The sequence below is a fragment of the Blastococcus sp. SYSU D00868 genome, assembly GCF_054050575.1.
Genome location: NZ_JBJGZO010000007.1, coordinates 167,942 through 216,746, shown reverse-complemented (window position 1 = coordinate 216,746; position 48,805 = coordinate 167,942). Strand labels below are relative to the sequence as shown.

The window sequence follows — 48,805 nt, the reverse complement described above, 5'->3', positions numbered from 1 at the left end:
CGCCCCGCCCCGCCCGCCGCCCCCCCCCCCCCCCCCCGGCGGCCGCCCCCCCCCCCCCCCCCCCCCCCCCCCCCCCCCCCCCCCCCCCCCCCCCCCCCCCCCCCTCCGCTCAGCCGACCTGCTCGACGCCGGCGGCGTGCCGGCGGGCCAGCTTGCGGTACTCCTCGCCGTTGTTCTCCACCCAGTGCCGGGTGCCCTCGGTCAGCGGGCCGCGCACCTTCGCCGGGGCGCCGAGGGCCACCACCTCGTCGGGGATCTCCGCGTTCGGCGCCACGAGGCTGCCGGCGCCGATCAGCGTGTGGCGCCCGATCCGGGCGCCGTCCTGCACGGTGGAGTTGTTGCCGATGAGCGACCCCTCGCCGATCTGCGCGCCGTGGACGACGCACCCGTGCGCCACGCTCGCGCCGGGCCCGATGATCGTGGGCTCTCCGCCGTGCAGCACCGAGCCGTCCTGGATGTTGGCGCCCTCCCGCACGATGATCTGGCCGAAGTCGGCGCGCAGCACCGCGCCGTACCAGATCGACGCTCCCGCCTCGACGACGACGTCGCCGACGAGCGTGGCGGTGGGCGCGACGAAGGCGTCGGGGTGGACCTGCGGGGATCGGCCCTCGAACGAGAACAGCGGCATACCGACATCCCTACCGTATGGCGGCAGGGACGACGAGCAGGCCGCCGCTCAGCCGTGCCAGGCGTGCGCGCCGTGGAACTCCCGGCCGCCGTCCTCCGCCGGGGCCGACCGCGCGCGGTCGCGGGCGTCGTCCCGCCGGTCCCGCCGCCAGTCGAGGACGCCGAGCACCAGTGCGGCCAGCGTGGTCACCAGGGCGACGGCCAGGCCGGCGGCCGCGGCCACCGAGTAGTCGCCGTCGGCCGAGGAGAGGACGACGTAGAACAGGCCGGGCAGGGCCGCGGTGCCGATGGAGGCGCCGAACCGCTGCGCCGTCTGCAGGCCGCCGCCGGCCGCGCCGGCCATCTCCACCGGCACGTTGCGCAGGGTCATCGTGATGTTGGGCGAGATGACGAAGCCGCCGCCGATCCCACCGACCAGCAGCGCCGGGGCCACCGCCCAGCCGGCCGACTCCGGCGGCACCAGCAGCAGGACGACGACCGCGCCGGCCAGCCCGACCGCCACCCCGGCCAGCCCGAAGACGGTCAGCGCCCGCCCGTACCGCTCGACCAGCCGGCCGGCGATCACCGCGGTGCACGCCGAGCCGAGCGCGAACGGCGTCACCGACAGCCCCGACTGCAGCGGCGTGTAGTCCAGGCCGGTCTGGAAGAACAGCGCCAGCACCAGCCAGATGCCGCTGAAGCCGAGGAAGTAGACGGTGCCCAGGGACGCGCCGGCGGCGTAGCCGCGAGTGCGCGTGACCAGCCGCGGGTCGAACACCGGCTGCCCGCCGGCGCGGACGACGCGCTGCTCCCACCGCACGAACGCCGCGAGCAGGGCCGCGCCCACCGGGAACAGCCACCACAACCGCGACAGCCCGCCGGCCTCGGCCTGCACGAGCGGGAAGAGCAGCGACAGCGCGCCCGCGCCGAGCAGCCCGACGCCGACCAGGTCGATGTGCCCGCGGTCGCCGCGGGCGGCCTTGGGGAGGAGCGTCAGCGCGAGCGCGAAGGCCAGCGCGCCGATCGGCACGTTGACGTAGAAGACCCACCGCCAGCCGCTGGCGTCCCCGGCGAGGGCGAGGATCAGCCCGCCGACCACCGGCCCGGCCGCCGTCGAGACGCCGATGGTGGCGCCGAACAGCCCGAAGGCCCGGCCGCGCTCGGCGCCGCGGAACAGCTGCTGGATCAGCGCCGAGTTCTGCGGCGCCAGGCAGCCGGCGGCCAGGCCCTGCACCAGCCGGGCGGCGACCAGCCACTCCACGCTCGGCGCGGCCCCGGCCGCGGCGCTGGCCAGCACGAACCCGGCCAGGCCGATGAGGAACAGCCGCCGGCGGCCGTAGGCGTCGCCCAGCCGGCCGGCCGGCACGAGCATCAGGCCGAAGGTGAGCGCGTAGCCGGAGACGACCCACTGGACGGCGGCCGGCGAGGCGCCCAGCCCCTCCTGCATCGAGGGCAGCGCGACCGAGACGATGCTGACGTCGAGCAGGCTCATGAAGCCCGCGACCAGGGTCACCCACAGCGCCTGCCACCGGCGCGGGTCGGGCTCGTACCCCCCGCCCGGGTCGCTGGTGCGGGGTGCGGGGGCCGGACGGGTCACCGGACGATCCTCCGCCTCTCCCGCCGTCCCCGCCGCGCCGCTCAGGCCGGCGGCGGGGGGAAGACCTCCCGGACGGCGGCCATGTCCAGCTCGCGGACCGTCGAGATGAGCAGGTCGACCGAGTCTCCTGGCAGCCAGCCGGGCTCGGCGAAGACGAGCACGCCGTCGCGGAAGACCATCAGCGTCGGCGCGGACCGGACGCCGACGTCGGCGGCCAGCTGCTCCTCGGCCTCCAGGTCGACGGCGGCGAACAGCAGGTCCGGGTGCCGGCGGCCCGCCGTGTCGAACACCTCGGCGAAGGCGCGGCTGGAGCCCGACGACGCGGCCCGGAAGTCGACGAGGACGATGCCGTCGCCGCCGACCGCCGCCGCGAAGTCCTCCCGGTGCAGGGTCACGGTGCCCACGCGCCCCAGTGTGCCCCGCGCAGCGGTGGGGCTCAGCCGGTGAAGGCGTGGGTCTCCGCGAGCCGGGTGGGCGGCACGGTCTTCAGCCGGGCGACGGCCTGTGCGAGCGGCACGAGCCCGATCTCGGTGCCGCGCAGGGCGACCATCTGCCCGTGCCGCCCCTCGTGGGCGGCGATCGTGGCGTGCAGGCCGAAGCGGGTGGCCAGCACCCGGTCGAAGGAGGTCGGGGTGCCGCCGCGCTGCACGTGCCCGAGCACGGTCGCCCGCACCTCCTTGCCCGTGCGCCGCTCGAGCTCCTCGCCCAGCTGCTGGGCGACGCCGGTGAACCGGCGGTGGCCGAACTCGTCGACGTCGCCGTGCCGGAAGGCCATCTGCCCGGGCAGCGGGTGCGCGCCCTCGGCGACCACGCCGATGACGTGCGAGTCGCCGCGGGCGAACCGCTCGGTGACCAGCCGGGTCACCTCGTCGACGTCGAAGGGCTCCTCCGGCACCAGGGTCAGGTGCGCCCCGGCGGCGAGGCCGGCGTGCAGCGCGATCCAGCCGGCGTGCCGGCCCATGACCTCGACCAGCAGCACCCGCTGGTGGGACTCGGCGGTGGTGTGCAGCCGGTCGATCAGCTCGGTGGCGATGCTGACCGCGGTGTCGAAGCCGAAGGTGAGGTCGGTGCCGTCGATGTCGTTGTCGATGGTCTTCGGGATGCCGACCACCGGGACGCCGGCCTCCGACAGCAGGTGCGCCGCGGTGAGCGTGCCCTCGCCGCCGATCGGGATGAGGACGTCGACGCCGTGCTCGTCGAGGGTGCCGCGCATCTCGTCCAGGCCGGCGTGCAGCTTCTCCGGCGCGACGCGGGCCGAGCCCAGCGTCGTCCCGCCGCGGGTGAGCAGGCCGTCGACCGCGGCGACGTCCAGCCGCGTGGAGCGGTTCTCCAGCAGGCCGCGCCAGCCGTCGCGGAAGCCGATCACCTCGCTGCCGTAGGAGGCGGTCGCGGTCCGGACCACCGAGCGGATCACGGCGTTCAGACCCGGGCAGTCACCGCCGCCGGTGAGGACTCCGATGCGCATTCGCCCGACGATACGTCATGACGTCTTGACGACCCGGCGACACGACGACGTGGCGACAGGTCGACCCTGCGGCACGGCGACACGTCGACCGAGCGTCAGCCGGCGCGGCCGCGAAGCTCGCGGTAGGTACGCACCAGCTCGGCGGTCGAGGCGTCCTGGTCCAGCTCCGGCGGCTCCTCGCTGGTCAGCACCGGCGCGAGCTGGCGGGCCATGACCTTGCCCAGCTCCACGCCCCACTGGTCGAACGAGTCGATCTGCCAGATCACGCCCTCGGTGAGCACCGTGTGCTCGTAGAAGGCGACCAGCTGCCCGAGCGTCGAGGGCGTCAGCTGCGGCGCCAGGATCGTGGTGCTCGGCCGGTTGCCGGGCATGACCTTGTGCGGCACGAGCTCGGCCGGCGTCCCGTCGGCGGCGACCTCCTCCGCGGTCCGGCCGAAGGCCAGCACGGCGGACTGGGCGAACATGTTCGCCATCAGCAGGTCGTGCATGTCGCCGCCGCCCTCGACGCCGATCTCGTGGTTGGGCCGGCCGAAGCCGATGAAGTCCGCGGGCACCAGCGTCGTCCCCTGGTGCAGCAGCTGGTGGAAGGCGTGCTGGCCGTTGGTGCCCGGCTCGCCCCAGTACACCTCGCCGGTCGCCGTCGTCACCGCCTCGCCGTCCCAGCGGACCGACTTGCCGTTGCTCTCCATCGTCAGCTGCTGCAGGTAGGCCGGCAGGCGGGAGAGGTACTGGCTGTAGGGCAGGACGGCGTGCGTCTGGGCGCCGAAGAAGTCGGTGTACCAGACGTTGACCAGGCCCTGCAGGACCGGCAGGTTCTCCGCCAGCGGCGCGGTGCGCACGTGCTCGTCGACGGCGGCGAAGCCGTCGAGCATCTCCCGGTAGGCCTCCGGGCCGATGGCGACCATCAGCGACAGGCCGATGGCCGAGGTGAACGAGTAGCGGCCGCCGACCCAGTCCCAGAAGCCGAACATGTTGTCGGGGTCGATGCCGAACTCGCGGACGGCGTCGGTGTTGGTGGAGACGGCGACGAAGTGCTTGGCCACCGCGCTGTCGTCGCCGCCGAGCCCGTCCAGCAGCCAGTCCCGGGCGACCGTGGCGTTGGTGAGCGTCTCCAGCGTGGTGAACGTCTTGGAGGAGACGACGAACAGCGTCTCGGCCGGGTCGAGGTCGCGGGTGGCCTCGGCGAAGTCGGTCGGGTCGATGTTGGACACGAAGCGGGCGGTGATGCCGCGGTCGGCGTAGGCGCGCAGCGCGGTGTAGGCCATGGCCGGGCCGAGGTCGGAGCCGCCGATGCCGATGTTGACCACCGCGCGGATCGGTCGGCCGGTGTGCCCGCGCCACTCGCCCGACCGGACCCGCTCGGCGAACCCGGCCATGCGGTCGAGCACCTCGTGCACGTCGCGGGTGACGTCCTGCCCGTCGACGACCAGCTCGGTGGACGCCGGGGCGCGCAGGGCCACGTGCAGGACGGCGCGGTCCTCGGTGGCGTTGACGTGCTCGCCGGCGAACATCGCGTCGATCCGCTGCTTCACCCCGGCCCGCTCGGCGAGCGCGAGCAGCAGGCCCAGCGTCTCGTCGGTGACCCGGTGCTTGGAGTGGTCGACCACGAGGTCGGCGACGCGGCGGGTGAGCCGCCGGCCGCGGTCGGGGTCCTCGGCGAAGAGGTCGCGCAGCGTGCGGTCGCGGACCTGCGCGTGGTGCTCGGCGAGGGCCCGCCACTCGGGCGTGTCGGTGATGTCGATGGCCGACGTCAGGTCCGGGGTGTCCATGCGCCCACCCTGCCCGACGGGGCGCGGAGCCCGCAGGTCAGAGCTCCCGGCGGGGCGGCACGGGCACCGTCTGCAGGTCCTCGGCGACGACCAGGTCGCCGCCGAACACCGCCGCCGCCTCGTCGGCGAACCGCCGCGGGTCCGGATAGCGCTGGGAGAAGTGGGTGAGCACCAGCCGGCGGACGCCCGCCTCCGCGGCGACGGTCGCCGCCTCGCGGGCGGTCAGGTGGCCGTGGGCGCGGGCGAGGTCGGCGTCCTCGGACAGGAAGGTCGCCTCGATCACCAGCAGGTCGGCTCCGTCGGCGAGCGCGCCGACGGCGTCGCACAGCCGGGTGTCCATGACGAAGGCGAACCGCTGGCCGCGCCGGTGCTCGCTGACCTCCTCGAGCCCGACGGTCCGCCCGTCGACGACGAGCCGGCCCTCGCGCTGCAGCCGGCCGACGTCGGGGCCGGCGATGCCGCGGGCGGCCAGCGCGCCGGGCAGCATCCGCCGCCCGTCGGGCTCGACCAGGCGGTAGCCGAAGGCGTCGACGCGGTGGTCGAGCCGGCGCACCTCCAGCGCGCCCCAGTCGCCGGTGGCCACGACGCCGTCGGCCGTCAGCGGCCCGGGCCGCAGGTCGGTGCGGTCGTCGAACAGGGAGGCCGCGCGCAGCCGGTCGAAGAACTGCTGGCCCGACGCCGGGTAGTGGGCGTGCACGGGGTGCGGCACGCGGTCGAGGCTGAGCCGCTGGACGACGCCCGGCAGGCCCAGGCAGTGGTCGCCGTGGAAGTGCGTGAGGCAGATCCGGGTGATCGCGCTGCTGGCCACCCCGGCGTGGGTCATCTGCCGCTGGGTGCCCTCGCCGGGGTCGAACAGCAGCCCCTCGCCGTCCCAGCGGAGCAGGTGGCCGTTGTGGTTGCGCCGGCGGGTGGGCGCCTGGCTCGCCGTCCCGAGGACGACGAGCTCGCGGGCACCCACCCGGCCGACGCTAGCCCGCGGCGCCGCGGCTCACCCGCCGCAGCAGACCGGGGCCTCCTCCCCCGAGGCGGCGGGGGCGCCGAAGGTCTGGCTGTCGGCGAGCACCGTGTAGACCTCCCAGCGCTCGCCGTCGGCGCCGGTCACCCACGCCTTGTCCTGGGTGGCGTAGCAGCAGGTGGTGCCCATCTCCTCGTCGGCGATCAGGCCGGCGCCGGTGAGCCGGTCGATCTCGGCGCGCACCTCGTCGCTGGAGCCGTGCTCGATGCCGAGGTGGTTGAGCCCGCCGCCCCGGCCGGGGTTCTCCAGCAGCACGAGCTTGAGCGGCGGCTCGGCGACGGCGAAGTTCGCGTATCCCGGCCGGCGCTTGGCGGGCTCCACGCCGAGCAGGCGGGTGTAGAAGCCGACGGCCTGGTCGAGGTCGTCGACGTCGAGGGCGAGCTGGATGCGGGACACGGGGACCTCCGAAGGGATGAGACGTATGTCGAAGAGGTGCCCCACTGTGGCGACCTCCTTGACATACGTCAAGAGGGTGGCGACGCTGGGTCCCGTGCCCAAGGCCCTGCCCGTCGTCGACGTCTCCGCCCCCGTGTGCTGCGCCCCCGTCGCCGCGGCGCCGATGGCGGAGGAGGCCGCGGTCGAGGTGGCCCTGCGGCTCAAGGCGCTGGCCGACCCGGCCCGGCTGCGGCTGCTCTCGCTGCTGCTGACCCAGGACGAGGTCTGCACCTGCGATCTGGCGCCGAGCGTCGGACTCAGCGAGGCCACGGTGAGCCACCACCTCGGGCAGCTGAAGAAGGCCGGCCTGGTCACCGGCGAGCGGCGCGGGATGAACGTCTTCTACCGGGCGCGGCCCGAGTCGCTCGGCGCGCTGGTGCGCGTGCTCGACCCCGCCTGCTGCTGAGCGCGGGTCACCGGGGCAGGCCGGCCGCCTGCGCGAACAGGGCGGAGTACCGCCGGGCCATGAGGTCGGCGTCGAAGTCGCGCACCGCCCGGGCCCGCGCGCGGGCGCCGAGCTCGGCGCGCCGGCCCGGGTCGGCGAGGAGGTCCCGCAGCGCCGCGGCCAGCGCGCCGGCGTCCTCCGTGGGGACGACGACGGCGTCCTCCCCCACCGCGGTCCGCACGTCGCCGACGGCGGTGGTGACGCACGGCAGGCCCGCGGCCATCGCCTCGAGCAGCACCAGGGGCAGCGCCTCGCGCCGGGACGACAGGCAGAACAGGTCCACCCCGCGCAGGAAGGCGTAGGCGTCCTCGACGAAGCCGGGGAAGGTGACCGGCAGCCCCGCGGCGGCCGCGCGCAGCGCCGCCTCCTCGCGGCCGGCTCCCCCGAGGACGACCTCGAGGTCGACGCCCTCGCCGACGAGCTGCCGGACCGCCGCGAGCAGCAGGTCGAAGCCCTTCTGCGCGGTGAGCCGGCCGAAGGCGCCCAGCCGCGGCACCGGGTTGCCGGCCGGGCCGGCGGCGGTGGCGGGCACGTCGACGCCGTTGGGCACGACGTGCACCCGGCCGGCCGGCACCCGCAGGTCGCCGACGATCTGGCCGCGGATCTCCGTGGCCGGGGTGACCAGCAGCGCGAATCCCGCGTACAGGGCGGCCAGCCGCTCGCGCACCGCCCCGGTGCCGGCGTCGCCGACCAGGTGCAGCACGCCCACGGTCGGCGCCACGGACTGCGCCGCGGCGACGGCGGCGGCGTTCGACCCGGGGTCGACGAGGTTGACGGAGACGACGTCGGGGCGCGTCGAGGCGATCGCCGCGCGCAGCTGCGGCGCCTCGGCCGAGTGCCGGGCCAGCGGGACGACGACCGGGTCGTCCGCGGCGTAGTGCCCGGCCAGCTGCTCGGCGACGACCACGCGCACCGACCAGCCCAGCGAGGGGAGGCGGCGCAGCAGCGCGGTGAGGTGGACGTCGGCGCCGCCCCAGGTCTCGGTGTCGCTGACCAGCGTGATCCGCGGCCTCACGCGGCGGCCGCCCCGCCGCCGGCGCCGGCGAGCTGCCGCGCGGCGGCGAGGACGGCGTCCGGGCGCACGGTCTGGGCGCAGCGGAACTCGATGGGGCACACCAGGTGCGGGCAGGGCGCGCAGGCGACGTCGGGCGCGAGCGCCCGGTGCCGCGGGCCGCGGTGCGCCCAGCGGACGGGGTCGCCGGGCAGGAACACGGTGACGCTGCGGCCGCCGACGGCGGCGGCCAGGTGGGCCGAGCCGGTGTCGTTGCCGACGAGGACCGCCGCGTCGCGCAGCAGGGCGGCCAGCCCGCCGAGGCTGGTGGCGCCGCTCAGGTCGACCGCCGGGGCCCGCATCGCCGCGGCCACCTGGGCCGGCTGCGCCTCCCCCGGCACGCCGGTGAGCACGACGGCCAGGCCGTCGGCGGCCAGGGCGTCCCCCACCGCGGCGTACCGCGCGATCGGCCACCGGCGGGTGGCGGCCGACGCCCCGGGGTGCAGGACGGCGTAGCCGCCGGGCACCAGGCCGTGCCGGGTCAGCGTCGCGGCGTGCTCGGCCTCGTCCCCGGGTCGCAGGTCGAAGCCCATCCCCGCCTCGCCGCCCGGCGGCAGGCCGAGGTGCTCCAGCAGGCGGACGTGCCGCTGCGCCTCGTGCAGGTGCACCGGGTAGCGCAGGTACATCGCCTCCGCGCCGGGCGGCACGGACCAGGAGGTGGGCGCGAAGCCGCCGGTCAGCCGGGCACCGAACGCGGCAGTCACCCGGTTGGCGGCGACCCGGTCCCCGTAGTCCTGCAGCGCGAGGTCGAAGCCGCGGCCGGCCGCGGTGAACGCCGCCCAGCCGGCGGGGTCGACCGGGCCGTCCGGGATGCCCTCGGCCCCCGGGAACGGCAGCAGCTCGTCGACCAGGGGCCGGCCGCCGAGCGAGCCGAGCCGCTCGACCACCGGGGCCATCCGCGCCCAGGTGACGAGGGCGACGTGCAGGTCGGGCCGGGCGGCGCGCAGCCGGCGCAGCGCGGGGATGCTGCACAGCAGGTCGCCCAGGCCCACCCGCATCCGCACGAGGGCGACGCGGCGGACGGCGGGGTCGGCGAGCGGCGGCGGCACGGCGGCGGTCCTGCCCCGGCCGGGCCGGGGCCAACCCTGCGCCGCGTGACATCCCGTGGTGCACTACGGACCCCCGAAGCGATGGAGGTCCGGGTGCCGCAGCCTGCCGACGACCGCGACGCCGCGCCGCACGTCCTGCGCCTGTGCAGCGTCTTCGAGCCGGAGGCCCGCGGCGGGAGCGCCGGCGGGCTGCCCGGGGCCCTCGAGGGGCGGGCGGCCCGGTACGACCCGATCGGCGGGATGCAGAACCACACCGCGACGCTGACCCGCTGCCTGGACGCCCAGGGGCACCGGCAGACGGTCGTGACCTCGCGGCTGGCCGCGCGGGCCGGCGCCGCCCGGCTGGGCCGCTCGGCCCTGGTGCACCGCACCGGCCTGCCCGTGCCGCGGTTCCGGCAGCTGTGGGCGCCGGCGGCGCTGCCCCTCGTGCTGGGCCGGCGGTCGGGGCCGGTCGACGTGGTACACGGCCACCAGGGCGAGGACCTCGCCGTCCTGCCGCTCGCCCGGCTGGCCGCCCGCCGGCACGGCTGCCCGCTGGTGGTCACGCTGCACTGCAGCGTCGGGCACACGCTCACCGGCGGCTCGCCCCGGGCGCGGCTGCTGCGGGCGCTCGGCGGGTGGGTGGAGCGCAGCACCCTGCGGCGGGCCGACGCCGTCGTCGTCCTGACCGAGCGGACGGCGGCGGCCGTGCGGGCCGACGGCGTGCCGGCCGAGCGGGTGCACACGATCCCGTCGGGCTTCGACCCGGCGCTGTTCGCCGGCCGCGGCGACGACGTCCTGGCCGGGGTGGGCCGCCCGCGGATCGGCTACGTCGGGCGCCTGGCGCCGCAGAAGCGGCCCGACGTCCTGGTCGAGGCGTTCGGGCTGATGCGGGAGCACGCCGAGCTGGTGGTGGTCGGCGACGGCCCGGACCGCGGGCTCGTCGAGCGGGCGGTCGCGGCCTCCCCGGCGCGGGACCGGATCACGCTGCGCGGCTTCGTGGCGCACGACGCCGTCCCCGCCGTCCTCCGGTCGCTGGACGTGCTGGTGCTGCCGTCGGCGTACGAGGAGATGGGGTCGGTGCTCACCGAGGCGATGGCCGCGGGGCTGCCGGTCGTGGCCAGCGACGTCGGCGGCATCCCCACCGTGGTGCGCGACGGGGTCACCGGGCTGCTGGTGCCGCCGCTGGACCCGGCCGCGCTGGCCGCCGCCCTCGACCGCGTGGCCGGGGACGCCGACCTGCGGGCCCGGCTGGCCGCCGGCGCGCGGGAGCGCGCCGGCGACTACGCCTGGCCGCGGCTGGCCGCGCGGGTGGCCGACGTGTACGCGCGGGTCCGCGGCGGCGTGCGCGGCGGGGCGCGCGGACGGGTGCGGGAGGCCGTGGCGGCGTGACCGCGGACCGCCGTGCGCGGGTGGCCGTGCTGGTCCCCGTGCACGACTCCCCCGCCTCACCGGCCGCCGCCTTCCTGTCGCGGGCGCTGGAGTCGCTGCGCGCGCAGACCGTCGCCGAGTGGGAGGCGGTGGTGGTCGACGACGGGTCGCCCGACCCCGGCGCGGTCCCGGCCGCGCTGGCGGCGGTTCGGGACCCCCGGGTCCGGCTGCTGCGGCACGCGGAGAACCGGGGCCTCGGTGCGGCGCTGAACGTCGCGCTGGACGCCACGACCGCCCCGCTGGTCGCCTACCTCCCGGCTGACGACGTGTGGGCGCCCGCGCACCTCGAGGCGCTGCTCGGCTGCCTGACCGGGCCCGGCGTCGTCCGCGCGCGGACGGGCCTGACCGAGCCGGCGGACACGCCCTACGACCAGCTGGTGCAGGTCGCCCACCGGCGCACCGCCGACCGCTGGACCGAGCGGGCGGAGCTGGAGACCGACGACCTGGACCGCCTGATGTGGCGCCGGCTGGACGCCCGCGGTGCCGTCGCCGACACCGGCCGCGTCACCTGCTCGTGGACCCGCCACCCCGGGCAGCGGTCGCGGGCGATCCGGCCGTCGGCCGACGGCGGGCTCAACGTCTTCCGCGCGCGCTACCGGGTGGCCGAGCCGTTGCGCTTCTCCTCCACCGACGGCGGCGAGGTCGACGAGCGTGCCCGCTACGCCCGCTTCCGCCGGCGGACGTACCGGCCGGCGCCGGAGGGGCTGCGGGTGCTCGTCGTCGGCGAGCTGGCGTTCAACCCCGAGCGCGTGCTCGCCCTGGCCGCGCGGGGGCACGCCCTGACGGGCCTGTGGACGGCGTCCGGGCTGGGCGACAGCACGGTGGGGCCGCTGCCGTTCGGGCACGTCGCCGAGCTGGGGCCGGCGGTCGACCCCGCGGCGGGCGGGTGGCGGGAGGCGGTGCGGGAGCTGGCGCCCGACGTCGTCTGGGCGCAGCTGAACTGGCGCGCGGTACCGCTGGCGCACGCGGTCCGCTCGGCCTTCCCGGAGGTGCCGTTCGTCTGGCACTTCAAGGAGGCGCCGCAGCGCAGCGTCGTCCGCGGCGAGTGGCCGCTGCTCGCCGACCTGGTGACCGCGGCCGACGCCGCGCTGTTCTGCAGCGAGGAGGAGCGCGACTGGTTCGCCCTCGCCCTGGCCGGCCGGGTCGACCCGGGGCGCCTCGGCGTGCTGGACGGCGACCTGCCGCTGCGCGAGTGGTCGCAGGCACCGCTGTCACCGAAGCTGTCCGACGCCGACGGGCAGCCGCACACCGTCCTCGCCGGCCGGCCCGCGGGGCTCGACCTCGACTGGGTGCTGGCGCTGGCCCGCCGCGGGGTGCACACGCACCTGCACGGCCAGGTGCGCGCGCCCGGGGCGACGGGCTCGTGGACCTCGTGGCTGGACGAGGCGCTGGCCCGGGCGCCGGAGTTCGTGCACGTGCACCCGCCGGTCGGGCCCGAGGAGTGGGTGCCGGTGCTGTCCCGGTACGACGCCGGCTGGCTGCACCGCTTCGACAGCGCCAACGGCGGCGACCTGCGGCTGGCCAGCTGGGACGACCTCAACTCCCCCGCCCGCCTGCCGGTGTACCTGGCCGCGGGGCTGCCGATGCTGCAGCAGGCGAACCCGGGGTCGCTGGTCTCCGTCGAGCGGGTGCTGCGGGACGAGGGGACCGGGCTGCTGTTCCGGTCGGCCGACGAGGTCGCGGACCTCCTGGCCGCCGAGGTCCGCACCCGCGCCGGCGCGGCGGCCGCGCTGGCCGTCCGCGACCGGCACACCTTCGACGCCCACGCCGACCGGCTCGTCGAGCTCTTCCGCTCCGTCCTCCGCTGACCGGTCGCCCCACGGAGCTCTCGCCGATGGGGCGACACGTCGACATGACGGCACGTCGCCGTGGCGGCACGTCGCCGTGGCGCCATGACCGCATCGCGACATGTCGGCGCTCCCGTCGCGCTGGCTGTCGTCGCGCTCAGAAAGGTGGGTCACCGGGCGCCTCGGGGGGCCGCCACGAGGTGCCGGCCAGTCCGTGCCGGATCAGCCGGAGGATGCCCGGGTACGGCTTGCTCCCGGCTCGGCGGTGGGGCGGCTCGGGCGGCTCGGGCGGCTCGGGCGGCTCGGGCGGCTCGGGCCGTTCGGCTCGCTCGGGCGGCGGTCGCAGGCCGGGTGGCCGGGTCGTGCGGGTGACCCCGGACGGGGTGGTGACCAGCAGCGTCCCGTCGTCGGTCATCTCGAAGCGCCATCCGCGGGCGAAGGTCTTCAGCCGGTGGTGGCCGCGGCACAGGCAGCACAGGTTCGCGCAGTCGGTCGGCCCGCCGCAGGCGTGCGGGACCACGTGGTCGGCGTCGGCCCAGCCGACCCGCTGCCCGCAGTTGGGGAACCGGCAGGTGCGGTCGCGGGTGTGCACGAACCGCTGCTGCGCGGCCGTCGGCGAGTAGGCGTCCGTGGCCGGCGGCCGGTCCAGCACCGCGCACGAGCAGGCCGCACCCGGGTGGTCGGGGCAGCCGCGGCGGGCCAGCCGGCGCAGCTGCTCCAGCGTGGCGGTGGCCAGCAGCGCGCCGTCGTCCCCGGTCACCCCGACCGTGACCGACCCGCCCTCGGGCGGTTGCACGCCCAGGGCGTCGAGGCGGCGGAGCAGCTCCCGGAGGTGGGCGGCCGTGATCGACAGCCCACTGACCTCCCCGGCCTCGGTGCTCTCCCCGGTGAGCGCACCCAGCGGGGCGGTGATCCGCAGATCGGCGGTCACCGGCGGCCGGCCGGTGTCCCAGACCCGCAGCACCGTGTCGACGAAGGCCCGGGTGCGCAGCTGCCCGATCGGTCGCTCGTCCCCGTCGGCCTTCAGCATCCCGGCCAGCTGGTCGACCACGTCGTGACAGGCGGCGGCCTCGTCCGCGGGCAGGTCCACGGCGAGGGTCGCCATGCCCTCCCGCGGGGAGGGGTAGACCCGCACGTCCGCGGCCTTCTCGGCCTCCTGACGCCGTTCGTCGACGCCGTCGGCGTCGAACTCCGCCAGCAGCGCCTCGGCCCGCTCGCGCAGCCTGCGGATCGACAGGTCGACAGCCTCCGGCAGCACGACGGCCTCCACGCGGCGGGCCAGGCCCGGGTCGGCGTGCTCGAGCACCTCGGCCAGCACCCTCGCCCGCGGCTCGTCGAGCACACCGGCGGCCAGCGCACCCCACGTGCTCGGCAGGGCCTCCCGGTAGGTCCGGGCCCGCACCGCCAGCTTCCGCGCGGTGCCCGGACCGCAGTTGAGGACCGTGGCCAGTTCTGCGGGGAAGAACTCGGACACCCCCGGCAGGCGCTCCGCCGCCGTCCAGGACCCCCGCCCACCCCGGCGACCGGCCGGCGGGTCGTCGGTGTCCGGCGACGCGTCCGCCAGCGCCAGGACCAGCTCCGCCTCGTAGGCGGCGATCATCGCCTTCTGCGCCGCCAGGAGCTGCAGCTCGGTCGCCACCTGCTCCGGGGACAGCAGCTCCACGGGCAGGCGCGGCACCAGGACCATGACCCCCTCGGCGAGGGACTCCCCGGCGACCGCTGCCCGCATGGCCCGAACATACGTTCGAGGTACGACAGTTTCTGCAGCTCATCGGGTCGGCGCTCGAAGTCGACGGACACGGGGATGCGGCGGGGGCACGCGCAGATCCAGACAGCCGATGCGGGACGGAGCCGTCGTACGGGCGCGCCGGAGCAACGAGCCATCGCGCGAGCCCGCCGGAGCCACGAGCGGCCGCGCGATCGTCCGGCCGGGGCCAGAAGCCCGGGGTGCTCGACCCTGCGAGGGGTCGGCGGCCCAGGCGTCCCCCGGGGGCTGCGGGGCGGCCGGACTACGTCGTCGTCACGGGCGGCTCGGCGCCCTCGGGGCCGTCCTCCAGCCCGTCGTCCTGCCGGTCTGGCACCCGCCCACGCAGGCGGACCCGCGGCAGGTGGACCGGGGGCAGACGCAGGTGCGGCGGACGCAGACGCGGCGCGCGGAGGCGCGGGATGCCGACGTGCGGCACGTGCAGGTGCGGCACCTCGACGCGCGGCAGGCGGGGGCGCCGGGGGCGACGGTGCGCACCCTGCCACGCGGCGACCAGTGCCGCGGCCTGCCGGCGGCGCTCCGCCTCCTCCCGGCGCACCGCCGCAGCACGCGCCCGGCGGGCGGCACGCTCCGCGCGGGCGGTGTTGCTCCTGGCCAGCCAGACGACGAGCGCGGTCAGCGCGGCGAAGCCGGTGACCGCGACGACTGCCCACCACCACATGACGGCCCCTCCTCTGAGGCCGTCGCGCGGCACCGACCGCGGGGCGCGCGACGATGCACGAACGATCCCGCGCCGGCGGCCCCACGGCCAGCACCCCCATCCCGCGACTCCGCCGACGCGCCCGGACGGGGCCCGCACTCGAAGCCATAGACGGATGTCGATACGATGAGCGTCGATGTCTGGAGGAGGACCCGTGGACGACGCCCGCTGCACCCCGGCCGACGGCACCGCCATGAGCGCCGACCGCGCCGCCGAGGTGGCCGCGCTGCTCAAGGCCCTGGCCGACCCCGTGCGACTGCGGCTGGTCAGCCTCATCGCCTCCACCGGGAGCGGCGAGGCGTGCGTCTGCGACCTCAACGCCGCCTTCGAGCTCACCCAGGCCACGGTGAGCCACCACCTCAAGGTGCTGCAGACCGCCGGCGTGCTCGACCGGGAGAAGCGCGGTGTGTGGGCCTACTACCGGGTCCGCCCGGAGGCACTGGCCGCGGTCGCCGACGTCTTCAGCTCGCCGAGCCTGGCCGGGACGAGCCCGGCCCTCGCCGGCTCGAGCCCCACCCTCGCCGGGACGACGGCGTGAGCGACGTCGTCGGCGAGACCGCCCGCGCGAGTGCCGAGGCGCCGGTCCTGCAGCGGCTGTCCACCCTCGACCGGTTCCTGCCGGTCTGGATCCTCGCGGCGATGGCCGGCGGCCTCCTCCTCGGCCGGCTCGTCCCCGGCCTGGACGACGCCCTCGACGCCGTCCGCGTCGGCGAGGTCAGCCTGCCGATCGCGATCGGGCTGCTGCTGATGATGTACCCGGTGCTGGCGAAGGTCCGGTACTCCGAGCTGGACCGGGTCACCGGTGACCGCCGGCTGCTCGTCGCCAGCCTGGTGCTCAACTGGCTCCTCGGCCCGGCGCTCATGTTCGCCCTGGCCTGGCTGCTGCTGCCCGACCTGCCCGAGTACCGCACCGGCCTGGTGATCGTCGGCCTGGCCCGCTGCATCGCCATGGTGCTGATCTGGAACGACCTCTCCTGCGGCGACCGCGAGGCGGCCGCCGTCCTGGTCGCGATCAACTCGGTGTTCCAGATCGTCGCCTTCGCCGCGCTCGGCTGGTTCTACCTGCAGGTGCTGCCCGGCTGGCTGGGCCTGGAGACGACGTCGGCGGAGTTCAGCTTCTGGGCGATCCTGCTCAGCGTCCTGGTCTTCCTCGGCATCCCCCTGGTCGCGGGCTTCGTCACCCGCACGATCGGCGAGCGCACCCACGGCCGCGAGCACTACGAGTCGCGCGTCCTGCCGCGGATCGGCCCCATCGCGCTCTACGGGCTGCTGTTCACGATCGTCATGCTCTTCGCGCTGCAGGGCGAGGCGATCACCTCCCGCCCGTGGGACGTCGCCCGGATCGCGCTGCCGCTGCTCGCCTACTTCGCGCTGATGTTCGGCGGGTCGTTCCTGCTGGGGATGCGGCTGCGGCTGGGCTACGCGAAGACGACGACGCTCGCCTTCACCGCCGCGGGCAACAACTTCGAGCTCGCCATCGCCGTCGCCATCGGCACCTTCGGCGTCACCAGCGGCCAGGCGCTGGCCGGGGTGGTGGGCCCGCTCATCGAGGTGCCGGTCCTGGTCGCGCTGGTCTACGTGGCGCTCCGGGCCGGCCGCCGCTTCTTCCCCGGCGACCCGACCGTCCCCACCACCACCGCGAGGAGCGCCCGATGACCCGACCCAGCGTGCTGTTCGTCTGCGTGCACAACGCCGGCCGCTCGCAGATGGCCGCCGGCTGGCTGCGCACGCTGGCCGGGGACGCCGTCGAGGTCCGCTCCGCCGGGTCGCTGCCCGCCGACGAGGTCAACCCCGCCGCCGTGCAGGCCATGGCCGAGGCCGGCATCGACATCACCGACCAGCGCCCGAAGGTGCTCACGACCGACGCGGTCGAGGCCTCCGACGTCGTCGTCACCATGGGCTGCGGCGACGCCTGCCCGGTCTTCCCCGGCAAGCGCTACCTCGACTGGGCGCTCGACGACCCGGCCGGCCGGGGCGTCGAGGCCGTGCGCCCGATCCGCGACGAGATCGAGCGGCGGATCCGCGGCCTGCTGGCCGAGCTCGGGGTGCCGGCCACCGCCTGAGTCAGGCGCAGATCCCCGAGCAGGCCATCCGCGCCAGCCAGCGGCCGACCGCCGCCGGGTCGTCCGCGTCGACCGAGCGCAGCGGCGCCAGCGAGGTCGCCTGGACGACGGCCAGCGCGATCCACTCCTCGGCCTCCTCGGTGCCCACCCCCGGCCGCAGCTCCCCGGCCTCCGCCGCGCGGACGACGAACGGGCGGATCAGCGCGGCCGCCCGCTCCCGTTCCCGCCCGGACCGCAGTGCCATGTAGCCGGCCAGGCTCTCGTCGCCGGCGGCCAGGTGCGCGCCCACCCGGTAGCGCGCCGACGTGCCGGCCAGCACCTCGGCCAGCGCCGCGACCGCGTCGGTGAGCGACCGGGCACCGGCCGCGAGCCGGTCGAACTCCGCCCGGTCGTGCTCGTGCTCGTACTGCCGGATGCCGGTGAAGAGGGCGCCGCGGTCGGCGAAGTAGCGGTAGAGCGTCGCCCGGGAGACGCCGGCGGCCAGCGCCACGTCCCGCATCGTCGTCTTGGCGCGGCCGTACTGGGCGGTGCACCGCATGCCCGCCTGCAGGATCCGGTCGCGCGTCTCGTCCCGGACCTCGGGCCCGGTCGCCGGTGCCGGGTCGGCGCTGCTCACCGGTCCAGTCCAGCACACCCGCCCGCCGCCGGACTCCGGTCAGGTGCGCGCGTCCCCCTCCGACGGCCCCCACGCCGCGCGCATCCGGGCGCGGCCCGCCGCCGCGACGGCGGAGGCGCCGGCACCCAGGATGGCCGCCGTCACCGCCGCCGACGCCTCGGGGGGCATCCGGCGGTCCAGCAGCCGGATGACCGCGGCCGTGGCGGCCCCGGCCGCCATCGAGCCCAGCACCGCGGCCCCGCCCAGCAGCCGCACGCCCTCGCGGGACTCCCGGTACGGGCGCGTGACCTCGTGCCGGACCCGCTCCACCTCCCGGCGCACGACCGCGTCGAGCTCGTCGGTCAGCGGCCGCAGCGGGTCGCTCCCCGGCATCCCCGGGATCGACGTCGTCATGGTCCCCTCCCCGGGCCCCTGGGCGTGGCGTCCAGCGCGCCACCGGCGGATCGTCCCGCCCGCCGCGCCGCCCGCGGGGCGCGAGCGTCCGGCCGTCGGCACGCGGTGCACGGCAGCGCCGCTGGGTCACCGCGCCGCCCCGTGGCGTCACGGGATCGCCGGACGGCTCCGGCGGCCTCCGCGCCGGGACCCGGCCGCCCCCGGCGGCTGCCGTCCGGCGGGACGATGGCGGCGTCGCGTCGTCCGCGACCCCGCGCGGGCGAGCGACGCGGAGACGGGACGCCGCCATGACCACCAAGGCGACACAGCGTCGGGACCCGCCGCCCCGCCGGCTCCCCCAGCCGGCCCGCCGGGCGCCGGTCAGGAGAGCCACCGGGAGCGTCGATCGCCCACGAGGTGGCCGGGTCACCAGGAAGCCGCTCAGCAGCGTGCTGTGGTCGGCCTTCCTCGACGGCCTGCTCCCCCGCCGTCGGCGCTGACGGCGGGACCGGGGCTCCCGCCGCGACCGGTCAGGGGGCGTGCCGGAAGCCGGTCACCCAGAGGCCGGGCAGCACCTCGCGGTCGCCGGTGGGCACGAAACCCAGCCGCTGGTAGAGCGCGCGGGCCGGCGCGTTGTCCCGGCCGGTGGCGACCACGGTCGGCCGGGCGCCGGCCGCGGCGAGGACGGCGGACACCAGCGCCGTCCCGATCCCCCGCCGCGCCGCCGACGCCGCCACGACCAGCCGGTGGACGTCGACCAGGTCGCCCTCGTCGGTCCAGGCCACCGCGCCGGCCAGCCGGCCGTCCGCGCGGGCCCCGGCCCAGCGCAGCGGCGCGGCGCGCAGCGCGGCCAGGTCCTCGTGCAGCGGCGGGATCCGGTCGTCTCCGAGCAGCGCGGCCTCGACCGCGTAGGCCTCCCGCTGCAGCCGCAGCAGGTCCGCGGCCAGCGCCGCGTCGCCGGCCGGGTCCAGCGGGACGACGGCCGTCACGGTGCGGCCGGCGCCGGCTCCTCCAGCGGCAGCCGCACCTGGAACCGGGTGTCGCCGGGCCGCGACTCCACCCGCAGGTCCCCGCCGTGCCGGTTGACCACGATCCGCCAGGAGACGTCCAGCCCCAGGCCGGTGCCCTGGCCGACCGGCTTGGTGGTGAAGAACGGCTCGAACACCCGGCGGCGCAGCTCGTCGGGGATGCCGGGCCCGGTGTCACCGATCTCGACCAGGGCGCAGTCGCCGTCCCGGGCCGTGCGCAGGGTCAGCGTCCCGGAGCCGGCCATGGCGTCGAGGGCGTTGTGGACCAGGTTGGTCCACACCTGGTTGAGCTCGCCGACGTAGGCCGGCACCCGGGGCAGCGACCGGTCGTAGTCGCGGACCACCGTGACCCCGGAGGCGATCTTGCCGCTCATCACGGTCAGCGTGGCGTCGAGCCCGGCGTGCAGGTCGGCGGCCTGGTGCGGGGCGCGGTCCATCTGCGAGTACTGCTTGGCGGCGTCCACGAGCGCGGAGATCCGGCCGGTGCTCTCGGCGATCTCGGCCACCAGCGTCTCGGTCTCGACGGTGTAGGCCAGCCACTGCAGCGCCGCGGGCAGGAAGGACGGCGTCACCGCGTCGGCGACGCGCTCGAGGTCCAGCGGCCCCAGGCCCGCCCCGACGAACACGCCGGCGAGGTCCCAGGCGCGCGCCACGTCGCGCTCCTCGAGCCACTCGCCGAGCTCGTCCTCCAGGTCCGCGCGCTCCACGGCGCCCATCTCGGCGGCCGGGCCGATCCGCGCGAGGAAGTCCTCCTGCAGCGTGGTGAGCGCGCCCAGCATGTCGCCGGGGATGTGCCCGTCCGACAGCAGCGCGAGCTTGTGCCGCATCCCGGCGATCCGCTCCCGCAGCGCCGCGGTGGCCCGCGCGGCGGCCGCGGCGGGGTTGTTCAGCTCGTGGGTGAGCCCCGCGGTCAGCTTGCCCAGCGCCAGCAGCCGCTCCCGCTGGCCGACCAGTTCCGCGGCGTTCCGGCTGCCGACGAACATGCCCTCCAGCAGGTGCACGGCCATCGGGTACCACTGCCGGAACACCGCGGCGAACGGCCCGGCCGGCAGCGCGAGGAACCGGCAGTCGGTGACCGCGCGGACCGTCGCCGGGTAGACCTGGGTGATCCGGTCGCCGGCGTAGAACTGCACGGCGCCGGAGTAGACGCCGCGGGAGTCGGTGCGCACCGTCTCGACCTCGTCGCCGCCGACCCGCCGGACCATGCTCATCGTCCCGGCGAGCAGCACGAAGAAGCACTCGGCGGGCTGGCCCTCGACCGACACCTCGGTGCCGGCCGGGCAGTCGACGACGTCGCCGTTCTCCGCCACCCAGGCCAGCTGCCCGGCGTTGAGGTCCTCGAACAGGAACAGCCCGCGCAGCTCCTCGGGCGCCAGGTGCGCCGGGGCCGGCCCCAGCGCGGAGGCGGTCACCGCTCCCCCAGGTAGCGGTGCACCAGCGTGACCGCCAGCGCGCCCTCGCCGACGGCCGAGGCGACCCGTTTGACCGAGTCGGCCCGCACGTCGCCGGCGACGAACACCCCCGGCACGCTGGACTCCAGCAGCCACGGGTCGCGGTCCAGCGCCCAGCCGCGGGGCCGGTCGCCGTCGGCCAGCAGCTCCGGGCCGGTCGGGATGAACCCGCGGTCGTCGCGGACCACCACGCCGTCCAGCCAGCCGGTGCGCGGCGCGCCGCCGATGAAGACGAACAGGTGGCTGGCCGGCACGGTCTCCCGGGCGCCGGTCCCCTCGTCCTGCAGCGTCAGCGACTCCAGGTGGTCGCTGCCGTGCGTCTCGACGACGGTGGTGCAGCAGCGCACGGTGATCTGCGGGATCTGGGCGATCTGCTCGATGAGGTAGTGGGACATCGACGCCTCCAGCGACGGCCCCCGCACGAGCATGGTGACCGACCGCGCGTGCCGGGCGAAGAAGACCGCGGCCTGCCCGGCGGAGTTGGCGCCGCCGACGATGAAGACGTCCTTGCCGGCGCACGAGGCCGCCTCGGTCAGCGCGGAGCCGTAGAAGACGCCGCGGCCGGTCAGGTCGTCGGCGCCGTCGACCCCGAGGCTGCGGTAGGAGACCCCGGTGGCCAGGACGACGGCGTGCGCGGCGATGCTGCCGCCGTCGGCGAACCGCAGCACCCGCTTGGGCCCGTGCGTCTCCAGCGCGACGACGTCGCGGGTCAGCAGCACCTCCGCGCCGAACTTGCCGGCCTGCCGGCGGGCCCGGTCGGCGAGCTGGCCGCCGGAGACGCCGTCGGGGAAGCCCAGGTAGTTCTCGATCCGGCTGCTCTGCCCGGCCTGCCCGCCGGTGGCCTCCCGCTCGACCAGCACGGTGCGCAGCCCCTCGGAGGCGCCGTACACCGCGGCCCCGAGCCCGGCCGGGCCGCCGCCGACCACGACCAGGTCGTAGAACTCCTCGCGGGCGTCGACGCTCAGGCCGACGACGGCGGCCAGCTCGGCGTCGCCCGGCGCGCGCAGCACCTGGCCCTCGGGGGTGACGACGACCGGGACGTCGTCCTCGCTCGCCCCGGCCGCCTCCAGCAGCCGCTGTCCCTCGGGCTCCTCGACGCTGAACCAGCGGTACGGGACGGCGTTGCGCGCGAGCAGGTCCCGCGCGCGGAAGGACGCCGGCGACCAGCGGTGGCCGACCAGCTTGACCTCCTGCGCGGCCGCCGCCGGGCTGGCCCGCCAGGCGTCGAGCATGGTGTCCACGACCGGGTAGAGCTTCTCCTCGGGCGGGTCCCACGGCTTGAGCAGGTAGGCGTCGACGTCGACCAGGTTGATCGCCGCGATGGCGGCGTCGGTGTCGGCGTAGGCGGTGAGCAGCGCGCGGCGGGCCCGCGGGAACAGGTCCATCGCCTGCTCGAGGAACTCGATGCCGTTCATCTGCGGCATGCGGTAGTCGGCCAGCAGCACGGCCACCGGCTCCCCGCGCAGCTTCAGCTCGCGCAGCGCCTCCATCGCCTCGGCGCCGGAGGACGCCCGCACGATGCGGCAGTCCTCGCCGAACCGGCGGCGGAGGTCCCGGGCGACCGCGCGCGAGACCTGGGGGTCGTCGTCGACGGAGAGCAGGACCGGGCGGTTCATCGGGGGCGGCCTCCTGGGACGTCGGAACAGGAGCGCCCGGCGGCGTCGGCGGGCGGTCCACGCTAGCCCGCTGCGGGCCTGCTCCGACAGGCTGTCGCACGACCGCCTCCGTCCCTACGGTGGCACCCGTGACCACGCCCGCGATCGACCCGTCCGTCCCGCCCAGCGGCCCCGGCTGCGTCGAGTGCGAGGCCTCCGCCGGCTGGTGGTTCCACCTGCGCCGGTGCGCCGCCTGCGGGCACGTCGGCTGCTGCGACTCCTCCCCCTCGCAGCACGCCCGCGCGCACGCCGCGCAGACCGGGCACCCGGTGATCCGCAGCTTCGAGCCCGGCGAGGACTGGTTCTGGGACTTCACCGCCGAGGCCCCGGTCCGCGGCGCCCCGCTCGCGCCGCCGCAGCACCACCCGCTGGACCAGCCGGCGCCCGGTCCGCGCGGCCGCGTCCCGGCGGACTGGCGGTCCCGGCTGCACTGAGCCGCGGCAACCGAGCGGCTGCACCGGGCGGAGCGGCATCCGTCGGCGTGGCCCGGGTAGGGACCCGCGCATGACCGTCACCGCGCAGATGCTCGCCACCCACCCGCACGCCGGCAGCGGACCGGCCGCCGACGCGCTCGTCGCCTGCATCGACGCCTGCATCCAGTGCGCGGAGGCCTGCACCGCCTGCGCCGACGTCTGCGCCGCCACCGCCCGGGTGCTCACCCGCCGGGCCGGTCACGACTCCAGCGTGGCGCGGGCGGTGCTCGAGGCGTGCGCGACCGCCTGCCGGGAGTGCGGCGACGAGTGCGCGCAGCACGCGGAGATGCACGAGCACTGCCGGGTCTGCGCCGAGGCATGCCGGCGCTGCGAGCAGGCCTGCCGCGACCTGCTGGCCGCGCTCGGCTGAGCGCCGGCGTCCCGGCCGCGTCGGCGGCGGACATCTCCACCCACACCTCCCGCGCGGCCGCCTGCAGCTGCGGCGCCCGGCCGGTCTCGGTGCGGGTGTGGACGTGGTACAGCGTCCGCCCGGTGACCAGCTGGAACGGGTGCTCGTCGTCGGGCAGCTCGTGCGGCGGCACGTACTCCGCCGCCGGAGGACCGCCCGCCCCCTCCGGGTTGAGCGCCCGGTACTCGCTCTCCTCGAACGGCGCCCCGGTGACCAGGTCGCGGCCGTAGCTCTCGCAGTGGTCGGGGTGGGCCAGGAACCGGCCGCCGGCGTACAGCCGCTCGGTGCCGTCGGGGGCGTCGTCGGCGACCGGCCACTGGACGCCGCTGCCGCCGCGCAGCCGGGCGTAGGACAGGCCCGTACGGCGTCCGCGTCCCCCAGGGCTCGGCGATCCGGTCGGTGCGGGGCATGGCCGGCTCCGCTCAGCGCAGCCGGACGGGGCCGGCGTCGATCGGCGTCCGGAACAGCACGTAGGGCCTGCGCCGCTCGTCCCTGCCCCCGCGGTACCTGGCCTGCCGGTACAGCTGGTTGGCGGTGACGTAGAGGAAGCCGGCGGCGACCGACATGGTGTCGGGCCACAGCAGCCGCGGGTCGGACACGACGGTCTCCCAGCTGCCGTCGGGCAGCCGCCGGTGCACGGCGTCGTGCTCGCCGTCGGTCACGTAGAGGCGGCCGGCGTCGTCGGTCTCCAGCCCGTCGCTGACGCAGCCCTTGTCGCCCTCGTCGCGGACGGTGGCGGCCACGGCGTCGTCGTCGGCCGACCGGTCGGCCAGCGCGTCGACCGACACGCTGTACCAGCGCCGGCCGGCCATGGGGCAGTAGAAGAGCCGGTCGCCGTCGGCGGAGATCGCGATCCCGTCGGCGCCCATGCAGATGGGCGACGTCGTCCCGTCCTCGGCGCGCTCGGTGAACTCCTGGCCCTCGACCACCATGCGCAGGTCCGGCGGCGGCACCGCCTTCGTGCTCGGGTGCTCGTGCAGCCGCCGCCACGACGCCCCCGACGCCAGGTCGACGACGATGACCGCGTTGGGTCCGGAATCGGAGGAGTCGGTGATGAAGGCCGTCCCGGCCTCGCCGCGGCGCAGGTCGAACCGGACGTCGTTGAGGTAGGTGGTCGGGAGCGCGACGTCGGTCAGGAACAGGATCGTCTGCACCACCTCGTCGGTGCTCAGGTCGACGCAGACCAGCTTCGGCCCACCCGGCTCGGTCGGCTGGAACATCGGGCTGCCGGTGTCGAGCACCCAGAGCCGGTCCGCCGGGTCGACGACGACGCTCTGCACCGACACGAACCGCTCGGGGTCGGCGTCGCTCACGTTGTCGTTCTGCTGCTGGCTCGGGAAGGCGACCTCGCGGCCGTCCCGCACCTCGCCGACGGTGAAGCCCACGTCGTCGCCCCACTTCGGGTAGCAGACGAAGACCCGGCCGGTGTGCGAGACGGTGACGCCGGTGGGCATCGCGCCGGCAAAGGTGTGGACGACCTCGAGCCCGCCGAGGGTCTCGTGGGTGGCCGGTTCGGACGACGCCACGGAGCGGCTCCTCGCATCGGTGGGTGGGACGGGGGCTGCCGCCTCGGCTCGGCGGCGGACGGGCGCGCCGATCGGGCGGCCGGTGGTGCCCGGCCTACCCGGCGTCCCGCAGGTGCACGCGTCGATGGATGTGCGGCGCAACCGTCGTCACGGTCCCGGGCACGGCGGCTGCGCAGGGTGGCGAACGCGCGCTGCCGGCCCCGGTCATCGGGACGGATCCGTTCCGCAGGCGGGCGGGTCGGCGGGACCCGCACCTACCGTTCCCCGGGTCCGGGCGGTGCGTCCCGTTCCACCAGGAGCGGCCGGCCGGACGCCGCCGAACCGGCGGCCGGCAGCAGACCGGCCGCGGGACCGGGGACCCAACGCAGTCCCGGGGTGAAGCACGCGCGGCCACGACGGCCGCGGTGCCGGGCGACTTCCCGCCCGAACCCGTCAGCTAACCCGGTAGGCGGCCGTGGAAGAGAGGAACCCGCCGCCCCATGGCGCGCTCGCACGTCCCCGCCCGCCGGCTGCCCGGCACCCGCACGCTCCTCGTCCTCGCCGCCGCCGGCACCGTCGCGATCGCGCCGGCCCCCGCGCTGGGCGCGCCCGCGGACCCCGCCCCCGGCACCTCCGAGGAGGCCGCCGCGCTGCTGGCCGACCGGGCGCACGAGCTGGAGGTCGTCACCGAGCAGTTCAACGAGGCCCGCGAGCGGCTGCGCGCCGCCCAGGCCGACGCGACCCGCGCGGCCGACGCCGTCGCCGCCGCCGAGGCCGCGCTCGCCGGCGCCCGGGACCGCGTGCGCGAGGTCGCCCGCAGCGTCTGGACCGGCGACCGGCTGGGCTCGGTGGAGGCGATGCTGACCAGCGGCTCGGCCGACGAGCTGCTCGACCGGGTGGGCACGCTGCAGACGATCGCCGACCACAACAACGGCGTCCTCGACCAGGCGGTCGCCACCGACGACGCCGCCGCGGCCGCCCGCGCCGAGGCCGACGCCACCGCCGCGCAGGCGCAGGACCTGCTCGACGACGTGACCGCCCAGCAGGCCGGCCTGGAGGAGCAGGTCGCCGCGTTCCAGGCCGACTACGACCGGCTGCTCGCCGAGGAGCAGGCCGCCCGCGAGGCGGCCGAGCGTGCCGCCGCCGAGGCGGCGGCACGGGCGGCGGCCGAGCAGGCCGCCGCCGAGCAGGCCGCCGCGGAGCAGGCGGCGGAGGAGCAGGCCGCGGAGGACGCCGCGCCGGCACCCGCCCCGGCGCCGGTGCCGCAGGCACCCCGGCCCGCCCCCGCGTCCGCCGCTCCCCCGCCGGCGCCGGTCGCGGTGCGTGCGCCCGGGCCGGCCGCGCAGGTCGCGGTGGACACCGCGCTGGCCCAGCGCGGCGACCCCTACGTGTGGGCCGCGGCCGGACCGGACTCCTTCGACTGCTCGGGACTCACCTCGTTCGCCTACCGGGCGGCCGGGATCTCGCTGCCGCACTCCAGCCGGATGCAGTCGCAGATGGGGACGCCGGTGTCCCGGGCCGACCTGCAGCCCGGCGACCTGGTGTTCTTCTACAGCCCGGTCAGCCACGTCGGGATGTACATCGGCAACGGGCAGATGGTGCACGCCTCGACCTACGGGCAGCCGGTGAAGATCGCGCCGGTCGACTCGATGCCCGGCTACAACAGCGCCCGCCGCATCGTCTGAGCGCGGTCGGTCAGGGCAGGCCCGGCAGCAGCTTGTCCAGCGTGACCGGCAGGTCGCGCACCCGGATCCCGGTCGCCCGGTGCACGGCGTTGACCACCGCCGCCGCCGTCCCGACGATGCCGATCTCGCCGATGCCCTTGCTGCCCATCGCGTTGACGTACGGGTCGTGCTCGTCGAGCCAGTGCGCCTGCAGGTCGCCGACGTCGGCGTTCACGGTCACGTGGTACTCGGCCAGGTCGTGGTTGGCGACCTGGCCGATGCGGTCGTCCCAGACGCTGTTCTCGTGCAGCGCCATGGACAGGCCCATGGTCATCCCGCCCAGGAACTGCGAGCGCGCCGTCCGCGGGTTGACGATCCGGCCCGCCCCGAAGACGCCGTACAGCCGCGGCACCCGGATCTCGCCGGTGTCGGCGTGCACCCGCACCTCGGCGAACTGGGCGCCGAAGGCGTAGGCGGCGTGCGCGTCGTCCTTCGCCGCCTGGTCGACGTCCCCGGTGACCTCGTCGCCGTCGGCCGGCGAGCGGCCGTACTTGGTGCGGAACTCGCGCGCCGCCACCGTGAGCGCCGACCCCCACGTGTTGGTGCCGGAGGAGCCGCCGGCCACCGAGGCGATCGGGTAGCGGGTGTCGCCGATCCGCACGTCGACCTCGTCGGGGTCGACGCCGAGGGCGTCGGCGGTGATCTGCGGCAGCACCGTCCAGGCGCCGGTGCCGAGGTCGGCGGCGCCGATCTCGGCGACGTACCGGCCCTCGGCGTAGCGGATCCGCGCGGTGGACTTCGCCTGGCGCATTGTCGGGTAGACCGACGACGCCACGCCCGTGCCCACCAGCCAGGCGCCGTCGCGGTGCCGCGCCGGCGGCCGGCCGGCCCAGCCGAACCGCTGCGCGCCCTCGCGCAGGCACTGCACCAGGTTGCGGCTCGACCACGGCTTGCCGGTCTCCGGGTCGACCTCGGGCTCGTTGCGGATGCGCAGCTCGACCGGGTCGATGCCCAGCCGCTCGGCCAGCTCGTCCATCGCGACCTCGGGACCGAACATGCCCGGGCACTCCCCCGGCGCGCGCATCCACGAGGGCACGGGCACGTCGAGCGGGGCCAGCCGGTGCGTCGTCCGCCGGTTGGGTGCGGCGTACATCATCCGGGTGGGGACGCCGGTCTGCTCCGCGTACTCCTTGATCCGCGAGGTCTGCTCGACCACGTCGATCGCGATGGCCCGCAGCCGGCCGGTGCGGTCGGCGGCCAGCTGCATCCGCTGGATGGTCGGCGTCCGGTAGCCGACGAGGGAGAACATCTGCTGCCGGGTCAGGCCGAGCTTGACCGGCCGGCCGGGCAGCGCGCGGGCGGCCATCGCGGCGAGGAAGACGTGCGCGTGCGGGGTGCCCTTGGAGCCGAACCCGCCGCCGACGTACGGGCAGACGACCCGGACCTGCTCCTGCTCGAGGCCGAACACCTCGCACACCGCGGCCCGGTCGGGGTGCACGCCCTGGGTGGAGTCCCACAGGGTCAGCGGGACCTCGGCGGCCGGGTCCCACAGCGCAGTCGTCGCGTGCGGCTCGAGCGGGTTGTTGTGGTACATCGCCGTCGAGTAGGTCTCCTCGACCGTCACGTGCGCGGTCGCCATCGCGGCGGTGACGTCGCCCTCGGCGGTGTCGGTCTCGTGACCCGCGTTCACCTGCTCCGGCGCGTACAGCTCGGGGTGGTCCTCCCGGAGGGTGCTGTCGTGCGGCTGCTCGGCGTAGGTCACCCGGACGGCGTCGGCGGCCTGCCGGGCCAGCTCCGAGGTCTCGGCGACCACGAGGGCGACGACCTGCCCGCGGAAGGCGACCTCGTCGCCCTGCAGGACGGCGAACTCGCGGTCGTCGGTGGAGGCCAGCCGCTCGGCGTTCTCGTGGGTGAGGACGGTCAGCACCCCGTCGAGCGCCTCGGCGGCCGCGGTGTCGACGGCGGTGACCCGGCCCCGGGCGACGGTGGCCTGCACCGGGTGGACGAACGCCGGGTGCTCGACCGGCGTCTCGATGGCGTAGGTCGCGGTGCCGCGCACCTTGGCCTCGCCGTCGCGGCGGACGGTGTCGCGGCCGATCGCGCGGGGCTCCAGCAGCTCGGTCATGCGGCCACCTCCGGGGTGAGGTCGCGGACGGTGGCGACGACGGTGCGGGTCACCAGCGGGATCTTGAAGCCGTTGCCGCCGTCCACCCCGGGCTGGGGCTGGGCGCTGGTCAGCTCGACCTCCATGGCGTGCCGGACCCTGTCCTCGGTGAGCGGGCCGCCGGCCTGGACCTCCTCCGCCCGGGCCGCCCGCCACGGCCTGTGCGCCACCCCGCCGAGGGCGATCCGGACGTCGTCGCCGGCGATCACGGCGGCGACCGACACCAGCGCGAACGCGTAGGAGGCCCGGTCGCGGACCTTGCGGTAGGCCGAGCGGGCGCCGGCCGGCAGCGGGGGCAGGTCGATGGCCGTGATCAGCTCGCCGTGCTCGAGGACGGTGTCGCGGGAGGGGTCGTCGCCGGGCAGCCGGTGCAGCTCGGCGAACGGGATCGTGCGGGCCCCGGCCGGGCCGAGCACCTGCACCTGCGCGTCGAGGACGGCCAGCGCGACCGCCATGTCCGACGGGTGGGTGGCGATGCAGGTGGCCGGGTCGCCCGCGTCCGGCAGGGCGGCGGGCACGCCGAGGACGGCGTGGTAGCGGGTGTAGCCGCCGACGGCCGAGCAGCCGCTGCCGGGCTCCCGCTTGTTGCACGGGGTGCTGACGTCCTGGAAGTACACGCACCGGGTGCGCTGCAGCGGGTTGCCGCCGGTGGTGGCGAGGTTGCGCAGCTGCCCGGTCGCCCCGGCGAGCAGCGCCTGGGCCAGGACCGGGTACCGCTCGCGCACCCGGCGGTCGGCGGCCAGCTCGCTGTTGGTGACGGCGGCGCCGATGCGCAGGCCGCCGTCGGCGGTGTCGGTGACCTCGCGGCTGGTCAGCCGGCGGACGTCGACGACGAGGTCGGGGCGGGCGACGCCGAGCTTGAGGTGGTCGACGAGGTTGGTGCCACCGGCCAGGAAGACCGCACCCGGCTGCGCGGCGACGGTGCGCACGGCCTCGGCCTCGTCGGCCGGCCGGGCGAAGGCGAAGGGCTTCACGCCTGCACGCCCCCCGCCTGCTGCACGGCCGGGACGATGTTCGCGTAGGCGCCGCAGCGGCAGAGGTTGCCGCTCATCCGCTCGGCGACCTCGTCGTGGGTGAGCTCGGGATCGGCGGTGAGGTCCTCGCCGACGTGGCTCGGCCAGCCGCGGCGGACCTCGTCGAGCAGGCCGACGGCGGAGCAGACCTGGCCCGGCGTGCAGTAGCCGCACTGGAGGGCGTCCCGGTCGAGGAACGCCTGCTGCACCGGGTGCAGCCCGTCGTCGCCGGCGAGGCCGTCGGCGGTGGTGACCTCGGCGCCGTCGTGCGCGACGGCCAGCGCCAGGCAGCTGAGCGCCCGGTCGCCGTCCAGCAGCACGGTGCAGGCGCCGCACTGGCCGTGGTCGCAGCCCTTCTTCGGGCTGGTGTTGCCCAGCCGCTCGCGCAGCGCATCGAGCAGCGTCGTGCGGGTGTCGACGGTCAAACGGTGCTGCTGGCCGTCGACGGTCAGGGAGATCTCGGCATCCGTGCCGGCTGGCTGCATGGCGCCGCAGGTGCCCGCTGCTCACGGCGTGGCAAACCCGTGGGCAGGCGCGTCGCTCCTGCCCACCGCGGGCCGGACAGGACCGGACCCGTGGGTCACCCAGGTCGCCCTCGATCCGTCCTGATCTCCGGGCGGGACGTTTGCCCGCGGAGGCGGGCGCGCATGGTCGGACGGTGACAGCGGCAGACGAGGAGGACGCGCCGCCGGTCGGGTTCCGGCCGGTCCACGGCGACCGGCCGGTGGTGGAGAGCGTGGGTGAGGCGCTGCTCGGCTCGCTGCTCGACCGGGCCCACCTGAGCCCGCCGCGGCTGGTCGGGCCGCTGGTGGCGCAGGAGGTCCGGGCGGCCGGAGGCAGCGACGTCGCGATCTTCCTGCAGGACTACGACCAGCGGCACCTGCAGCCCCTGGAGGGCGAGGGCCTCACCGGCGAGCGGACGCCGATCGACGGCAGCCCGGCCGGCCGCGCCTTCGCCACCGACGAACCGGTCGAGCACCGGCAGCCCGACGGGTCGGTGCGGTTGTTCCTCCCGATGCTCGACGGCTCGGCGCGCGTCGGGGTGCTGTCGCTGCGGCTGCCCGCGGTGAACGCCGCCGACCGGACGCTGGCCTTGCGGCTGGCGGGCCTGGTGGCCGACCTCGTCGTCACGAAGGCCGAGTACACCGACACCTTCGCCCGGGCCCGCACCGCCGAGCCGATGACGCTGGCCGCACAGCTGCAGTGGGCGACGCTGCCGCCGCTGTCGATGACCACGCCCGACGTCGACCTCGCGGGGATCCTCGAACCGGCCTACTCCGTCGGCGGCGACGCGTACGACTTCGCGCTCAACGAGCACGTGCTCGACGTCGGCGTCTTCGACGCGATGGGCCATGGCCTGGACGCGGCCACGATGGCCACGGTGGTGATCGCCGCCTACCGGCACGGCCGGCGCGGCGGCGGTGGGGGCGGCGAGCTGCCCGAGCTGTACGCCGCGATGGACCGCGTCGTCCGGACGTCGTTCCCCGGCCGGTTCGCCACCGCGCAGATCGCCCGCCTCGACAGCGAGACGGGCGAGCTGACCTGGGTCAACGCCGGCCACCCCGCACCGCTGTGGGTGCGCGGCGGCCGGGTGGTCGACGAGCTCACCGGGCAGGTGTCGCGGCCGCTGGGCCTGGCCGACGCGCCGCCGCGGGTGGAGTCCGTGCGGCTGGAGCCCGGCGACCGCGTGCTCTTCTTCACCGACGGCGTCGTCGAGGAGCGGCTCGACGACGGCGAGCAGTTCGGCGAGGCCCGGCTGCGCGAGCTGATCGAGGCGACGACGACCGAGGGGCTGTCGGCCGCCGAGTCGGTACGGCGCCTCTCGCACGCCCTCATGGCCGCCCGCGCCGGCCGCACCAGCGACGACGCCTCGCTGCTGCTCGTCGAGTGGCAGCGGCCCCCGCGCGACGACGAGCTGGCCCCCGACGTCCCCGAGGCCAGCCCGACCGACGAGGGCGGCGGTTGAGCCCGCCCGCGCGCGTGTCACCGGCGGGCGGGGGTACGCGCACGCCATGGCCAACGAGACACCGAACACCCCCGGACTGAGCGAGACCGAGCTGCGGGAGGCGAAGGTCGACGAGCTCCGCGACCGGGCGAAGGACGCCGGGATCGAGGGCACGTCGTCGATGAAGAAGGAGGAGCTGGTCGCCGCGCTGTCCGAGCAGGCCCGCGGCGGCGGGGCGGGTGGGTCGGACGGCGGGTCGGACGGCGGGTCGGGCGGCGGCTCGGGCGCCGGGGAGCCCGGCGACGCCGGGCCCGACGGCGGGCACCTGCGCACCGGCGAGCAGACGTCGAGGTCGCTGAAGTACTCGCAGGAGGTCACCTCGCCCGACGAGGACCCGGAGCGCCCCGGCCGCAGCCTGGCGACGACCAGCCACGAGGTGATCCGTCAGTGGGCCGAGGAGCGCGGCGGCGAGCCTGCGACCGTCCCGGGCACCGAGCACGGCGACCACCTCGGCGTGCTGCGCCTGGACTTCGGCGGCGACGACGACGGCCTGCGCAAGGTCGGCTGGGAGGAGTGGTTCGCCACCTTCGACGCCCGCGAGCTGAACTTCATCTACCAGGAGGAGCGCAAGGACGGGCACCAGAGCACGTTCTTCCGCCTGGAGAGCCCGCACCGCGAGGACGGCTGACCGCACCGGGGGCAGGCTGACCGGCGTGCCCCCGCTGCCCCTGCCCCCGGTCCCGGCCCGCGTCGTCGCCGCCCCGATGGCCGGTGGCCCGTCCACCGTGGCGCTGGCCGCGGCCGTCGGGGGCGCCGGGGGGCTGGGCTCCCTCGCCGCCGGATACCGCACGGCCGATCAGGTGGCCGAGCAGGTCGTCCAGCTGCGGGCCGCCTCCCCGGCACCGTTCGGCGTGAACGTCTTCAGCCCGGTGGCGGCCGACGCCGCCGAGGCCGCCCGCGTCCCGGCGTACGCGCGGCTGCTCGAGCCGCGGGCGGCGGCGCTGGGCGCCCGGCTGGGCGAGCCGGTGCACACCGACGACGAGCACGCCGCCAAGGTCGCCGTCCTCGCCGAGCTGCGCCCGGCCGTCGTCTCCTTCGCCTTCGGCGTGCCGCCCGCGGCGTCGGTCGAGGCGCTGCACGCGGCGGGCGTGCCCGTCTGGCTGACGGTCACCTCCCCCGAGGACGCCGTCGCGGCGACCGCGGCCGGCGCCGACGCCCTGGTCGTGCAGGGCTGGGAGGCCGGCGGTCACCGCGGCGGCGGGTCCGACGCCGAGCCGGAGCAGCTGGGGCTGCTGCCGCTGCTCGCCCTGGTCCGCCGGGTGAGCGACCTGCCGCTCGTCGCGGCCGGCGGGATCGCCGACGGCCGCGGCGTGGCCGCCGTCCTCGCGGCCGGCGCGTCGCTGGCCCAGCTGGGGACGGCGTTCCTGCGCTGCCCGGAGGCCGGGACGGCGCCGGCGCACGCCGCCGCCCTCGCGGAGGACCGGCCGACCACGGTGACGCGCGTGTTCACCGGCCGCCGCGCCCGCGCGCTGGTCAACCGGGCGACGGCGGAGCTGCCCGCCGACGCGCCGGCCGCCTATCCCGAGGTGCACGCGCTGACCCAGCCGCTGCGGGCGGCGGCACGGGCGGCCGGGGACGCCGGGGAGCTGCACCTGTGGGCCGGGCAGGCGCACCGGCTCGCCGAGGAGCTGCCGGCCGGCGAGCTGGTCGCCCGGCTGGCCGCCGAGGCGCGGGACGCGCTGGCCGCCGCCCGGTTCTGATCAGGCGAGCGGGCGCAGCGCCTCGGCCAGCGGGGTGGTGGGGCGGCCGGAGAGGCGGGAGAGGTCGCCGGTGGTCGAGTCCAGGGCGCCCTCGGCGATCGCGGCGTCCATCCCGGCGACGAACTGCGCGGTGGGCTCGTCGAGGCCGACCGCGGTGAGCGCGGCGACGTGCTCGTCGGTGGTCAGCCGCCGGTAGGTGACCTCGCGGCCGAGCACCTCCGCGGCCGCGGTGGCGAGCTCGTCGAAGCTCCAGGCGGTGTCCCCGGACAGCTCGTACACCCGCCCCTCGTGCCCGTCTCCGGCCAGTACCGCGGCCGCCGCGGCGGCGTAGTCGGCCCGGGTCGCGCTGGCCACCCGGCCGTCGCCGGCGCTGGCCGAGACGGCGCCGGTCGCGGCCGCCTCCTGCAGCGCCTGGGCGTAGTTCTCGGTGTACCAGCCGTTGCGCAGCAGCACGAAGGGCACGCCGCTCGACCGCACGTCGGCCTCGGTCTGCCGGTGCGTCTCGGCGAGGGCCAGCGGGCTGTCGTCGGCACGGAGGATGCTCGTGTAGCCGACCAGGGCGACCCCGGCCCGGGCGGCGGCGGCCAGCACGGTCCGGTGCTGCTCCACGCGGGCGACCGGGTCGTTGCCGGAGACGAGCAGCAGCCGGTCGCCCGCGCCGAGGACGGCGTCCAGGGTCGCCGGGTCGTCGTAGTCGATCCGCGCCACGCGGACCCCGCGGCCGGCCAGGCCGGTCAGCTCCTCGACGCGGCGGCCGCCGGCGACGACGTCCTCCGCCGGGACGCCGCGGGCCAGCAGCTCCTCCACGACGAGGCGGCCCAGGTGTCCGGTGGCCCCGGTGACGACGATCGACATGTGCTTCCTCCAGCAGTTGCGCGGGCGCCCCGCGGGCGCCCCTGACGGCCGCAACCCGGCTCCTCCGGGAGTTGTTCCAACCTTCAACCACCTGTGTCCCCCACGGCGACGTGGCACTTCTGCCCCGGGGCGGAGTGGCGAGATCGTGCTGGCCGAGGTGGCGTCAACCCGGGGTTGACGGCCCCACTGCCGTCAACCTAGCGTTGACGCATGACGTCTCCCGTGCAGGTCCCGGTCCGGCTCGACGACCTCATCGACGCGATCCGCCGGGTCCACACCGACCCGCTGGAGCAGCTCTCCGACGCGGTGCTCGTCGCCGACCACATCGGCGAGGTCGCCGACTCCCTCATCGGCCACTTCGTGGACCAGGCCCGCCGGCGGGGCGCCTCGTGGACCGAGATCGGCCGCAGCATGGGGGTCACGAAGCAGGCCGCCCAGAAGCGTTTCGTCGGCCGTGCCGACAAGCCGATGGACCCGCAGGAGGGCTTCAGCCGGTTCACCCCGCGGGCCCGCGACGTCGTCGTCGCCGCGCAGGAGGAGGCGCGCGCCGCGGGGGCGGTCCAGGTCTCCCCCGCCCACCTGGTGCTGGGGCTGGTGCGCGACCCCGACGGCATCGGCGCCCGCGTGGTCGCGGCGCACGCCCGCTCCCTGGACCGGGTCCGGGAGGCAGCCGCCGCGACACTGCCGCCGGCGTCCGGCGCGCCGGTCCCGGCCCTCATCCCCTTCGACGACGCCACCAAGGCCGTCCTCGAGGGCACCTTCCGCACCGCGCTGCGGATGGGTCACGACCACGTGGGGACCGAGCACCTGCTGCTCGCGCTCCTGGAGCAGGAGGCCGGCGAGGGACTGCTCACCGGCCTCGGCGTCGACGCGGCCCGCGCGGAGGAGGAGATCGCGACCGCGCTGCGCGCCGCCGCGGAGTGCGCCCGCCCCTGAGCGTCAGGCCCGGCCGGCGGACCGGCTGTGGAAGTCGCCGCGGCCGGTGTCCTTCCGCCAGTCGGCGAACGACTCGCCGGTGAGCTCCTCGAGCAGCGCGATGTCGTCGAGCAGCGGCTCGAGGACCTCCCGGCGCACCTCGACCGGCATCGCCGGGCGGGGCACCCGGCCGGCGTGCAGCGCCGCCAGCAGCGGCCGGCTGACCTGCCGCCACACCTGCGGCGGCGCGTAGGCGCCTAGCGCCGCGCCGGCCCGGGCGACCCGGGCCAGGGCCCGGTACCGCGGGGTGTCGGCCACCGAGGGCTTGACGTTCTCCGGGGCGACCGTGTGCGCCACCCCGGGCTCGACGCCGAGGAACCGGCTGACCCGGTCCAGGGTGTCGCGCGGGGTGTCGACCAGCTCGCGGTAGCGCAGCAGCAGGACCTGCTCGCGGGGCACGTGCCGGTACAGGTCGCGCAGCTGCTCGCCGTAGCGGGACAGCCCCCGGTAGTGCCAGAACGGCGCCCAGCCCGCCGCGATCCGCTCCTCCTCGCGCCGGACGGCGGCCAGGAAGTCAGGCTCGGGCTCCAGGCCGTCGGCGCGCAGGTGGACCCAGTTGCTGTGGGCCCGGTCGACCGGGTCGCGCACGACCACCACCACCCTGACGGCCGGGACGTCGGCGGCCAGCCGGGCCTGCGCGGCCCGGTCGTAGAGGTAGAAGGGCGTGCTCTCCCCCGCCACCGCGCCGTCCGGCGCCCCGGCGAACAGCGCGAGGTACTCGTCGCGGCGCCAGACCCACTCGCGGGCGCTGTGCGCGTCGCCGGGGCCGCGCTGGCCGCTGCGCGGCGGCGGCCGGCCCTCGGTCAGGTAGTACTTCGGCTCCTTGACCGGGGAGAGGTACAGCCGCGGGTGGGTCGCCAGCGCCGCGTGCAGCGCCGTCGTCCCGGCCTTGGGGGCGCCGGCGATGACGAAGTCGGGCAGCCGGCCGGCCGGTGCGCTCATCGGGTCCCTCCAGGGAGTCGTCGGACGGGGCGCCGTCGCGTGGGGTGTAGACACGCCCGGTGACCGCCATCCCCCCGCGCACCCCCGCACCGCGACCGCCCGACCCGGCCCGCCTCTGGGCCGACGCCGAGGTGGTCGTGGAGCCGGAGGACGCCCGGCCGGGGTCGTGGGCGGGCGGGCCGTCGGCGCAGCTGGTCGACGGCACGTGGTGGCTGGCCTACCGGCTGCGCCGGCCGGTGGGCGAGGGACGCGGCTTCGGCAACGTGCTGGCCCGCTCCGACGACGGCGTGCGCTTCGAGCCGGTGGCCGCCCTGGGCAAGGACCGGTTCGGCGCCGAGTCGCTCGAGCGCCCCGCGCTGGTGCGCACCCCCGAGGGCCGGTGGCGGCTCTACGTCAGCTGCGCCACGCCGGGGACGAAGCACTGGCGGGTCGACCTGCTGGAGGCCGCCACCGTCGAGGGGCTGGCCACCGCGGAACCCAGGACGGTGCTGCCGGGCAGCGACGCCGAGGCGGTCAAGGACCCCGTGGTGCGGTTCGACGGCACGCAGTGGCACCTGTGGGCCTCGGTGCACCCGCTGGACGACCCCGGCGCGACCGACCGGATGACCACCGAGCACGCCACCAGCCCCGACGGCGTCGCGTGGACGTGGCGGGGCACCGCGCTGGCCGGCACCGAGGGGAGCTGGGACGCCCGCGGGGTGCGGTTCACCGTCGTCGTCCTGGACGGATCGCGCACCTGGGCGCTCTACGACGGCCGGGCCACCGCGGAGGAGAACTGGGAGGAGCGGACCGGGCTGGCCGTGCACGACGGCGGGCTCGGCTTCCGGGCCGCCGACGACGGGCCGTACCTGCAGAGCCCGCACCCGCCCGGCGGCCTGCGCTACGCCGACGTCGTCGCGCTGCCCGGCGGCGGGGCGCGGTGGTTCTACGAGGCGACGCGCGCCGACGGGGCGCACGAGCTGCGCACCGTCGTCCTGCCCGGCTGAGTCCTGGAGCCGGCGGGCCCCGGCGACGACCGGAGGCCCGGCCGGGCGGCCGGGGACAGCGGTGGACACGGGCCTCCTGCCGGTCGGGTGCGCTGCCGACCCTGACAGGGACCGCCATACCCGTCAAATCCCATCGGGATGGTCGGGAATGGCGTCCAGGGATCAGGCGGCCCGGATCGCCGACACGTCGAACTCGATCTGGATGCGGTCGCTGACCAGCACGCCGCCGGTGTCCAGCGGCGTGTTCCAGGTCAGGCCCCACTCGCTGCGCTTGATCGCCAACGCGCCCTCGAAGCCCACCCGCGCGTTGCCGAACGGGTCCAGCGCGGACCCGGTGAGGGTGAAGTCCACGGTCACCGGCCGGGTGACGTCGCGGATGCTGAGGTCCCCGGTCACCCGGTAGACGTCGTCGTCGACCTGCTCCACGGCCGTCGAGGCGAAGACGATCGCCGGGTAGGTCTCCACGTCGAGGAAGTCCGGGGAGCGCAGGTGCGCGTCGCGGTCGGGCTGGCCGGTGTCGACGCTGGCGGTGGCGATCCGCAGGGTGACCCGGCTGGCGGGGGGATGGGCGACGTCGAGGTGCGCCTCCCCCTCGAAGTCGCGGAACGAGCCCCGCACGGTGGTGACCATCGCGTGCCGCGCGCGGATGCCGATGCGGGTGTGCGCGGCGTCGACGACGTAGTCGCCGGTCACGTCGGTCAACGCGGTGGTCGCCGCGTCGAAGTCGCTGGGGTCCGCGTCGGAGGCGCGGTGCTTGGCCACGGTCGTCGTCCCTCCCACTGGTCGCCCCATCCTCCCCGATGGGGCCCCGCGCGCATCTCCGGGGTGCGCCGGCCGCGGTTGCCGCGTCCCTCCGGTGGGCAGTCAGGGTGGGCGCCCCGGGTGAGCAGCCACCCCGGACGGCGCCTCCCCGCACCGAGAGAACCCTCGATGACCTCTGCTCCACCTCGGGGCACGGCGCACGCCGTGCCCCTGTCCGACCGCACCCTGACCGACCTGCCGTCCGCGGTCTCGGTCCCCCGGTACGACCGCTCCGCCCTCGTCCCCGCGATCGTGCACGTCGGCGTGGGCGCCTTCCACCGGGCCCACCAGGCCGTCTACCTGGAGGAGCTGGCTCGCCTCGGGGAGACCGGCTGGGGCGTGGTGGGCGTGGGCCTGCACAGCCGCGAGATCGGTGAGGTGCTCGCCGCGCAGGACCGGCTGTGGACGGTCGTCGAGCGCGCCGCCGAGGACGACCGCGCCTCCGTCGTCGGCGTGCTCACCGCCTACCTGCACGCGCCCGAGGACCCCGAGGCCGTGCTCGCGGCGATGGCCGACCCGCGGACCAGGATCGTCTCCCTCAGCATCACCGGCACCGGGTACCGGATCGACCCGCACACCGGCGACTTCGACGCCGACGACCCGCACGTCGCCCGCGACCTGGAGGACCCGGGCACGCCGGAGACGGTGTTCGGCTACCTCGTCGAGGCCCTGGCCCGCCGACGGGCGGCCGGCCTCCCGCCGTTCACCGTGCTGAGCTGCGACAACATGCAGTCCAACGGGCACGCAGCGCGCACCGCGGTGGCGTCGTTCGCCCGGCTCCGCGACGAGCGGACCGGCGGCGACCTCGCCGGCTGGATCGAGGAGCACGTCTGCTTCCCGAGCAGCATGGTCGACCGGATCACCCCGCGCACCACCCCGGAGGAGCGCGACGCCATCGCCGAGGCGATCGGGGTCGACGACCGCTGGCCGGTGACCACCGAGCCGTTCCGGCAGTGGGTCGTGGAGGACCGCTTCGGCAACGGCCGGCCGCCGCTGGAGCGGGTCGGCGTCCAGTTCGTCGACGACGTGTCGCCCTACGAGACGATGAAGACGCGGCTGCTCAACGCCGGGCACAGCGCGATCGCCTACCTGGGCTACCTGGCCGGGTACCGCACCACCGACGAGGTGCTGGCCGACCCGGTGTTCCGCACCTTCCTCACCCGGCTGATGGCCGAGGAGATCGCGCCGTACCTGCCCGAGGTCCCCGGCGTGGACCTCGGGGAGTACCAGCGCACGCTGCGGGACCGGCTGGCCAACCCGCGGATGGCCGACCAGCTCTCCCGGCTCTCCCGGCGCGGCTCCACGAAGATCCCCAACTACCTGCTGCCCTCGGTCCGGGCGGCGCTGGAGGCGGGCCGGCCGCACCCCCTGCTGTGCGTGGCCGTGGCCGGCTGGCTGCGCTTCCTCCGCGGGCACGACTACGCGGGCGTGGAGGTGCCGATCGAGGGCCCGCGCACCGACCTGGTCCCGGTGGCGCAGGAGGCCGGCAGCGACGCCGGGCCGCTGCTGTCCGAGGAGTCGATCTTCGACCACATCGGGCGGGACCCGGAGTTCGCCGCCTGCGTGCAGGAGGCGCTGTCCGCGCTGGAGCGGCAGGGCCCCCGCGAGGTCATCGAGCGGTTCCTCGCCGGCGACGCGGCGGGGACCGCTCGGTGACCGGGGCGCCGCCGCCCCTGGACGCCGCCGCCGTGACCACGCTGCTGTGCGACGCGGACGGCACCCTGTTCCCCTCCGAGGAGCCGGCGTACGCGGCGTCGGCCGACGTCACCAACCGCTTCCTGGCCGGGCTCGGCGCCGAGCGCGCGTTCGGCCCGGAGGAGCTGCAGCGGATGACGAACGGGAAGAACTTCCGGGCGGCCGCCACGCAGCTGGCCACCGGGTACGGCCGTGAGCTGACCCGGGCCGACCTCGAGCACTGGGTGACCGAGGAGAAGGACGTCGTGACCGCCCACCTGCGCACCGTCCTGCGCCCCGACCCGGCCGTGCGGGAGCCGCTGGAGCGGCTGGCCGGCCGGTTCTCCCTGGCCGCGGTCACGTCCAGCGCGTCGTCCCGGCTCGACGCGTGCCTGGAGGTCACCGGGCTGGCGCCGCTGTTCCCGCCCGGCCGCCGGTTCAGCGCCGAGGACTCGCTGCCCGAGCCCACCAGCAAGCCCGACCCGGCCGTCTACGTGCACGCCGGCGGCCGGGTCGGGGCGACCCCCGAGGAGGCGGTCGCGGTCGAGGACTCCGTCAACGGCGCCCTGTCGGCCGTCGCCGCCGGGATCCCGACCGTGGGCATCGTCCAGTTCGTGCCCGCGGCCGACCGGGGGACCCGGGTGGCCGCGCTGCGGGGGGCCGGGGTCGCCGCCGTCGTCGGCTCCTGGGCCGAGCTGGAGGACCTGCTGCGCTGACCGCGCCGCTCAGCGGCGCAGGCGGCGCCGCCCCGGCCGGCGGCCGAAGGCCCGGCGGATCCGCTCCCGGCGGTTGGGCGTCCGCTCGGCGTCCAGCAGCCGGGTGTCGGCGAGCAGCTGCTCGACCGGGCCCAGGTCGGGCGGGGTGAAGGGCACCAGCGACCGGCCGGCCGGGCGGCGCAGCTCCTCGACGGCGGCGAGCAGCGACCCGCCGGAGCGCTCGACGGCGGCCGCCACCTCCTCCGGCTCGACGCCCAGGTGCTCGGCGACCAGCCGGTCGCGCACGGCCAGGACCGCGGCGGCGAGCGCGTCGCGGTCGGTGTCCTGGCCGTCGACCTCGATGCTCAGGTCGCACTCGGTGTCCAGCCCCATCGACCGGTTGTTCAGGTTGGCCGAGCCGATCCGCAGCAGCCGGTCGTCGACGACCAGCACCTTGGCGTGCACGTAGATCGGGCGCCGTCCCTCCGTGACGGGCACGTACAGGCGGAAGCGGCCGTGCCGGTCGGCCCGGCGGACCAGCTCGAGCAGCGCGGCCCGGGCCGAGCCCATCGCCTTCTCCTCCAGCCAGCCCCAGGCCTCGTTCGGGTTGAGCACCACGAACTCCGGCCCGTCGTCCTCCCGGAGGCGGTCGGCGATCGCCTCGGCGATGCGGCGGTTGGCGAAGTACTGCGTCTCGATGTAGACCGTCCGGCGGGCGGCGGCGATGGCCGCGAGCCACAGCAGCTCGATCTCGTGCACCAGCGGGGTGCCGCCGTGCTCGGGGCGGGTGCGCGAGATCGCGACGTCGACGTCGGTGAGGAACGGCTCGACGCCCTCGGGCCAGCACGCCTCGACGTCGGGAACCGGCTCCAGCCGCTCGCCGGTGGCGCTCTCCCAGCGCTCGCGGGCCAGGTCGCCGATCGCCCGCGCCGCCGGCCCGGTCACCAGGCTGGTCACGTCGTGCCAGGGCATCGTCGGGCGGTGGGTGCGCGGCCGGACGCGGAACCGCTCCCGGTCGCGGTGCTCGGGTGTGTCCCAGCGGTCGGCGGTGACGTCGATGCCGCCGGCGAAGGCCAGGCAGTCGTCGACGACCACGATCTTCTGGTGGTGGGCGCCGCCCACCGGGTGGTGGGTGTCCACGGTGAACGTCAGCCGGTCCGGCGTGCGCCGGTTCAGCAGCACGATCGGCGCCAGCCCGCGGGCCAGCGCGTACGCCATGCCGAGGTCCCACTGGAGCACGCCCACCTCCAGCTCCGGGTTGCCCCGGACGGCGGCCTCGAGCACCCGGCCGAGCCGGTCGTCGCGGCCGCGCCCGCCCGCGCGCGGGTCCAGCCGGATCCGCGGGTCGAAGTCCCAGCCGATGAACAGCACCCGGCGCCGGGCCGACCGGACGGCCCGCTTGAGGGCGGCGAAGTAGTCGGCCGCGTCGACGAACACGGCGTGCCGGTCCGCCCGCTCGATGCGCCAGCAGGTCTCGCCCGGGATCAGCAGCCGGTCGCCGGCGCCGGCCGGGACCTCCGCCGGATCCCGGGGGGCCGGGACCCGCAGGCCGGGTGAGGTCGTCGTACCGCCGTCGGAGGACACCGGGGCATTCTGCGGTGCCGGGGGCCCCGCGGCGCGCCGCCGCACGCGAGGTGCACCCGAACGGTGTGCCGGCCGGTGGTCAGGAGCGGGCGGCGCCGCGGCGGCGCGGGCCGACCAGGTCGGCGACGGTGGCCCGCGCGCCCCGCTCGCGCAGCGAGGCCAGCGCCGCCCGGTAGGCGGCGGCGAAGCGCTCGTCGGCGGCGAGGTCGCCGAAGACGTCGGGGTCGTCGAGGAAGGCCAGCGGGTCGCTGCCCTGGCGGTCGGCCCGCGCGCCGAGCTCCCCGGCCCGCGGATCGACGAGCGCCAGCGGCAGGCCGGCGTCGTCGGCGCCCTCCGCCGCGCGCGCCCACCCGGCCAGCACGGCGGCCGACCGGCGGATCTCGCCGCCGCGGGCGAGGTTGGCGCGCAGCACGGGCAGCAGGAACTGCGGGACCCGGTCGGAGGCGTTCTCCCGGATCCGGTCGAGCGTGTCGCGCACCTGCGGGTTGGCGAACCGGCCGACCAGCTCGGCCTTGTACCGGCGCAGGTCGATCCCCGGCACCGGCGCCAGCGTCGGGGTCGCCTCCTCGTCGAGGTAGCCGCGGAGGAACTCGCGGAACAGCGGGTCCTGGCACGCCTCGTGCACGTACGTCAGCCCGGCCAGGCGGCCGAGGTGGGCCAGCACCTGGTGCCCGGCGTTGAGCAGCCCCAGCTTCATCAGCTCGTAGGGGGCGACGTCGCCCACCAGCTGCACGCCGACGTCCTCCAGCGGCGGCCGCCCGGCGGGGAAGTCGTCCTCCAGCACCCACTGCGTCCACGGCTCGCAGACCACCGGCCAGGCGTCCTCGACGCCGAAGCGGTGCGCCAGCTCCGCGCGGTCGGCGTCGGTGGTGACCGGGGTGATCCGGTCGACCATGGAGTTCGGGAAGGGCACCTCCGCCGCCACCCACGCGCCCAGCTCCGGGTCGCGCAGCGCGGCGAAGGCGGCGAAGCTGCGCCGGGCCAGGTCGCCGTTGTGCGGGATGTTGTCGCACGAGACGACCGCGAACGGCGGCAGGCCGCGGGCGCGGCGGCGGGCCAGCGCCTCCGCGACCAGGCCGAAGACGGTGCGCGGCGCGGCCGTGCCCCCGGCTCCGGCGCGCTGCAGGTCGGCGCGCACGTCGGGGGCGGCGGTGTCGAACTCGCCGGTGGTGGCCGAGGTGTTGTAGCCGCCCTCGGTGACCGTGAGCGAGACGATCCGGGTCTCCTCCGCGGCCATCCGCTCGACGACGGCCCCCGGGTCGTCCGGGGCGAACAGGTACTCCACGACCGACCCCACGACGCGGGCGTCGAGGAAGCCGTCGGGGTGCTTGACGACCACGGTGTAGAGGCAGTCCTGGGCGGCCATCACCTCGGCCATCCGCCGGTCGCCGGGCAGCACGCCGACCCCGCAGATGCCCCACCCCTCCCCCTCGCCGGACTCCAGCAGGCGGTCGAGGTACAGCGCCTGGTGCGAGCGGTGGAACCCGCCGACGCCGAGGTGCACGATGCCCGGCCGCACGGCGGCCCGGTCGTAGCGCGGCGTCCACACCGACGGGCCGAGGGTGGGCAGCGAGGAGGCGGTCAACCGCGGCATGGCCGGGCCCCTACCCACGGCGGGCCGCCGACACGGGCCGCCGCCGGGCGGAGGGGCAGCCGGTGCCCGCGGGGTTCCGTTCCGGGGCGAGCGGGTCCACCATGGGGTGCCTTCGTCGCCCAGCCCGCGCCACGGAGGGAGGGTCCCGTGCCGACCTCTCCGCCCCTGCCGGACCGCTCCGCGCGCCCGACGCCCGCGCCGCCGCGCCGGGCCGGCGCGCGACCGAGGGCGGGGACGCCGTGACCACGCTGGTCCCGCGGACGATCGTCAGCCGCCCGGGACCGGAGCGTCAGGTCAGCAAGGGCTCGCGCCTGGCGAACTTGCTGCGCACCACCGACCACAAGACGATCGGCCTGATGTACCTGGTGACGTCGTTCGTCTGGTTCATCGCCGGCGGCCTCATGGCCATGCTGATGCGCGGGGAGCTGGCCCGGCCGGGCCTGCAGTACCTCTCCCCCGAGCAGTACAACCAGCTGTTCACCATGCACGGCACGATCATGCTGCTGCTGTTCGCGACGCCGCTGTTCTTCGCGTTCGGCAACCTGATCATGCCGCTGCAGATCGGCGCGCCCGACGTCGCGTTCCCGCGGCTCAACGCGCTGTCGTACTGGCTGTTCCTCTTCGGCGGCCTCATCGCGGCGGGCGGGTTCGTCACCCCCAGCGGGGCGGCCGACTTCGGCTGGTACGCCTACGCGCCACTGTCCGACGGCGTCCACAGCCCCGGCGCCGGCGCCACCCTCTGGTTCACCGGCCTGGCCGTGAGCGGCCTGGGCACGATCCTCGGCGCGGTCAACTTCATCGCCACGATCATCTGCCTGCGCGCCCCGGGCATGACGATGTTCCGGATGCCGATCTTCACCTGGAACTCGCTGGTCACCAGCCTGCTGGTGCTGTTCGCGTTCCCGATCCTGACCGCGGCACTGCTGGTGAACCTCTCCGACCGCAACCTGGGCTCGCTGGTGTTCACCCGCGAGAACGGCGGGGCGATGCTGTGGCAGCACCTCTTCTGGTTCTTCGGCCACCCCGAGGTCTACATCATCGCGCTGCCGTTCTTCGGGATCATCACGGAGATCATCCCGGTCTTCAGCCGGAAGCCCCTGTTCGGCTACAAGGGCATGGTCGGCGCCACCCTGCTGATCGCCATCCTGTCGGTGGCCGTGTGGGCCCACCACATGTACGCGACCGGCGCCGTCCTGCTGCCGTTCTTCGCCTTCCTCACCTACCTCATCGCCGTGCCGACGGGGATCAAGTTCTTCAACTGGATCGGCACCATGTGGCGCGGCCAGCTGACGTTCGAGACACCCATGCTCTGGTCGATGGGCTTCCTGGTGACGTTCCTGCTGGGCGGCCTCACCGGGGTGCTGCTGGCCAGCCCGCCGCTGGACTTCCACCTGAACGACAGCTACTTCGTCGTCGCCCACTTCCACTACGTCGTCTTCGGCACCGTGGTGTTCGCGGCGAACGCGGGGATCGCGTTCTGGTTCCCGAAGCTGTGCGGCCGGTTCCTCGACGAGCCGCTGGGCAAGCTGCAGTTCTGGCTGACCTTCGTCGGCTTCCACGGCACGTTCCTCGTCCAGCACTGGCTGGGCGGCGAGGGCATGCCGCGCCGGTACGTGGACTACCAGGCCGACGACGGCTTCACGACGCTGAACACGGTCTCGACGATCTTCTCGTTCGTGCTCGGCGCGTCGATCATCCCGTTCCTCTACAACGTCGTGCGGTCCTGGAAGCACGGCCAGCTCGCCGTCCGCGACGACCCGTGGGGCGCGGGCAACTCGCTGGAGTGGGCGACGTCCTCGCCGCCGCCGCGGCACAACTTCCTGGAGATCCCGCGCATCCGCTCCGAGCGGCCGGCCTTCGAGGCCCACCACCCGGCGCTGGTCGAGCGGCTGCACCGCGAGGCGCACGTGGGCCGGCGCCACGAGCCCCCGGGGCCGGACCAGATCGGGCTCTCGGCGGGCGCCCGGCAGGGCCCCAACGACCCCGACGCGACCTGACCGACGTCCCCCGGGAGGACCCCGTGGACCGGAACCGGTACGAGGCCGACGCGCTCGCCGACCTCGAGCAGCAGCTGTTCCCGCCGGCGGTGCGCCGCCTCCGCCGGCGCTTCTGCGCCGCGACCGCCGGCGGCGCCGCCGGCACCGCCGGCGCGTTCGCCCTGCTGGGGCTGCGCGCGCTGCCGGTGCTGCTCCTCCTGCTCGTCGGCGGCGGGCTGGTCGCCGTCGCCCGGATCACCGGGCCGGCGACCGCGCCGCCGCCGGCGCCCGCTCCCCCCACCGCGCCGGCGCCCCCGGCGCGGCCGGCTCAGCCGCGCGGCTGCAGCACGAAGTCGTAGCGCGCCTCCAGCCACGGCACCTCGCTGCTGCCGCCGTCCGGCGTGGGGCCGGCCGGGCGCTCGTCGAAGCGCACCACGAGCTCCTGCTTGGTGCCGAACACGACGTCGCTGTCCAGGTACTCGGCGCCCTCCTGGAACAGGTGGGTGATCAGCGGCTCGAAGCCGGGGACGTCGAGCAGGAAGTGCACGTGCGCCGGGCGGAAGTGGCTGATGTCGGTGCGTCCGATCAGGTCGCCGACGGGGCCGTCCATCGGGATCGTGTAGCCCTTGGGCGCGATCGTCCGGACGCAGTAGGTGCCGTCCTCGCGGGCGCGGTAGATCCCGCGCAGCCGGGCCTCGTCGACCTCGGCGTGCTGCGACTCGTACAGCCCCTCGGCGTCGGCCTGCCAGACGTCCAGGCGGGCGCCGGGCACCGGGTTGCCGGCCAGGTCGCGGACCGTCCCGTGCACGTACAGCGGCACGCCGCCGAGGCCGTCGGACATGTCGCCGCCGAAGCCGAGCTCGGGCGAGCCGGGGATGTGGAAGGGGCCGAGCACCGTCGCCGGGGTCGCGGCCGGGTCCAGCCGGTGGTTCATCTGCACGACGAGCATCGACAGCCCGAGGACGTCGGAGGCGAGGATGAACTCCTCCCGCTTCTCGCTGCTGATCTGCCCGGTGCGGTTGAGCCACTGGATCGCGGCCATCCACTCCGCCTCGGTCAGCCGGACCTCGCGGGCGAAGTCGTGCAGGTGCCGCACCAGCGCGGTCAGCACCTCGGCCGTCCGCGGGTCGTGCGCGGTCTGCCACCGCTGCACGGCCAGGTCGGTGATGTTGTCCTCGGTGACGAGCTCCACTGCTCCTCCTGCTCGGTCGCGGTTCAGGGTGTGAGCACCAGCCGGCGCGTCGCGCGGCCGGTGGCCTGCCGGCCCCAGGCCGCGGCCACGTCGGCCAGCGGGACCTGCTCGGCGTCGACGGCGATCTCCCCCGCGGCGGCGTGGCGGAAGACCGCGTCGAGGGCGTCCCGGCGCTGCTGCGGGGTCAGCCCGACGTTGGTGTAGCCGAGGATCTCGGCGGAGCGGCTGCGCAGCACCGCGGAGGAGAACTCGGCGGTGTCGCCGGAGGCGCCGCCCAGGTTGACCAGCCGGCCGCCCGGCGCGAGCACCCGCGCGGCCGCGGTCGCGGCGACCCCGCAGACCGGGTCGACGACGACGTCGGCGTCCCCGCCCAGCGCGTCGCGCAGGGCCCCGGCCAGCGCGCCGGCGTCGTCCGTCAGCGGGACGACGGCGTCCGCGCCGGCGCGCCGCGCCCGCTCCCGCGCCTGCTCGGAGCGGCCGACGGCGACCACCCGGCCGGCGCCGAGGACCCGGGCGGCGCCGACGGCCGCCTGCCCGACGGCCCCGCCCCCGCCCAGGACGAGCACCCGCTCGCCGGCCCGCAGCCGGCCGCGGGCGGTGAGCGCCCGCCAGGCGGCAACCGCCGACATGCCCAGCGCGGCCGCCGCCACGTCGGGGACGTCGGCCGTGATCGGCACGACCATCTCGTCGGGGGTGACGCACCGCTGCGCCTGGCTGCCGTCCCCCGGCGCCCGCCCCGCGGCCGTCTCGAAGAACACCCGGGTGCCCGGGGCGAGCGCCGCGGACTCCTCCACGACGCCGACGCCCTGCGTCCCGGGCACGTAGGGGCAGGCCGGGGCGCCGAAGTACGACGTGCCGGAGGCGCAGAGCAGGTCCAGCGGCACGATCGCCGCCGCGGTGACCCGGATCAGCGTGGTGCCCGGCCCCGGCTCCGGGTCCGGGTGCTCGGCCCACGCCGGCGCGGAGCCGGGGGCGGACAGGACGGCGGCGTGCACGGCGTCAGCCTGCCGCGGGACCGCGCCCGGCGGAGCGGTCGTCGTCGCGGGCCGCCGGGAGCGGGGCCGGGACGTAGGGGTCGGGCGGCACGGAGGCGTTGGCCAGGTCCACGGAGAGGAAGACGTCGTTGGCCACCGGGTGCCGCAGCTCCTCGGCCAGCTGGCCGATCAGCCCGGCGGTGCGGGCCAGCAGCGCGAAGCCGCGCAGCAGCTCCAGCGGCAGCCCGAGGTCGGCCAGCGCCGCCCCGCAGACGCCGGCGCCGTTGAGCGGCAGCGTCCGGCCCAGCACCTGCGGGTGCACCCGCCCGATCGCGGCGAACAGCGCCAGGTGCGGGCCCGTCAGCCCCTCCTCGGCGGCGATCGCGAACAGCCGCGGGGTGCGCGGGTCGCCGTCCTTGTGCACGTGGTGGCCGAGGCCGGGGACGAACCGCCGCGCCTCCCGCTGGGCGCGCACGGTCTCCAGGGCCAGGGCGTCCCAGCCGGCGTCGTCGGCGGGGAGCGTGTCGACCGCGGCGAGCACGTCGTGCAGGAACCGGCCGCAGTCCTCGGTGACGCCCAGGAAGCGGGAGCCGCCGCCGAGCAGCCCCGCGGCGAGCGCGCCCTGGACCGAGTCCGGCGCGGACAGGTAGGTCAGCCGGGTGACGATCGCGGTCGGGGTGAAGCCGTGGTCGGCCAGGGCGGCCAGCACCGCCTCGAACACCCGCGTCTCCCCGGCGGTCGGCCGGCGCTGGGTCGCCAGCCAGAACGCCAGCTCGCCGAACCCGACGCTGCCCATCACGTCGCGGGCCAGGTCGTGCCCGAGCAGGGTGATCGACTCCCGCGTGGAGGCGCCCAGCGCCGTCGGGTACCGGGGCTCGCTCACGCGTCCTCCTCGGGGGTCGCCAGCCACGCCCGGATCTCGGCGCCGTGCTCGTCCACCCGCGGCGGCGGCAGCCGGTAGGAGGCGGCGGTGTCGGAGAACCGGATCGGGTTGCGGATCGACGGGATCGCGGCGTCGCCCTCCCCCACGGTCACCACCGGCTCGAGCCCGACCTCCTCGGCGAAGGCGACGCCCTGGTCGATCGTGTTGATCGGCCCGCACGGCACGCCGGCGGCGATGATGGCGCGGAACCACTCGAGCTTGGTGCGGGTGCGCAGCCGCTCGACCAGCAGCGGCCGGAGCTGGTCGCGGTGGGTGTTGCGGTCCTCGTTGCGCAGGAAGCGCGGGTCCTCGGCGAGCTCGGGCACGCCGAGCACCTCGACCAGCTTCCGGAACTGGCCGTCGTTGCCGGCGGTGATGATCAGGTCGCCGTCGGCGCAGGGCATCGGCTCGTAGGGGAACAGG

The 48,805-nt window shown here is 76.3% G+C and carries 47 protein-coding genes, 1 pseudogene and 1 riboswitch (1 of these 49 only partly in view); of the genes and pseudogenes, 18 read left to right on the top strand and 30 right to left on the bottom strand.

Annotation, left to right across the window (positions count from 1 at the left end; translation table 11 throughout):
• Window positions 1–109 precede the first annotated feature (109 nt).
• From ACI79F_RS09200 to ACI79F_RS09170, 7 genes are all read right to left on the bottom strand, one after another.
• Complete coding sequence (locus tag ACI79F_RS09200; RefSeq protein WP_456545889.1) at window positions 110–628, bottom strand: gamma carbonic anhydrase family protein; 519 nt, start codon at window positions 626–628, stop codon at window positions 110–112.
• Between the two features lie 48 nt (window positions 629–676).
• The gene (locus ACI79F_RS09195) at window positions 677–2,203 is read right to left on the bottom strand and encodes an MFS transporter (RefSeq protein WP_456545890.1); all 1,527 of its coding nucleotides are present in this window, start codon (window positions 2,201–2,203) and stop codon (window positions 677–679) included.
• A 41-nt stretch (window positions 2,204–2,244) separates the two neighbouring features.
• A complete protein-coding gene (locus tag ACI79F_RS09190) occupies window positions 2,245–2,607 on the bottom strand; it encodes a thioredoxin family protein (protein ID WP_456545891.1) in 363 nt (120 codons plus the stop codon).
• 32 nt (window positions 2,608–2,639) lie between these two features.
• A complete protein-coding gene (locus tag ACI79F_RS09185; protein WP_456545892.1) occupies window positions 2,640–3,668 on the bottom strand; it encodes an ATP-dependent 6-phosphofructokinase in 1,029 nt (342 codons plus the stop codon).
• Window positions 3,669–3,763: 95 nt separating this feature from the next.
• Window positions 3,764–5,437 carry a glucose-6-phosphate isomerase gene (gene pgi / locus ACI79F_RS09180; RefSeq protein WP_456545893.1) on the bottom strand — a complete coding sequence of 558 codons (1,674 nt, stop codon included), beginning with the start codon at window positions 5,435–5,437 and terminating at the stop codon, window positions 3,764–3,766.
• Window positions 5,438–5,474: 37 nt separating this feature from the next.
• Window positions 5,475–6,395, bottom strand: coding sequence for a ribonuclease Z (locus ACI79F_RS09175; protein ID WP_456545894.1), 921 nt, complete (start codon window positions 6,393–6,395; stop codon window positions 5,475–5,477).
• 30 nt (window positions 6,396–6,425) lie between these two features.
• Entirely contained in the window at window positions 6,426–6,848 is a 423-nt protein-coding gene (locus ACI79F_RS09170) for an ArsI/CadI family heavy metal resistance metalloenzyme (protein WP_456545895.1), read from the bottom strand.
• A 94-nt stretch (window positions 6,849–6,942) separates the two neighbouring features.
• On the opposite strand from ACI79F_RS09170, the gene ACI79F_RS09165 reads away from it, so the two are divergent.
• Window positions 6,943–7,293 (top strand): Rv2640c family ArsR-like transcriptional regulator, encoded by a 351-nt coding sequence (locus ACI79F_RS09165; RefSeq protein ID WP_456545896.1) that lies wholly within the window; start codon window positions 6,943–6,945, stop codon window positions 7,291–7,293.
• Between the two features lie 7 nt (window positions 7,294–7,300).
• Here ACI79F_RS09165 and ACI79F_RS09160 read toward each other — a convergent pair whose 3' ends face one another.
• Together ACI79F_RS09160 and ACI79F_RS09155 are read right to left on the bottom strand one after the other, a co-directional pair.
• Window positions 7,301–8,347, bottom strand: a complete 1,047-nt coding sequence (locus ACI79F_RS09160) for a glycosyltransferase (protein WP_456545897.1) — start codon at window positions 8,345–8,347, stop codon at window positions 7,301–7,303.
• Entirely contained in the window at window positions 8,344–9,432 is a 1,089-nt protein-coding gene (locus tag ACI79F_RS09155) for a glycosyltransferase family 9 protein (RefSeq protein WP_456545898.1), read from the bottom strand. The genes ACI79F_RS09160 and ACI79F_RS09155 overlap by 4 nt, the downstream gene beginning before the upstream one ends.
• A 93-nt stretch (window positions 9,433–9,525) precedes the next feature.
• Between ACI79F_RS09155 and ACI79F_RS09150 the strand changes: the two genes are divergently transcribed.
• The gene (locus tag ACI79F_RS09150) at window positions 9,526–10,803 is read left to right on the top strand and encodes a glycosyltransferase family 4 protein (protein ID WP_456545899.1); all 1,278 of its coding nucleotides are present in this window, start codon (window positions 9,526–9,528) and stop codon (window positions 10,801–10,803) included.
• Window positions 10,800–12,650 carry a glycosyltransferase gene (locus ACI79F_RS09145; protein ID WP_456545900.1) on the top strand — a complete coding sequence of 617 codons (1,851 nt, stop codon included), beginning with the start codon at window positions 10,800–10,802 and terminating at the stop codon, window positions 12,648–12,650. Before ACI79F_RS09150 ends, ACI79F_RS09145 begins: the two co-directional genes overlap by 4 nt.
• 136 nt (window positions 12,651–12,786) lie before the next feature.
• On the opposite strand, the gene ACI79F_RS09140 is transcribed toward ACI79F_RS09145, so the two are convergent.
• Both ACI79F_RS09140 and ACI79F_RS09135 read right to left on the bottom strand, forming a co-directional pair.
• A complete protein-coding gene (locus ACI79F_RS09140) occupies window positions 12,787–14,358 on the bottom strand; it encodes a DUF222 domain-containing protein (protein ID WP_456545901.1) in 1,572 nt (523 codons plus the stop codon).
• A gap of 280 nt (window positions 14,359–14,638) precedes the next feature.
• Window positions 14,639–15,055, bottom strand: coding sequence for a hypothetical protein (locus tag ACI79F_RS09135; protein WP_456545902.1), 417 nt, complete (start codon window positions 15,053–15,055; stop codon window positions 14,639–14,641).
• A gap of 193 nt (window positions 15,056–15,248) precedes the next feature.
• On the opposite strand from ACI79F_RS09135, the gene ACI79F_RS09130 reads away from it, so the two are divergent.
• From ACI79F_RS09130 to ACI79F_RS09120, 3 genes are read left to right on the top strand one after another with little or no spacing between them, the layout of a single operon-like run.
• On the top strand, window positions 15,249–15,632 hold the full coding sequence (locus ACI79F_RS09130) for a metalloregulator ArsR/SmtB family transcription factor (RefSeq protein WP_456545903.1): 384 nt from the start codon (window positions 15,249–15,251) through the stop codon (window positions 15,630–15,632).
• Entirely contained in the window at window positions 15,629–16,750 is a 1,122-nt protein-coding gene (gene arsB / locus ACI79F_RS09125; protein ID WP_456545904.1) for an ACR3 family arsenite efflux transporter, read from the top strand. The genes ACI79F_RS09130 and arsB overlap by 4 nt, the downstream gene beginning before the upstream one ends.
• A complete protein-coding gene (locus ACI79F_RS09120) occupies window positions 16,747–17,157 on the top strand; it encodes an arsenate reductase ArsC (RefSeq protein ID WP_456545905.1) in 411 nt (136 codons plus the stop codon). The genes arsB and ACI79F_RS09120 overlap by 4 nt, the downstream gene beginning before the upstream one ends.
• A 1-nt stretch (window position 17,158) precedes the next feature.
• On the opposite strand, the gene ACI79F_RS09115 is transcribed toward ACI79F_RS09120, so the two are convergent.
• From ACI79F_RS09115 to ACI79F_RS09095, 5 genes are all read right to left on the bottom strand, one after another.
• Complete coding sequence (locus ACI79F_RS09115) at window positions 17,159–17,773, bottom strand: TetR/AcrR family transcriptional regulator (protein ID WP_456545906.1); 615 nt, start codon at window positions 17,771–17,773, stop codon at window positions 17,159–17,161.
• Between the two features lie 39 nt (window positions 17,774–17,812).
• Entirely contained in the window at window positions 17,813–18,166 is a 354-nt protein-coding gene (locus ACI79F_RS09110) for a phage holin family protein (protein WP_456545907.1), read from the bottom strand.
• Window positions 18,167–18,675: 509 nt separating this feature from the next.
• Complete coding sequence (locus ACI79F_RS09105; RefSeq protein ID WP_456545908.1) at window positions 18,676–19,134, bottom strand: GNAT family N-acetyltransferase; 459 nt, start codon at window positions 19,132–19,134, stop codon at window positions 18,676–18,678.
• On the bottom strand, window positions 19,131–20,585 hold the full coding sequence (locus ACI79F_RS09100) for an ATP-binding protein (protein WP_456545909.1): 1,455 nt from the start codon (window positions 20,583–20,585) through the stop codon (window positions 19,131–19,133). The genes ACI79F_RS09105 and ACI79F_RS09100 overlap by 4 nt, the downstream gene beginning before the upstream one ends.
• The gene (locus tag ACI79F_RS09095; RefSeq protein WP_456545910.1) at window positions 20,582–22,240 is read right to left on the bottom strand and encodes an FAD-dependent oxidoreductase; all 1,659 of its coding nucleotides are present in this window, start codon (window positions 22,238–22,240) and stop codon (window positions 20,582–20,584) included. The genes ACI79F_RS09100 and ACI79F_RS09095 overlap by 4 nt, the downstream gene beginning before the upstream one ends.
• Window positions 22,241–22,368: 128 nt before the next feature.
• On the opposite strand from ACI79F_RS09095, the gene ACI79F_RS09090 reads away from it, so the two are divergent.
• Complete coding sequence (locus tag ACI79F_RS09090) at window positions 22,369–22,713, top strand: UBP-type zinc finger domain-containing protein (RefSeq protein WP_456545911.1); 345 nt, start codon at window positions 22,369–22,371, stop codon at window positions 22,711–22,713.
• Window positions 22,714–22,783: 70 nt separating this feature from the next.
• Window positions 22,784–23,122, top strand: a complete 339-nt coding sequence (locus tag ACI79F_RS09085; RefSeq protein WP_456545912.1) for a four-helix bundle copper-binding protein — start codon at window positions 22,784–22,786, stop codon at window positions 23,120–23,122.
• Window positions 23,123–23,147: 25 nt separating this feature from the next.
• On the opposite strand, the pseudogene ACI79F_RS09080 reads toward ACI79F_RS09085, so the two are convergent.
• Together ACI79F_RS09080 and ACI79F_RS09075 are read right to left on the bottom strand one after the other, a co-directional pair.
• A pseudogene (locus ACI79F_RS09080) lies at window positions 23,148–23,294 on the bottom strand (molybdopterin oxidoreductase family protein); the annotation flags it as partial.
• Window positions 23,295–23,583: 289 nt separating this feature from the next.
• Window positions 23,584–24,687, bottom strand: a complete 1,104-nt coding sequence (locus ACI79F_RS09075) for an L-dopachrome tautomerase-related protein (RefSeq protein WP_456545913.1) — start codon at window positions 24,685–24,687, stop codon at window positions 23,584–23,586.
• A gap of 350 nt (window positions 24,688–25,037) precedes the next feature.
• Window positions 25,038–25,133: riboswitch (cyclic di-AMP (ydaO/yuaA leader) on the top strand.
• A gap of 33 nt (window positions 25,134–25,166) precedes the next feature.
• Between ACI79F_RS09075 and ACI79F_RS09070 the strand changes: the two genes are divergently transcribed.
• Window positions 25,167–26,351 (top strand): C40 family peptidase, encoded by a 1,185-nt coding sequence (locus ACI79F_RS09070; RefSeq protein ID WP_456545914.1) that lies wholly within the window; start codon window positions 25,167–25,169, stop codon window positions 26,349–26,351.
• A gap of 10 nt (window positions 26,352–26,361) precedes the next feature.
• Here ACI79F_RS09070 and ACI79F_RS09065 read toward each other — a convergent pair whose 3' ends face one another.
• Genes ACI79F_RS09065 through ACI79F_RS09055 form a run of 3 tightly spaced genes read right to left on the bottom strand, consistent with a single transcriptional unit; the run spans window position 26,362 to window position 29,992 of the window.
• The gene (locus ACI79F_RS09065; protein WP_456545915.1) at window positions 26,362–28,455 is read right to left on the bottom strand and encodes a xanthine dehydrogenase family protein molybdopterin-binding subunit; all 2,094 of its coding nucleotides are present in this window, start codon (window positions 28,453–28,455) and stop codon (window positions 26,362–26,364) included.
• On the bottom strand, window positions 28,452–29,468 hold the full coding sequence (locus ACI79F_RS09060; RefSeq protein WP_456545916.1) for an FAD binding domain-containing protein: 1,017 nt from the start codon (window positions 29,466–29,468) through the stop codon (window positions 28,452–28,454). The genes ACI79F_RS09065 and ACI79F_RS09060 overlap by 4 nt, the downstream gene beginning before the upstream one ends.
• A complete protein-coding gene (locus ACI79F_RS09055) occupies window positions 29,465–29,992 on the bottom strand; it encodes a 2Fe-2S iron-sulfur cluster-binding protein (RefSeq protein ID WP_456545917.1) in 528 nt (175 codons plus the stop codon). The genes ACI79F_RS09060 and ACI79F_RS09055 overlap by 4 nt, the downstream gene beginning before the upstream one ends.
• Window positions 29,993–30,165: 173 nt before the next feature.
• Here ACI79F_RS09055 and ACI79F_RS09050 point away from each other — a divergent pair, with 173 nt between their 5' ends.
• From ACI79F_RS09050 to ACI79F_RS09040, 3 genes are read left to right on the top strand one after another with little or no spacing between them, the layout of a single operon-like run.
• Entirely contained in the window at window positions 30,166–31,473 is a 1,308-nt protein-coding gene (locus ACI79F_RS09050; RefSeq protein ID WP_456545918.1) for a PP2C family protein-serine/threonine phosphatase, read from the top strand.
• Window positions 31,474–31,519: 46 nt separating this feature from the next.
• Window positions 31,520–32,140: a Rho termination factor N-terminal domain-containing protein gene (locus ACI79F_RS09045; protein WP_456545919.1), complete on the top strand. Its 621-nt coding sequence runs from the start codon at window positions 31,520–31,522 to the stop codon at window positions 32,138–32,140.
• A gap of 25 nt (window positions 32,141–32,165) precedes the next feature.
• A complete protein-coding gene (locus ACI79F_RS09040) occupies window positions 32,166–33,212 on the top strand; it encodes a nitronate monooxygenase (RefSeq protein WP_456545920.1) in 1,047 nt (348 codons plus the stop codon).
• On the opposite strand, the gene ACI79F_RS09035 is transcribed toward ACI79F_RS09040, so the two are convergent.
• The gene (locus ACI79F_RS09035; RefSeq protein ID WP_456545921.1) at window positions 33,213–34,067 is read right to left on the bottom strand and encodes an NmrA family NAD(P)-binding protein; all 855 of its coding nucleotides are present in this window, start codon (window positions 34,065–34,067) and stop codon (window positions 33,213–33,215) included. It abuts the gene before it with no gap.
• Window positions 34,068–34,277: 210 nt separating this feature from the next.
• Between ACI79F_RS09035 and ACI79F_RS09030 the strand changes: the two genes are divergently transcribed.
• On the top strand, window positions 34,278–35,003 hold the full coding sequence (locus ACI79F_RS09030; protein ID WP_456545922.1) for a Clp protease N-terminal domain-containing protein: 726 nt from the start codon (window positions 34,278–34,280) through the stop codon (window positions 35,001–35,003).
• Between the two features lie 3 nt (window positions 35,004–35,006).
• Here the strand turns inward: ACI79F_RS09030 and ACI79F_RS09025 are convergent, their stop codons facing one another.
• Complete coding sequence (locus ACI79F_RS09025; RefSeq protein WP_456545923.1) at window positions 35,007–35,984, bottom strand: sulfotransferase; 978 nt, start codon at window positions 35,982–35,984, stop codon at window positions 35,007–35,009.
• Between the two features lie 59 nt (window positions 35,985–36,043).
• On the opposite strand from ACI79F_RS09025, the gene ACI79F_RS09020 reads away from it, so the two are divergent.
• Window positions 36,044–36,970 carry a hypothetical protein gene (locus ACI79F_RS09020; protein WP_456545924.1) on the top strand — a complete coding sequence of 309 codons (927 nt, stop codon included), beginning with the start codon at window positions 36,044–36,046 and terminating at the stop codon, window positions 36,968–36,970.
• A 162-nt stretch (window positions 36,971–37,132) separates the two neighbouring features.
• Here the strand turns inward: ACI79F_RS09020 and ACI79F_RS09015 are convergent, their stop codons facing one another.
• Window positions 37,133–37,750, bottom strand: coding sequence for a YceI family protein (locus tag ACI79F_RS09015; protein WP_456545925.1), 618 nt, complete (start codon window positions 37,748–37,750; stop codon window positions 37,133–37,135).
• Between the two features lie 186 nt (window positions 37,751–37,936).
• Here ACI79F_RS09015 and ACI79F_RS09010 point away from each other — a divergent pair, with 186 nt between their 5' ends.
• Window positions 37,937–39,427, top strand: coding sequence for a mannitol dehydrogenase family protein (locus tag ACI79F_RS09010; RefSeq protein WP_456545926.1), 1,491 nt, complete (start codon window positions 37,937–37,939; stop codon window positions 39,425–39,427).
• A complete protein-coding gene (locus tag ACI79F_RS09005) occupies window positions 39,424–40,161 on the top strand; it encodes an HAD family hydrolase (RefSeq protein WP_456545927.1) in 738 nt (245 codons plus the stop codon). Before ACI79F_RS09010 ends, ACI79F_RS09005 begins: the two co-directional genes overlap by 4 nt.
• Window positions 40,162–40,170: 9 nt before the next feature.
• On the opposite strand, the gene ACI79F_RS09000 is transcribed toward ACI79F_RS09005, so the two are convergent.
• Window positions 40,171–41,724: a phospholipase D-like domain-containing protein gene (locus ACI79F_RS09000; RefSeq protein WP_456545928.1), complete on the bottom strand. Its 1,554-nt coding sequence runs from the start codon at window positions 41,722–41,724 to the stop codon at window positions 40,171–40,173.
• A gap of 79 nt (window positions 41,725–41,803) precedes the next feature.
• Complete coding sequence (locus ACI79F_RS08995; protein ID WP_456545929.1) at window positions 41,804–43,318, bottom strand: mannitol dehydrogenase family protein; 1,515 nt, start codon at window positions 43,316–43,318, stop codon at window positions 41,804–41,806.
• Window positions 43,319–43,557: 239 nt separating this feature from the next.
• Here ACI79F_RS08995 and ctaD point away from each other — a divergent pair, with 239 nt between their 5' ends.
• Window positions 43,558–45,315: an aa3-type cytochrome oxidase subunit I gene (gene ctaD, locus ACI79F_RS08990; protein ID WP_456545930.1), complete on the top strand. Its 1,758-nt coding sequence runs from the start codon at window positions 43,558–43,560 to the stop codon at window positions 45,313–45,315.
• Window positions 45,316–45,338: 23 nt separating this feature from the next.
• Window positions 45,339–45,653, top strand: a complete 315-nt coding sequence (locus ACI79F_RS08985) for a hypothetical protein (protein WP_456545931.1) — start codon at window positions 45,339–45,341, stop codon at window positions 45,651–45,653.
• Here ACI79F_RS08985 and ACI79F_RS08980 read toward each other — a convergent pair.
• The 4 genes in view from ACI79F_RS08980 to ACI79F_RS08965 are tightly spaced (at most 23 nt apart) and all read right to left on the bottom strand, a layout consistent with a single transcriptional unit that may run on beyond the window.
• The gene (locus tag ACI79F_RS08980; protein WP_456545932.1) at window positions 45,623–46,486 is read right to left on the bottom strand and encodes a dioxygenase family protein; all 864 of its coding nucleotides are present in this window, start codon (window positions 46,484–46,486) and stop codon (window positions 45,623–45,625) included. The two genes, ACI79F_RS08985 and ACI79F_RS08980, sit on opposite strands and share 31 nt — an antisense overlap.
• Window positions 46,487–46,509: 23 nt before the next feature.
• Window positions 46,510–47,481 carry a quinone oxidoreductase family protein gene (locus ACI79F_RS08975; RefSeq protein WP_456545933.1) on the bottom strand — a complete coding sequence of 324 codons (972 nt, stop codon included), beginning with the start codon at window positions 47,479–47,481 and terminating at the stop codon, window positions 46,510–46,512.
• A gap of 4 nt (window positions 47,482–47,485) precedes the next feature.
• Window positions 47,486–48,343: a citryl-CoA lyase gene (locus tag ACI79F_RS08970; protein ID WP_456545934.1), complete on the bottom strand. Its 858-nt coding sequence runs from the start codon at window positions 48,341–48,343 to the stop codon at window positions 47,486–47,488.
• A protein-coding gene (locus ACI79F_RS08965) for a CaiB/BaiF CoA transferase family protein (protein ID WP_456545935.1) crosses the window boundary here: on the bottom strand, window positions 48,340–48,805 show its final stretch. The gene runs 716 nt beyond the window's last position; only the last 466 of its 1,182 coding nucleotides appear in the window; the start codon falls outside the window, past its right edge; its stop codon occupies window positions 48,340–48,342. Before ACI79F_RS08965 ends, ACI79F_RS08970 begins: the two co-directional genes overlap by 4 nt.

Coding starts and splice junctions, on each gene's coding strand:
- ACI79F_RS09025 (WP_456545923.1), bottom strand. CDS start 35,984: ATGAGCGCACCGGCCGGCCGGCTGCCCGACTTCGTCATCGCCGGCGCC.
- pgi (WP_456545893.1), bottom strand. CDS start 5,437: ATGGACACCCCGGACCTGACGTCGGCCATCGACATCACCGACACGCCC.
- ACI79F_RS09120 (WP_456545905.1), top strand. CDS start 16,747: ATGACCCGACCCAGCGTGCTGTTCGTCTGCGTGCACAACGCCGGCCGC.
- ACI79F_RS09200 (WP_456545889.1), bottom strand. CDS start 628: ATGCCGCTGTTCTCGTTCGAGGGCCGATCCCCGCAGGTCCACCCCGAC.
- ACI79F_RS09035 (WP_456545921.1), bottom strand. CDS start 34,067: ATGTCGATCGTCGTCACCGGGGCCACCGGACACCTGGGCCGCCTCGTC.
- ACI79F_RS09095 (WP_456545910.1), bottom strand. CDS start 22,240: ATGAACCGCCCGGTCCTGCTCTCCGTCGACGACGACCCCCAGGTCTCG.
- ACI79F_RS09140 (WP_456545901.1), bottom strand. CDS start 14,358: ATGCGGGCAGCGGTCGCCGGGGAGTCCCTCGCCGAGGGGGTCATGGTC.
- ACI79F_RS09045 (WP_456545919.1), top strand. CDS start 31,520: ATGGCCAACGAGACACCGAACACCCCCGGACTGAGCGAGACCGAGCTG.
- ACI79F_RS08995 (WP_456545929.1), bottom strand. CDS start 43,318: ATGCCGCGGTTGACCGCCTCCTCGCTGCCCACCCTCGGCCCGTCGGTG.
- ACI79F_RS09030 (WP_456545922.1), top strand. CDS start 34,278: ATGACGTCTCCCGTGCAGGTCCCGGTCCGGCTCGACGACCTCATCGAC.
- ACI79F_RS09055 (WP_456545917.1), bottom strand. CDS start 29,992: ATGCAGCCAGCCGGCACGGATGCCGAGATCTCCCTGACCGTCGACGGC.
- ACI79F_RS09085 (WP_456545912.1), top strand. CDS start 22,784: ATGACCGTCACCGCGCAGATGCTCGCCACCCACCCGCACGCCGGCAGC.
- ACI79F_RS09185 (WP_456545892.1), bottom strand. CDS start 3,668: ATGCGCATCGGAGTCCTCACCGGCGGCGGTGACTGCCCGGGTCTGAAC.
- ACI79F_RS09070 (WP_456545914.1), top strand. CDS start 25,167: ATGGCGCGCTCGCACGTCCCCGCCCGCCGGCTGCCCGGCACCCGCACG.
- ACI79F_RS09135 (WP_456545902.1), bottom strand. CDS start 15,055: ATGTGGTGGTGGGCAGTCGTCGCGGTCACCGGCTTCGCCGCGCTGACC.
- ACI79F_RS09065 (WP_456545915.1), bottom strand. CDS start 28,455: ATGACCGAGCTGCTGGAGCCCCGCGCGATCGGCCGCGACACCGTCCGC.
- ACI79F_RS09110 (WP_456545907.1), bottom strand. CDS start 18,166: ATGACGACGTCGATCCCGGGGATGCCGGGGAGCGACCCGCTGCGGCCG.